The organism is Roseateles sp. P5_E8, assembly GCF_054177665.1.
The window spans coordinates 112,184-165,211 of sequence record NZ_JBGCUM010000008.1; the positions used below are offsets into that span (position 1 = coordinate 112,184).

Consider the following 53,028-nt stretch of genomic DNA (forward strand, 5'->3'; position numbering starts at 1 on the left):
GGCGTCCAAGCGCTGTGCGACGCGGACGTTGGCGGCGCTCAGCCGCAGGAACAGGTCCGCCAGGTCGACGTACACGTCGGCGAACTGCTCGGGGTCGGTCTTCAAGCCCAGCTCGGCAGCGCGCTGGCGGGGGAGCAGCTGCTCCGCCAACCGCTTGTGCAGCGTCAGCGAGGCGGCGGCTTCCAGCGGATCAATGTCGGCTGGAGGGTTCAGGATCTTCTGCACCCGGGCGGCCGACCACAGGGCCCGCGCCGGGGCCTGCAGCAGCGCTGCGGTATCAGTGTCCGTCGCCGGCCCCAGCGCCTTGAGCTCGCGTTCGAAGACGAGCACCGCCCCGAGGTACTGCAGCGAGGGCGCGACTATGGCCGGTGCGGAGGCCGGCGGTGCCACGCCCGCCAGGGCGGGAGCGGGGAGGAGCGTGTTGCGCACCGAGTTGTACGAGACAGCGGCCTGGAACTCCTCGCTGGGCGTGTTGCCGGCCGGCGCCTGCGTGCGGCGCAGGATGCCGGTGAGCCGCAGGTCGTCCTCCGTCACGCGCAGCGTGCTGAAGGCGTTGTCGCTCCACTGGATGTGCAGCACACCCGGCGCTTGCACCTGCCAGGTACCGCTGCGCGGGCGCGTGGCGGTGAGCGTGACGCGGCCATCGCCTTCCAGCCGCAGCCGTGCGTCGTCCGAGTTCCAGTCCGTGCCGGCCAGCCGCGCGGTCGTCGTCTGCGCCGTGCCGGGCAGGACGGCCCACCGATCCTCCACCGGCCAGAACGTGGCGCGGGGCGGCACGACCGAATGCCAGGGTGCGCTGCCGAGCTGCGTCGAGCGGATGCTTTTCAGGCCGTCACCACGCAGCACGATTAGATATGCCGCTTCGTCAAAGCTGCCGGCCTTCATGAAGCGACTGCTCCACTTGGCTGTCAGCGTGCGGTCGGGCTGCAGTTCGACTTCGACCTCGTGCCCGTTGCCGCCCGGCCATCGGATGAGGCCCCGTGCGCGACCGGTCTCGCGCAGCTGCTCCAGCAGCGCCAACCGCCAGACGCGCTGGTTGTCGGCGTCCACACCCTCGATGGTCGCGATGTTGTCCATTGCTTCCAGCGGCCACACCGGCCGACCGGCCGCCGTGCGCGGCACACAGGCCCAGCGGCCAGCCTGGCTGACGATGAAGGCCGTGGCGTCTGTGAAGCGCGTTTCCGAGCTGCCGCGGAAGCTGAGCGCCGAGTCGCGCGTGCTTTTGACGTCCGCTTTCGGCAGCGCGAGGCAGTCGCGCATGCGCGCTTCCGTGTCCGGCAGGCTGGCGTCGCGGAACTCAAACGTGTCGGCCGGCGTCTGCGCCAGCGCGCCCGCCGCCAGGGACAGCCCGGCGACGAAGCCCGCCAGCCGTTGCAGCGTAGAGCGGATCACTTCTCGACGAAGGCCCGCTCGATGACGTAGTCGCCCGGCGTCGTCGTGCTGCCTTCCTTGAAGCCGCGCACTTCCAGCATGGCCTGCATGTCCTTCAGCAGCTCGGGGCTGCCGCACAGCATGATGCGGTCGGTCTCGGGGTCCAACGGCGGCAGGCCCAGGTCGGCCTGCAGCTTGCCGGTCTGGATCAGGTCGGTGATGCGGCCGGTGTTCTTGAACGGCTCGCGCGTGACGGTCGGGTAGTACAGCAGTTGCTCGCTGGCGAACTCGCCGAGGAACTCGTGCTGGTGCAGGTCGACCGAGAGATGGTCGTGATAGGCCAGCTCGTTCACATGGCGCACGCCGTGCACGATGACGACCTTCTCGAAGCGCTCATACGTTGCCGGGTCGCGCACCACGCTGATGAAGGGCGCCAGGCCCGTGCCGCTGCCCAGCAGGTAGAGGTTCTTGCCCGGCAGCAGGTAGTCGATCAGCAGCGTGCCCGTGGGCTTGCGGCCGACGACGATCTTGTCGCCCGGCTTGATGTGCTGCAGCTTGGAGGTCAGCGGGCCGTCCGGCACCTTGATGCTCAGGAACTCGAGGTTCTCCTCGTAGTTGGCGCTGACGATGCTGTAGGCACGCAGCAGCGGTTTCCCGTTCTCGCCCTTCAGGCCGATCATCGTGAAGTGGCCATTGGAAAAACGCAGGGCCTGGTCGCGCGTCGTCGTGAAGCTGAACAGGCGGTCGGTCCAGTGGTGGACGGTCAGGACGGTCTCTTCGTGGAAGGCACTCATGGGCGTTGATCTGGACGGGGTTAACCCCGGGATTTTCGCCCGGAAGTGATATGCGTGCGTCGCATAAGGCTCAAGCAGTTGCGTTGGCGACCTTCGCGCCACTTCCAGCCCTGCTCATGCCCGGCCCCGCGAGGGGGCCAGGCATGGGGTCAGCGCACGATCAGGAAGTACTGCACGCCGCTGGCCTGGATCTCGTTGCTGCCCGTCTGCACTACCGTCACCCGCTTGTCGTCGCTGGCGTGGAAGACGGCCAGGCCATACGACTGGGCGCCGTTGATCAGCGGCAGTCGGACGTCGCCGGCAGGGAACAGCAGCGAGCCGGTGAACCGCTTGAGCACTTCGGCGTACTGCGACGTGTTGGAGCCGTTGGTGGTCACTGCGATGGCCTCTGCGGCGGTGGCGCTGTGGCTGACCGACAGGGCGGCCGTGCCCAGGGTGCCCAGGTACTGCAGGTCCGAAGTCCTGAAGTAGCTGCCGCCGCTGGTGAACAGTAACGACTCGTCACCCGACAGCCACATGGGATTGGACGCCGAGTAGTTCGACGTTGCTTGGCCGTTCGAACCTGTGAAGCTACCGGTGCTGACGTTGACGCCTGTCCAGGTCAGCGACGAGTAGTCGCCGATCAGCAGGCGGCCCAGTGACTCCGACATCACGCCCCGCGGGCTGCTGGAGGTGTTGTAGAGGCTGCTCGTACCGAGCGTGACGCCCGTGCGCCCGTTGATGGCGACGACGTTGGTGTAGGGCCACGAGTTCGACGAGCCCACCACGAACACGATGCCCGAGTTGGCCGTGAACACCTCAGCCTGCGAACCTGCCGTGCCCGTCGTGGCCAGCAGCGAACCGGAGGCGACGTCCACCAGGCTGACGCTGCCCTCATGCAGCAGGCCCGCCAGCCGGCCGTCGGCCGACAGCGACAAGGCTTTCACTGTCGTGGGCAGCGCGATGGCGACATCGGTGCCTGCCGACGGGTCGACCAGATGCAACTGGTTCGGGTTGGTGGAAACGACCACCAGCTTGTTCTGCGACTTGCTGAAGCGCATCAGGAGAGGCTTGTAGGCCAGCGGCACGGTGCCCGCGGTGGCGCTCAGCACGGTGATGCTGACGCCCGACACGGCGCTGACCTGGCCGTCCGTCACGGTGACCGATGCGTAGTAGCTGCCGGGAACGTCCGGCGTGAAGCTCAGCGCGGGGCCGTTCGGCGCGGCGATGCTGGCGTTGGAGCCCGTCGGGCGGGTGTCCAGCGCCCAGCGGTAGGTCAGCGTGCCGGCGTTGTTCTTGCTATAGCTGCTGGCTGCCGACGCCATGATGCTGCCGCCCTGCAGCACCATCGCCTGGCTGCGGTCGAGCACCACCACCGGCGCATAGTTGCCGACGTCGACGGTGACGGATTGAACCGCACGCAGGCCTGCCGGGTTGGTGACGGTCAGCGTGGCCGCGTAGCGGCCGTCCTTGTCCGGTGTGAAGCTGGGCGTGGCGGTGGCGGCGTCGCTGAGGCTGGCCGAGCTGCCGACCGGCAGCGTGTCCAGCACCCAGCTGTAGGTCAGGGCGCCGCCCGCGGGGTCCTGGCTGCCCGTGCCGCGTAGCGTGATCGCGCTGCCGGTGGCACCGACGTAGCTGGGGCCGCCGGCCTGGGCCACAGGTGCTGCGCTCGCGGACACGATGGCAGTGGGGCCCCAGTCGGCCTTGACGGCGACCCGGTGGATGGCCGACACGCCGCTGGTGCGGTCCACGGCCGTGTACTGCAGCGTGTAGGTGCCGGGCACGTCGGGGACGAAGCTCACGGCCCACGCGGACGTGCTGGTCAGCTGCGCCAGCGCACTGTTGGCGGGCTTGCCCGCGACCAGCCAGGTGCCATCGCTGTTGGAAAACCAGTAGCCGCCGCCGTCGAGCGACACGATGTTGCCCACCGCGGCGTCGAGGCTGCTGTTGGCGACGACCGTCGACACGCTGGTCGACACGGCGAGCGCCGGCGCGAGCTTGGCGGCATCGAAGGTGTGCACCGCGTCCGCATAAAGGCCGGAGGACGAGGTCGCCCTCACGCGCACCTGGTACGCGCCGACGGCGTCGGGCGTCAGTCGAGCCGTCGTGCCCGTGGTGGTCAGCGTCGCGGTGTTGCCAGCGGGGGTAGACAGCAGCGAGAACGCTAACGTCACCGGGCCGCCGTTGGCATCGGTGCTGCCCGCGCCGTCCAGCGCGATGACGGAGCCGACCGACACGGATTGGGTGGGCCGGGTGTTCGTGGGGCCGGCGAAGCTCACCGACGCATCGACGTTGACGACCGGCACTGCGGCGGTGACGGTCACCGGCAGCATCGTGCTGGCCGTCGTGCCGTTGGCCCCGACCTGCAGCGTGAATTGGTAGGCGCCCGCCACGTCCGGCGCGAAGGTGGCCGTCGCGGTCGTGGCGTTCTGCAGTGTGGCGGTGCTGCCGGCGGGTTTGGTGGTCACCGTCCACAGATAGCTGGTGATGCCGCCCGACACGGACGTGCTGCCCGCGCCGTCGAGCGTGAGTGTGCTGCCCACCGGCGCCAGCACCGTGGCATTGCCCGTGGTGGTGGCCGCCAGGGCCGTCGCGCGGATGACGGCCGTGGGTGGGTCAACGGCTACGGGTGTCGTGGTTGGCGCGCTGCCACTACCGCCACCGCCACCACAGGCACTCAAAGCCAGCAAAGCAGCAGCCGCGCACGCAGCCACGGCCGCGTGCCGAATCGTCTTGATCATGATCACTCCCTGAACGCCGCGCCTTGGACTGGCCGGTCGGGGGCGGATCTTAGTGAGGGTTTGATGTCACTTTTACCGGGAGCGCCCGCGTTTGGGGGGGCGCTTCGACAGCCGCGTCCAGCAGGCGTGCGCCTGGCCCCTCATTGCTTTTGACGTCCAGCGGGTTGTAGAGCGCGCAGGCCTTCAGCGACAGGCAGCCGCAGCCGATGCAGCCCGTCAGCCGCTGGCGCAGCTGCTGCAGGGCCGCGATGCGTGCGTCCAGCAGCGGCGCCCAGCTGGCGGAAAGCCGCGCCCAGTCGGCCTTGGTGGGTGTGCGGCCATCGGGCAGCGTGGCCAGTGCGGCCTTGATCTGCGGCAGCGTCAGTCCCACCGTCTGCGCGGCGCGGATGAAGGCGACGCGGCGCAGCGCATGGCGCGGGTACTGGCGGTGGCCGCCGGAACTGCGGCTGCCGGTGAGCAGTCCCTCGGCTTCGTAAAAGCGCAAGGCACTCGTCGCGACGCCCGCGCGCTGGGCCAACTGGCCAATCGTCAGCAGGGTTGCCGATGAGGCGCTTGACTTCAAGTTCACTTCAACTTTCAGCATGGCGGCCATGTTCCCACGGACGAGGTTCCCATGCTGATGAAAACCATTGCCCCCGCCAGCATCGCCCAGCTGCACCACCTGCTCGACGCCGGCCAGGCGCTGTCCGCCACCTACCGCGGCCAGATGAGCAACCACCTGCCGATGGCGCAGCAGGCGCTGCTGGAGCTGGGCGCGTCGGCCGCGCGGCTGCAGGCCTTCACGGAGGCCGGCGAAGCCCTGCTGGAGCCGCGCATCGCCGCGCGGCCGGCGCGCATCGTCCTGGAGCGTGACCTGGGCCGGTCGAACAGCGACGCCGCCTGGCGCGCCCACTTCGCGGCGCGCATCGCCGAGCTGGGTTCGGGTGGTGCGCTGCGCGAGGCCCTGGCCCTGCTTCTGCCCGGCGCGGGCGCCATCGCCTACCACGGCCTGATCCGCACGGGCCACGCCGTGCTGGCCGGCCATGAGGGCGAACTGGCTGCCGGCCTGGCGCATTGGGCATCGCATTGCATGCCGCTGGCGACGACCGATGACGGCCCGCCGCTGGACCTGGTTGATTGGCTGCAAGCGCTGATGAAGCTACCGCGCCCGGCTTATCCGCCCGGCAGCCTCATCACCGGCCGCATGCAGGCCTGGGGCGACTCACCCGACTTCGCCGCCATCGCCGGTCGTCTGCACCACGGCCCCGACACGCTGCGCGACCTCGCGCTGCTGGCCGCTAGCACCTACGCCGCCACCGGCAACTTCACCGTGCTGCACCTGCTGACGGCCAGCCACGCGATGAGCGTGCTGCAGCCCTGGTGGCCCGCGCCTGAACTCCCGCGCGGCTTCAGCGTTGCCGCCGCAGCCGGCCTGCTCGCCAGCGGCGCGGCACCGGCCCTGACGTTGGACCGCCCGCCCAGCCGCCCCTGGCCGGCGCTGATCTCCGCCGCCTGCGCCCAGGACGACGCCCACGTCATCAAGCTCACCCACGCCGCCTGGCGCCTGGGCCGGCGCTGGCCCGACCCCGCCTGGCGCCGCGCCGTCGAACGCGCGATTCCATTTTGATGGAATACATATTCCATTAAACTGGAATGCATGACCAAGGACAACATCACCGAACTCATAGGCCGGCGCCTGCGCGAGCTGCGCGCGGCAGCCGACCTGTCGCTGGACGCGCTGGCGCACAAGAGCGGCGTCAGCCGTTCCAACATCTCGTTGATCGAGCGCGGCCAGAGCAGCCCCACGGCCGTCGTGCTGGACAAGCTCGCATCGGCGCTCGGCGTCAGCGTCGCGTCAATGTTCGAGGTCGGCCCCGCGCCAGCAGCCCCGTCACCGCTTGCCCGCGTGGCCGACCAGCCGGTGTGGAGCGACCCCGCCTCTGGCTATGTCCGCCGCAACGTGTCGCCGCCGGGCGTATCGCCGCTGCAACTGGTGGATGTCGTCTTCCCCGCCGGCCAGCGCGTCGCCTTCGAAACGTCGGAGCGCGACACCGACATCCACCAGCTCGTCTGGATGATCGACGGCGTCATGGAGATCGCCCACGGCGCCGACCAGTGGCAGCTCAACCCCGGCGACTGCCTGGCCGTGCGCCTGGATGCGCCCATCCGCTTCCACAACCCGGGCGCCAAGCCGGCCCGCTACCTCGTCGCCCTCACCGGAGCCCGGCCATGAACGTTGTTGTCATCCGCGAACTCGACGGCGCCGAGGCGCTGGCCCGCGTGGCCGAACTGGCCGAGGTGCTGCGCGACTGCGTGGAAGGCGGCGCGTCGGTAGGCTTCATGCTGCCGCTGACTGAAGGCCGGCCTGAAGCCTTCTGGCGCAAGGTGGCTGCGAGTGTGGCGGCGGGCGAGCGCCACCTTTTCGTCGCCGAGGACGAGGCCGGCCGCATCTGCGGCACGCTGGCCCTCGTCATCGACATGCCTGACAACCAGCCACATCGAGCGGACGTCAGCAAGATGCTCGTTCACCGCCGCATGCGCCGCCAGGGCGTGGCCGAGCGGTTGCTGAAGGCGCTGGAGGTGAGGGCGCGTGAGTTGGGCAAGACGACGCTGGTGCTGGACACCGTCACCGGCAGCGACGCGTCGCGGGTCTACGAGCGGACGGGATGGCAGAAGGCGGGGGATATGCCGAACTACGCATTGATGCCGGACGGAGCACCTTGTTCGACGACGTACTACTTCAAGCCGATCTGAAGCCGATGCCGCGCCGCTCGCGGACTTCCGGCTTCGCCCGATGCTCCGCTTCCAGCTGAGCCAGGAACTCATCCGGCGTGAACGCCTCGCCGAGGATCTCGACCTGCTGCCTCACGGCCGCGAAGTCGCCATGCGTCAGGCAGTCCATAGCCACCAGCCTTGAGCGCTGCTCGTCAGTCGGCACTTCGCCCGCTTCACGCTCGAACATCGCCACCCGCTGCTCAGGCTTCAAGGCCTTGAAGCGGATCTTGAACGCGAAGCGCCGCAGCGCCGCCTCGTCGAGATCGTCGAAGAGATTGGTCGTGCAGATGAACAGGCCGCTGAAGCGCTCCATGCCGGCCAGCATCTCGTTGACCTCTGACACCTCGTAGTTGCGCTCCGCACGCTTGCGGCTGCGCAGGAAGCTGTCGGCCTCGTCCAGAAGCAGCACTGCTCCTTCGCTCTGTGCCAGCTCGAACATGCGCGCCATGTTCTGCTCGGTCTCGCCGACGAACTTGCTCGAGATGTCGCTGGCGCGCTTGACCATCAGCGGCCGGCCCAGTGCCTGGGCGATGTGTTCGGCCAGGGCCGTCTTGCCGCTGCCGGGCGGGCCGTAGAAGCACAGCTGGCCCCGCCCCTTGCGTTGCAGCGCCTCGACGATGCGTGGGATCTCGAAGCGGCTTTCGCAGTTCAGCAGGTCCAGCGCGTAGCTGGTGACGCAGGGGCGGGCGACGCTGCCACCGTCGTCGCGGCCCAGGGCCTTGTCGGCGTTGAGCAGCTGGCGCTCGATGAGCTTCTCGGCGTCGTCCACCGAACCGGCCAACTGAGCGAAGCGCACGGCGGTGCGGATCTGCGCCGGCGTCAGCCCCGGGCGCTCGGCCAGCTTGGCGACAAAGGCCTCGCTGACGACGACCTCGCCCAGCGACTTCGCCACCAGGCCACGGCGCGCGCCGGGCGGCGGCGACTTCAGTTCGAGGTGGTACTGGAAGCGGCGCCGGAAGGCCGGGTCGATCTGCTCGATGCGGTTGGTGACCCAGATGACCGGTACCGGGTTGGTTTCCAGGATCTGGTTGACCCAGGCCTTGCCGCTGACCGAGTTGCCCACGCCGCCTTCGGCGCTGGCGTCCAGCCGGCTCAGCAGCGAGGCCGTGTCGCTGGACAGCGGCGGGAACACATCCTCCACCTCGTCGAACAGCAGGGCCACGTTGGCGCTGGCCTTGAGGAAGACCTGGCTGATCTGCAGCGAGCGGTAGCGGTCGCGGCCCGACAGCGAGTTGCCGTCGCGGTCGGCGTATTCGACCTCGTAAAGGTCCAGCCCCGCGGCGGCGGCGGCCACCTTGGCCAGCTCGGTCTTGCCCGTGCCCGGCGGGCCGTAGAGCAGCACGTTGACGCCGCTCGCGTGCGTTGCCACGGCCTGGCGCAGCAGGCCTTGCAGCAGGCCGAGGTCTTCGGCGACGAACTGGAAATCGCTGCTTGCCAGCGAGCTCAACGTGGCCGGCCGCGTGAACACGGCCATCAGGTCGTGCGGGCCCTGGTACTCGCGCATCAGCACCGGTGGCAGCTGGTCGCTGACCTTCATCAGGTCGGCCAGGTCGGTGATGTTGTGCTCGGAGATCAGGTTCTCGACCATGCCGATGCGTTCCAGCCGCGAGCCGGCACGCAGCGCCTCGGCGACTTCGCGCTCGTCCACACCGGCCACGGCGGCGATGGCCGCGAAAGCCTCCTGCGCCGTGTTGACCTTGAACTCCACCAGCGCGCCGCGCAGCTCGCGCTGGTAGCGGGCCAGCGTGCCGTACAGCAGGATGGCGCGCTCGGCCGGGTTGAGTTGCAGCAGCGTGCCTAAAGCCGCGATGTTCTTCTCGACCAGCGTGGACTCGCGCTTGAGCTGTCGCTCCAGGTGCTCGCAGGTCGTGGCCAGCAAGGCCATCATGTCCTTGGGCGCGTCCTTGACGTATTCGTCGAGGTAGAAGAACAGCGTGCCTTCGGAGAAGGGGCCGCTCCACTGGCCGAAGCGGTCCAGGAAGGCCTCGTCGCTCAAGGTGTCATGCCCGCGCCACAGTTCGTTGCCGGCGCAGCGCTGGGCCAGGTAGCCGCGCAGCCTTTGCAGCACGCGCGTGGGCCAGACGAGGTGGCGGCCGGTGAAGGACAGCAGGCCGTTGAAGTCGCGCCGCAGGTTGAAGCGGCCGGCGTGCCGCACGGTCAGCGTCAGCACGAACTGCGAGCACATCCGGTCCAGCACGGGGGCGCTGTCCAGGCCGGGCGAGGGCAGCACGCGGGCGGCGGCCCGGGAGGCTGTCTCAGCGGCGACTCGCTTCACCATCGAATGGGCTCCTTGCGCGGCCTGCAGCGGCCGGCGTTGACCCATCTTGTATCAGGGTTGGCGGCAGATCAACGTCAAATCCGCCCCCTAAACGTTCAGTGCATCACGACCGGTTGCTGGCCCATGACGGCATAGCGCTCGATGAAGGTGTCGAGTTCGTCCTCGGAAGGCTCGCCGCCGTCGATGAGGGCCTGCACGCCTTGCTGGAAGGATTCCGCCAGCGCGCCCTCGATGAAAATTTCCTTGCGGGCGAACTTGTCGACGATCTCGAAACCACCGCGATTCAGCTGCGGGCCCGCAGGCACCTGCTGGGGCTCGACGGTCGGCACGTCGAACTGGACGACGATGAAGCTGTCGGAGTTGTAGAGCATGTGCATGGCGTTCTCCCTGGTGCTTCAACTGCGGGTGTGGCCAGGGGTTTCAAGCCCTGGTTGGTACAGATACTGGCAGAACCGGGTTCAGATCGGGTCATCCCGTACGCCTACATGATGTAGGAAGCGTCAGGAGTTCACGTCGATCAAACGGATTTCGTACCCCCTCGTCTCGGGGTCGCCCTGGCGCAGCCGCGCCGGCCAATAGCCGCGCGCCGGGTCCAGCCACAGGTCCACGCCCGGGTCGTGGGGCCCCAGTGGCTGGCGGCGCAGGTGCAGGGTACCGGCGTCATCCGGTTCGGCGGCCACGGCCTCGAAGGTCCATTCGCGAAGTTCTCCACGCAGGCCGGCCACCCAGACGCGCCAGCGGCCGCCCGGTGCCGGTGCGGCCTGCACCAGCGCGGCCAGCTGAAGCCACCAGGACAGTCGGTCCTGCGCGCCATCGGGCAATTCAAGCTGGGCCGGGCTGGCCGAAAAGCTGATGCGTCGGCCGGCGTCGTCGAAATTGACGGCCTGGCGGTCCTGGCCGCCGCGCTGCAGTGCAAAGCGCTGCGGTGCCAGGCCCGCGCTGCCGGTGCGGCCCAGGCTTTCCAGCGCGGGCAGGGCGCGCTCACCGATGCGGCGCGTCAGGCGCAGGCTGTAGCGGCCATCGGCCTGGGGTTGCCAGTCCAACAGGGCTTCGCCGTCCTGGCCGCCCTGGCGCAGGCGGAATCGCCAGGCAGCGGGGCCGGCCAGGCGCAGCAGTGGCGAGTCGGGCGCGGCGCTGGGGGCGTCCACGGCAGGCGTGGGTGGTCGTTCAGTGGGCCGCGTCGAGCGCACGGCTGCTTGGGGTAGCGCGGCCGGCGCCGGTTCGGGCAGGGCCACGGGGGCCATGGATGGTTGCAGCAGCGCCACATTCACCGCCTTCGCGGGCTTGGCCGCGTCCTCGCGCGCCCGCTCACCACCCAGCAGCGCTGCGTGCGCGAGCAGGCTGGCCGCCAGCGCGAGCAGGGCGGCGCGGGGAGCGATGGGAAAGGCGCGCATCGCACAATGCTGCCATCACCCCGAACAAGTCCACATGAAACTCGCCAGCTATGCCGACGGCTCGCGCGACGGCCACCTCGTCGTGGTGTCGCGCGACCTGACCCAGGCGCACTACGCAACCGGCATAGCCACCCGCCTGCAACAGGTGCTCGACGACTGGGGCTTCATCGCGCCCCAGCTCGAAGACCTCGCCGTGCAGCTCAACCACGGCAAGCTACGCCACGCCTTCAATTTCGAGCCCGACAAGTGTCTGGCGCCGCTGCCGCGCGCCTATGGCTGGGCGGTCGTTGATGCCGACGGCGGCGTGCGTCGCGAGGCGGGCAGCTTCTCGTCGCCGCACCAGCCGCTGCGGGCCGTGGCGCGCGGGGAGGTGGCGTTGGCCGCCATCGCCGGCGACCTGGCTGCCGCCAGCGACGCCTCAGCGGCACTGGACGCGCTGCGTCTGCTGAGCTTCGCGGTGGACTGGCGCATCGATGGCGAACTGATCGCCACGCAAGCCGCGCCGGTAGTCGTCACGCCCGAGGAACTGGGCGACGCCTGGGCCGCCGGCCGGGTGCAGGCGCGGCTCCACGCGCTGCACAACGGCGCCAAGCAGGCGCCGCTCGACGTGGCAGCCGCACCGGGCGAGGCGCTGGCCCGTCTGGCCCGGCTGCGTGCGCTGCGCGCCGGCCAGGTCGCTGGCGTGGCACTGGGCGCCCTGGACTTGCCCCTCGCCCCCGGCGACAGCCTGCACCTGGACCTCAAGACCGCCGCAGGGGCCAGCCTGTTCGGCGCCATCGACCTTGACCTGGCCCCGCCGCCCTCCGCATGACCCAAGCCATCATCATCGACACGGATCCCGGTCAGGACGACGCCATCGCCCTGCTGCTGGCAGCGGCTTCGCCCGAACTGGAACTGCTCGGCGTGACCACCGTCGCCGGCAATGTGCCGCTGGCGCTGACGACGCTGAACGCCCGCAAGGTGCTGGAGCTGGCCGGCCGCACCGACGTGCCCCTGTGCGCAGGCGCCGACCGGCCGCTGGATGTGCCGCTGGTCACCGCCGAGCACGTGCATGGCGACACCGGCCTGAACGGCGTCCAGCTGCCCGAGCCCACGCTGGCGCTGGACTCGCGCCACGCAGTCGACTTCATCATCCAGACGCTGCGCGAACGCGAGGCCGGCACGGTGACGCTGTGCCCTCTCGGCCCGCTGACCAACATCGCGCTGGCGCTGCGCCAGGCGCCCGACATCGCGCCACGCATCCGCCGCATCGTGCTGATGGGCGGCGGCTTCTTCGAGGGCGGCAACGTGACGCCCGCTGCCGAGTTCAACATCTATGTGGACCCGCAGGCGGCGCACGAGGTCTTCACCAGCGGCGTGCCCATCACGATGGCGCCGCTTGACGTCACGCACGAGGCGCTGACGACAGCGAAACGCATCGAAGCCATCCGTGCGCTGGGCAACCGGGCCGGCACGGTGGTCGCTGCCTGGATGGAGTTCTTCGAGCGCTTCGACGAAGAGAAATACGGCCAGGACGGCGGCCCGCTGCACGACCCCTGCGTCATCGCCTGGCTGCTGCGCCCGGAGCTGTTCACCGGCCGCGACTGCAATGTGCGCATCGAGACGCACAGCGAGCTGACGCGCGGCATGACCGTCATCGACTGGTGGGGCGTCACCGGCCTGCCCGCCAACGCCCAGGTGCTGCGCCACGTCGATTCGGACGGCTTTTTCGCGCTGTTGACCGAACGTTTGGCGCGCCTGGGCTGAGCGCTTCAGTGGCGGCGGCGGCTGCCGGTGGTCATTGCCAAGGCGCCGAGGGTCAGCGCCAGGCTGGCGGGCTCGGGCAGGCGGTTGGTCGGTGGGGTGATGCCGACCAGCGGGTCTGCCGTGATGTCCCTGCCTACGGTCGGTGGAGATTGCTTTTCTTGCGCGTCATTCCTGGCCGGAAAACCCCTGTCGACATCATTTCTGGCAAATGTAAAAATTCACAACTACAGGGATTGACCCGTGCGGAGCGTGGTGCTCAGCGGGCGTAGGCGTCCAAGGCGGATGCGGGGCGGGAGAGACGGGTGCCAAGCCGAGAAAAACTGCTGGAGTTGATCGCCATTCAGACCGAGGTGGCCCGGCTGGGCCTGGACCTGGGCGGGGTCATGAGCCTGGTCGTGCAGCGCACGCTGAACCTGGTCGGGGCCGATGGCGGCGTCGTCGAGCTGGCGGAGGGCGATGACATGGTCTACCGCGCTGCCGCCGGCATGGCCGGCGGCAGCCTGGGCCTGCGGCTCAAGCGCGGCGCCAGCCTGTCGGGCCAGTGTGTTCGCGAGGGTCAAACCCAGCGCTGCGACGATGCGCTGACCGACCACCGCACCGACCGCGCCGCCTGCGCAAGGCTGGGCCTGCGCTCCATGGTCGTCGTGCCGCTGCGCCACGACGGCGAGACGGTGGGCGTGCTCAAGGCCATGTCGCGCCAGGTGGCTCATTTCGACGAGCGCCATGTCGCGCTGCTGGAACTGCTGTCCGACCTGGTCGGCGCGACCATGTATTTCGCCACCCGTTATGCGCCCGGCGAGCTTTTCCACAAGGCCACGCACGACGGCCTGACGGACCTGCCCAACCGCTCGCTGTTCCTGGATCGGCTGCGTTCGTCGCTGGCCCAGGCGGTGCGCGACGGTCAGCCGCTGGCCGTCCTCGTGCTGGACATCAATGGCCTCAAGCCCATCAACGACTGCCACGGCCACCGCGCCGGCGACGCGGCGCTGCAGGAGTTCTCGCGCCGCCTGACGGCCGGCGTGCGCCAGTCCGACACCGCTGCCCGGCTGGGTGGCGACGAGTTCGGCGTGCTGCTGCGGCCGTTGGCGCTGGAGGGCGGCCTGGCGGCGACGACGACCCGACTGGCCGGGCAGCTCAACGGCGCCTTCGAGTTCGAGGGCCGCCTGCTGTCGGTGGGCGCGAGCATGGGCGCGGCTTGCTTCCCCGAAGACGGCGCCGACGTGGCCCAGCTCGTGGAACTGGCCGACCAGCGCATGTACCGGCACAAACGCGCCCTTCAACACGCGGCAGCTTGACGCTGCGCGGTGGCAAGATCGCCTCCGTTCGACCGGAGTCCGCCATGCAACGCCGCCACGTCCTTGTCTGCACCCCCGCCTTGCTGTTGCTGCACCCGGCCTGGGCGCTCAACCTCAGCGAGGGTGACGCCAATGCCGGCATCCGCACGGCGCTGGAGCGCGGCGCCAACACGGCCGTGGCGCTGCTGGGCCGGCCCGACGGCTTCCTGGGCAACCCGCTTGTCAAGATCGAGCTGCCGGGCTACCTGAAGGATGCGGCCAAGCTGCTGAAGGCCACCGGCCAGGGCGCCAGGCTGGACGAACTCGTCACCGCCATGAACCGCGCCGCCGAGGCTGCGGTGCCGGCGGCCAAGCCGCTGCTCGTCAAGGCCGTGAAGGACATGAGCGTGGAGGACGGGCTGAAGATCCTCAAGGGCGGCGACGACTCGGTGACGCAGTTCTTTGCCGGCAAGACCCGTGAACCGCTGGGCCAGCAGTTCCTGCCCATCGTCACCAAGGCCACGGAGCGGGTGTCGCTGGCCGACAAGTACAACGCCGTCGCCAAGAAGGCCTCGGGCTTCGGCCTGCTGCGCGGCGACGACGCCAACATCCAGCAATACGTGACCGCGCGGGCGCTGGACGGGCTCTACCGCATGATTGGCGAAGAGGAAAAGAAGATCCGCCGTGACCCGGTCGGCACCGGCAGCGCCATCCTCAAGAAGGTCTTCAGCGGACTATGACGTCGGCTTGAAACCGTGCGCCTCGTGCCACTCGGCCAGCGACGTGTCGGGGTAGCCGCTGAAGCGCGGGTCCTTCGTCTTGCCTTCAACCATGACCCACGGCGCCTTCGAGTCGAGCAGGCCGTGCACGTTTTGCGGCGGTGTCGGCAGCGGCGTGTCGATGGCGCCGGCGTGCGGATGCACCAGTTCGGGCCAGGTCGGGTCCCACAGCCACAGCGCGCTGCCGCACTTCCCGCAGAAGTAGCGCCTGGCGCTGCTCTTGTGCCGGCCCTTGCCCGTTTTGTTCGGCAGCTTGGCGCGGTAGATGCGCAGGTGTCGCTTGCCCTTGACCTTCATCGTGCGTGTGACGGCGCCGAGGTTGATCGCGTAGCCGCCCGTGCCGGCGGTCTTGCGGCAGATGGAGCAATAGCAGCGCATGAAGGGCACCGGCGAGTCCGCCTCGACCGAAAACCGGATGCTGCCGCAGTGGCAGGAACCTTCGAGATGCATGGGTGGCGCTCCGCAGGATGTAGGCCCGCCGATGGTGGTCACGGCGATGCCCGGCTGACCATCCCACAGGGCGACTGGGCCGGCGCGCGCACCTGAACGACAATCCCGGCCCTTGCCCGTGTTGTGGGCTGCTGTGCGCGCTTGCCGCTTTGCGATGAATTCCGATCTTCCCGATCCCGTCACCCCGTCCGAAGAACCGGCAGCTGCTGCGCCTGCGCCCGTCGCTGTGCCCGAGGCCACGCCCGAAGTCGAGAGCCCTTCCGAGAGTCTTTCCGAGGCCCCGTCCGAGGCTGCGCCTGAAGCCCCGACGCCCGCCGCCGCCGCACCGTCCGCTCCCGCTGGGGACGCCACCGCCGAGCTCAAGGCCCTGTTCCCCGCCCTCTTCACCGGCAAACCCAAGCCCGTCAAGCTGCGCGTGCAGGCCGACATCCAGGAGCGCGCGCCAGGCAAGTTCAGCAAGGCCCAGCTCAGCGCCTTCCTGCGCCGCCACACCGGCAGCACCAGCTACCTGATCGCGCTGACCCAGGCCAAGACCCGCTTCGACCTCGACGGCAACCCGGCCGGCGAGATCAGCGAGGAGCACCTCACCGTCGCGAAGGAAGAGCTGACCCGCCGCAAGGGCTTGCAGCAAGACCGCCAGCAGGCCGAGCAGGAGCAGCACCAGCTGGAGGCGCAGCAGCGCCGCAACCGCGGCCAACTGCTGTGGGACTTCGAGCGCACGACGCTGACCGAGGCCAACTTCTGCGTGCTCAAGGGCGTGAAGCCCGAGGAGCTGCCGGGCCTGCTGGAGATCGCCCGCAAGGAGCGCACCGAGGCGCCGCCCGAACCGCCGCGCGAGGCGCGTCGTGATGACCGTCGCCCCAGTGGAGGTGGCGGCGGTGGTGGCGGCCGTCCCGATGGCCGTGGCGAGCGTCGCCCCGACCAGCGTTCGGATGGCCGGCGTGACCAGCAGCCGCGCGGTGATCGCCCTGCACGTGAAGGTGGACGCCCGCCCCAGCCGGGCCGCAGGCCCGATCAGGCGCGTCGCGACCCGGGCGTCAAACGGCAGGCGCCCCAGGGCACCAAGGTGGAGCCAGCGGCCGCAGAGCTGCCGCCGGCAACCAAGGATCAGGCGCCCGAGTAACGGTGTTCCAGGTAGGCGAGCAAGGTGCGGATGGTCTGCGCCTCGCCGCCCACCGGCCGCCCCGGGCGGGGTGCATCGTTCCAGGCGAACAGGTCGATGTGCAGCCAGTCCTGCTGGGCGGGCAGGAAATCTTCCAGGAACAGCGCCGCATTGATGGCGCCGGCCAACGGGCTCTTGCCCGTGTTGACGAGGTCGCCGATGGTGCTCTCGATACCGGCGTGATACGGCGCCCACAGCGGCATGTGCCACAGCGGATCGTCCAGCTTCAGGCCCAGGTCGACCAGGTCTCGCGCCGTGTCCATGTGCTTGGCGAACAGCGCGGGCAGCTGCGCGCCCAGGGCCACGCGCGCCGCGCCGGTCAGCGTCGCCAGGTCGATGACGAGGTCGGGCTTGCCCTCGGCCGCGTAGGCCAGCGCGTCGCTCAACACCACGCGACCTTCGGCGTCGGTGTTGCCGATCTCGATGTGCAGGCCCTTGCGCGTCTTGATGACGTCGCCCGGCCGGTAGGCATTGCCCGCGATCGAGTTCTCCACCGCCGGGATCAGCAGTTGCAACTGCACCGGCAGCTTCAGCGCCATGATCAGCGTGGCCAGGCCCAGCGCGTTGGCCGCGCCGCCCATGTCCTTCTTCATCTGGCGCATGCCCTCGCCGGGCTTGATGTTCAGCCCGCCGGTATCAAAGCAGACCCCCTTGCCGACCAGCGCCAGCCTCGGGTGTTTGGGGTTGCCCCAGTTCAGCTCGATCAACCGAGGTGAGCGCGTGCTCGCGCGGCCGACCGCATGGATGCTGGGGAAGTTCTTCTTCAGCAGCGCGTCGCCGACGGTCTCGCTGTACTTGGCGCCGTACTGCTCGGCCAGCACCTTGGCGGCGGCGGCCAGCTCGGCCGGGCCCATGTGCTCGGCCGGCGTGTTGACGAGGTCGCGCGTGGCCGCGGTCGCGGCGGCCACGGCCAGGCCGCGTTCGGCGTCGGCGCCGGGCTTGAGCCACAGCGTCGCCGGCTCGCGTTTGACCGGCTTGTAGAGGTCGAAGCGGTAGCCGCCCAGCTCCCAGGACATGGCCGCGCTTTCCGGCAGCAACGCCAGGCCGACGTCGTCCAGGCGGTATTCGCCGGCCGGCAGGGCCAGCGGCAGGGCGCTGAGCGCAAACGGGTGGGCGGCGTGGGCCACACCGGCGAAGACCTGCGCCAGGCGGCCATCGGCGCCGGCCAGCAGCGCGTGGCTGTCGGCCGCGCCGACGAAGCCGACGGTGGCCAGCCAGGCGCGCGTCGCCTCGGGCAGGCTGGGCGCCAGGGCCTGGAAGGCGGCGCGGTCGACGACGGTGATGGGCGTGGCCTTGGCCGGGGGGGATTTCTTCAGCTTGACGGTCATCGGTCAGCTCCGGGGGTTTGAAGCGGGCATTGTGCAAAGAAGTGTGAGCGCCCTGTCAACCGCGCCTCAGGAGCTGGCGTTGTGCCTCCCAATCGCGCAGCTTCCACCGCGAGATGGCCCGGCAACAGGCCAGACAGCCCACATGAAGATCCAGACCCAACAACATTCGCAACGCCGCCTCCCCGTCCCCGAGATGGGACCGGCATGGAGCACCGAGGAGTCTGTCGAGAAGGGGCGCAAGCACGAGCCCTTCGACACCGGCTTCTACAGCGGCGAGCGCCGCGGCCTGAACCGCGCGCTGCGCCTCGACCGCAAGCGCTGAACCGCGAAGGCGCAGCCGGCAACAAGCCGGTTGACCTGAATCGCCACAACCCGCCCTCCGGCCGACGGACGGCGGGTTTTGTTTTGTAGTGCCGCTTTCGCAAGAAATCCCGGCCCGACCGCCGCGCCGGCTGCACCGAGAATGTGCCCTCATGAAAGCTCAACGTCGTTCCATCGCCTTTTTCTCGGGCATCCTGCTGTACTGCTGCGGCGCTGGGGTGGCGATGAAATACGCGACCACCGGCCTGCCACGCCAGGTCTACACCCAGCTCGGCGGGCGCAACAGCCTGCCGGTCATGCTGGGTGAAGCGGTGGCCATCGCTGCGCTGCTCTTCCTCATCGCGGTGATCTGGGGCTACCTGACGCTGCGCCCGGCGCGGCGCCGGCACCGGCCCTATGTCGCCTGGATCATGTCCGGCGTGGGCGTGGCCTGGGCGGGCTGGCTGATCTTCGGGGCCTTCAGCTTCGCACTGCAGCCGCGCTCCTACTCGGCGCCGCTGCAGACCATGCTGCTGTCGTCCAGCGCGGCACCGCTGTTCGGCGCCTTGAACATCTTTGGCGTCATCGGTGGCGTCTGGGCGGCCGGCGCCCTGGCCACGCGCAAGCAGCTCAGCCTGCCCAGCACGCGCTCGCGCCGCCGCCCCAAGGAAGACGCTCCGGCGGCCGACGGTGGCCCGGACAGCACGGTCTCGACCATCGGGCCGCACACCGTCTCCCCGCCACATTGAGTCGCCCGCGCTGCGAGCGCTGCGAACGCCCGCTCGCCACCTGCCTGTGTGCGACGCTACCGGCGCCGCCGCTGGCCCACCGTACCGAGCTGCTGATCCTGCAGCACCCGGCCGAAGCCGGCCATGCCAAGAACACCGCCGCCCTGCTGACGCTGGGCCTGCAGCGGGCGCGGCTGCTACGCGGCGAGCTGTTTGACGCCAGCCTGGCCGGCCCCGGCACGGCGCTGCTCTACCCCGGTGAAGGCGCCGCAGCCGCGCCGGCAGATGTCGACCGCCTCATCCTGCTCGACGGCAACTGGCGCCAGAGCCGCCGCCTGCTGGCCGCCAACCCCTGGCTGGCCGCGCTGCCGCGCTTGAGCCTGCCCGAGCAGCCCGGCCGCTACGCCATCCGCCGCGCCCACCGCCCCGGCCAGCTGTCGACGCTGGAGGCCGGCCTGCATGCGCTGGCGTTGCTGGAGGGCGCGCCGGAGCGCTTTGCGCCGCTGTGGGGGGCGTTCGAAACCTTCGTCGAGGCCGGCCTTTACAGAAGGGCAATGCGTTTGACCTAGCATTTCGGGATGCCCTCGTTCCTGCGTCCCGTCCTGCTGGCCTTTCTGGCCGCCCCCCTGCTCGCCCTGGCGGCGCCCCCCGAGGCGGCCACCGAGCATGTGCAGGCCCGCTTGGTTTCCAGCCACGCCACGGTCGCGCCGGGCCAGCGCTTCACGGTTGCGCTGGAGCAGAACATCAAGGCGCACTGGCACACCTACTGGCTCAACCCGGGCGACTCCGGCCAGGCGACCACCATCACCTGGACCGGCGTCGAGGCCGGTCCCATTCAGTGGCCCACGCCGTCGGTGCAGGCCATCGGTCCCATCGTCAACTACGGCTACGAAGGCCGCCCGGCGCTGCTCGTCGAGCTGACCGTGCCGGCCGACGCCAAGCCGGGCGGCCGTTTCCAGCCGCAGGCCGAGGTGAAGTGGCTGGTCTGCAAGGACGTGTGCATCCCGGAGCAGGTGAGCCTGGGCCTGGATCTGCCGGTGGCGGCGGATGCCAAGGCCAGCGCCGACACCGCCCAGATCAATGAATGGCGCGGCGCCATCCCGAAGCCGGCGCCGTTTGCCGTGCAGCTCAAGGCGGCGCCGCAGGGCGTCACGTTGAGCGGGCCGACCCCTGGCGTCAGCAAGGCCTATTTCTTCGCCGACACCTGGGGCGCCGTGGCGCACAGCGCACCGCAGGCGCTGAAGGCCGAGAGCGGTGGCTGGGCGCTGGACCTCCCCGCCAGCGATGAGCCCGTGGCTGCGGGCAAGCCGCTGTCTGGCGTCATCGTGCTGACGACATCTGCCGGCCCCCAGGCCTGGACGGTCTCCTTGCCCATGCCCCAGGGCGCCGGCAAGGGCCCGGCGCCGGCCGACCTCGCCGCGCCCGCACCCACCGCAGCGACGCCCGCGCCGGAGAGCGACCTCGGGCTGCTGCCCGCGCTCGCCCTGGCGCTGGTGGGCGGCCTCATCCTCAACCTGATGCCCTGCGTCTTCCCGGTGCTGTCCATCAAGGCGCTGGCCCTGGTGCGCGAGGGCAACAACCACAAGGCCGAGGGCCTGGCCTACACGGCCGGCGTGCTGGCCAGCTTTGTGCTGCTGGCGGCCGTGCTGATCGCGCTGCGTACCGGTGGCCAGCAGGTGGGCTGGGGCTTTCAGTTCCATTCGCCGGTGTTCGTGCTGGTGGTGGCCTATCTGCTCTTCCTGGTGGGCTTGAGCCTGTCGGGCCTGTTCGAGATCGGTGGCGGCTTCACCGGCGTGGGCTCCGGCCTGGCGGCGCGCCAGGGGCTGGCGGGCAGCTTCTTCACCGGCGTGCTGGCGGCCGTTGTCGCCACGCCCTGCACGGCGCCCTTCATGGGCGCGGCGCTGGCGTTCGCGCTGAGCCAGCCGGCGGCGGTGCTGCTGGCCGTCTTCCTGGCGCTGGGCCTGGGCCTGGCGCTGCCCTTCCTGATCCTCGCCTTCTGGCCGGCCGCCCAGCGCTGGCTGCCCAGGCCGGGCGTGTGGATGGACAAGTTCAAGCAGTTCCTCGCCTTCCCGATGTACGCGGCGGTCGTCTGGCTGCTGTGGGTGCTGGCCCAACAGACCGGGCCGGACGGCGTGGCCCTGGCGCTGATCGGCCTGGTGCTGATCGCCTTTGGCCTGTGGTGGCGGCACAGCAGCGGCGCCAGCCTCGTCGGCACCGGTGCGGCGGTCGTCAGCCTCGTGCTGGCGCTGGGCGTGTCGGTGTGGATCAAGCCTATTGCAGCCGACGTGCGCGCGGAGTCGTCGATGGAGGCCTACAGCGCCGAGCGCGTCGCCGAGCTGCGTGCGCAGAACAAGCCGGTGTTCGTCAACCTGACGGCCGCCTGGTGCATCTCCTGCCTCGTCAACGAGCGCGTGGCCTTGTCGCGCCCCGAGGTGAAGGACGCCTTTGCCAAGGCCGGCGTCGTCTACCTGAAGGGCGACTGGACGCGCGAGGACCCGCGCATCACCGCCGTGCTCAAGGCCCATGGCCGCTCCGGCGTGCCGCTCTATCTCTACTACGCACCCGGCGCCGCCGAGGCCCAGGTGCTGCCGCAGATCCTCACCCCCGGTCTCGTCGTCGAGGCTGTTTCCGCCCCCGCAACCCCCCGGAGTTCGACATGATGAATTTGCTTCGCCGCTCCCTGATCGCCGCTGCCATCGCGGCTCCCGTGCTGGCGCTGGCCGCCGCCAACGTGGACGCGCCGGCCCCTGGCTTCACGGCCACCACCGCCGACGGCAAGGCCGTCTCGCTGGCCGACTACAAGGGCAAGACCGTCGTGCTGGAGTGGACCAACCACGACTGCCCCTATGTGAAGAAGCACTACGGCAGCGGCAACATCCCGACCCAGCAGAAGGCCGCTGCCGCACAGGGCGTGGTCTGGCTGCAGGTCATCTCCTCCGCCCCCGGCCAGCAAGGCTTCGTCGACGGCGCCACGGCGCAGAAGCTCAACGCCGACCGCGGCGCCGCACCCACCGCGACGCTGCTCGACCCCAAGGGCGAGCTCGGCAAGCTGTATGGCGCGCAGACCACGCCCCACCTCTACGTCATCACGGGCGACGGCACGCTGGCCTACAAGGGCGGCATCGACAGCCTGGCCACGGCGGACAAGGCCGACATCGCCAAGGCCGAGCCCTATGTGACCGAGGCGCTGGCCGCCGTGGCTGCAGGCCGCAAGGTGGAGAAGGCGTCGACGCGGCCTTATGGCTGCTCGGTCAAGTACGCCTCTTAAAACACGGAAAGGCCCGTCTTCGCCACGAACAGCTCCAGCGCCCGCCGCCCCAGCAGCGAGTTGCCGGTGGCGTCCAGCGCGGGCGACCAGACGCATAGCGTGAGGCGGTCCGGCACCACGGCGACGATGCCGCCGCCCACGCCGCTCTTGCAGGGCAGGCCGATGCGGAACGCGAACTCGCCGGCCGCGTCGTAGGTGCCGCAGGTCAGCATCAGCGCGTTCACGCGCCGCGTCTGTGCGGTGCTGAGCACGGGCGTGCCGGCCAGCGGGTGGCGGCCGTCGCGGCACAGGTAGCCGGCGGCGCAGGCCACCTGCTCGCAGCTCATGGCAATGGCGCACTGGTTGAAGTAGACGTCCAGCACCGTGGCCACGTCGTTGTCCAGCGTGCCGAAGGCCTTCATGAAGTTGGCCAGCGCGTTGTTGCGAAACCCCGTGTCGGCTTCGGAGTTGGCGACCTCGGCATCAATGGCGATGGGCTCGCCGCACAGCCGGCCCAGCAGCGCCAGCAACTCGGCCTGGGCGTCGCCCAGCGACACCAGCCGGTCCGCTATCGCAATGGCGCCGGCATTGATGAAGGGGTTGCGCGGGATGCCCCGCTCCGTCTCCAGCTGCACCAGCGAGTTGAACGGGCTGCCCGAGGGCTCGCGGCCGATGCGGTCCCACAGCGCCTCGTCCAGCGAGCGTATGGCCAGCGTCAGCGAGAACATCTTGGACATGCTCTGGATGGAGAAGGGCACGGCGCTGTCCCCGGCCGCCGCCGTCACGCCCGAGCAGGTGCGCAACGCGATGCCGAACTGCGCCGGCGACACGCGGGCCAGCGCCGGGATGTAGCTGGCGACCTTGCCGCCCGCGCTTCCCAGCAGCGGGCGCAGCTCGGCGTTGATGTCGTCGAGGATGAGCTGGAAGTTCATGGACGGGATCCTAGACGCCGGGACAATCGCGCCGATGCAAGCCCTGCTCGACGCCATCGCCACGCTGGCCTTTCCCGCCGACGCCCAACGCCTCTTCCACGGCCGCGGCGGCCTGTTCCCCGGCTGCGAACACCTGGCGCTGGACGCCTACCCGCCCGTGCTGCTGCTGACCAGCTTCGAGCCGCTGGAGGGCGAGGCGCTCGCCGCCATCGGCGCGGCCCTCGCGGCGCGCTGGCCCGAGGCGCCCTGGGTCTACCAGTGGCGCCAGGAGGGTGGCCGCGTCGAGACCCGACCGATGGCCGGCACCGTGCCCGAGGCCCACGTCGTCAGCGAGGCGGGTGCGCACTACGGCGTGCACCTGTTGCGTGGCCAGAACCACGGCCTCTTCCTCGACATGGCCGAAGGCCGGCGCTGGGTGCGTGACCACGTCGAGCCGGGTGCCAAGGTGCTCAACCTCTTTGCCTACACCTGCGCCTTCTCGGTCGTCGCGCTGCAGGCCGGCGCGGCCGAGGTCGTCAACGTGGACATGAGCGACGGCGCGCTCGCCATTGGCCGTCGCAACCATGCGCTCAACGACGTGACGACCGGCGCCAGGTTCCTGGCCCACGACATCTTCAACTCCTGGGGCAAGCTGACGCGCGGCGGACCGTATGACCTCGTCATCTGCGACCCGCCGAGCTTCCAGAAGGGCAGCTTCGTCGCCACCAAGGACTATGCGCGGCTGGCGCGGCGGCTGGCGGATTTGCTGGTGCCGGGTGGGCAGGCGCTGCTGTGCCTGAACACGCCGAAGCTGGGGTTGGAGTTCCTGCGCGGTGTGATGGCGGAGAACGCGCCGGAGCTGGAGTTCGTGGAGCGGGTGGCCAACCCGGCGGCATTTGCGGACGTGTCGGAGGACAAGGGACTGAAGGTGCTGGTCTATCGCCAACACTGAGGGGCGGCGGAGCCTAAGAGCCCGTGAATGCCAAGGGCGCCGAGGGCGCAGCCAGTGGCCGGAGGCTCTTCTGCCACCAGCCCACGTCGTGCCAGGCCCCGTGCTTGAACCCGACGTTGCGATACACACCCAGCGCCTCGAAGCCCACGGCCTCGTGCAGTCCGACGCTGCCGGCATTCGGCAGCGCGATGCCGGCAAAGGCGTGGAAGTAGCCCAGCGCCGCCAACAGCGGCAGCAGCCGCTCGTACAGCGCCCGGCCGACTCCCTGGCCGCGCATGTCCTCCCGCACATAGACAGTCGTGTCGACCGACCACTGGTAGGCGGTGCGCTCGCGGTGCTTGCTCGCGTAGGCGTAGCCGCAGACACCACCGGCCGCATCCTCGCCCACCAGCCACGGCAGGCTCGCCAGCGTCTTCTCGATACGGGCGCGCATCTCGGCAGTGTCTGGCGGCTCGGTCTCGAACGAAATCGTCGTGTGCCGCACGACGGGGTCGTAAATGGCGGCAACGGCTACGGCGTCGGCCAGCGTTGCGGTGCGGATGTTCATGCGATGTCCTTCAAGGGTGACGATGCCGGGTCGACCTGCCCGCGCGCCGGCACGGGGATGAACAGAAGTGCCGCGAGCGCGCTCAGCGCGAGGCCGGCCGACACCCACAGCACCTGGGCGCCGAGCGCGGCCAGCAGCAAGCCAAACAACCATGGCGCCAGCGCCTGCGCCAGCCGCGCCGGCAGCATCAGCAGCCCCTGGCGATGTCCGTAGCCCGAGGGGCCGAACAGGGCCAGCGGCAGCGTGCCCTTGGCGATGGTCAAGATGCCATTGCCCGCGCCGTGCAGCAGCGCAAAGGCCGCCGCCAACGGCGCCCCGAACACGACGAGCAGCGTGGCGCCCAGCGGGTGCATCAGCGCGGCGACGCGCGCCGAATGCAGCGGATGCAGCCGCCGCAGGAAACCGAACTCCAGCAGCCGCCCGGCCACCTGCGCGGGGCCGACCAGCACGCCGATGGCGACGACAAGGCCTGGCGCCGTCCCCATCGCGGCGAGCAGGCCGGGCAGATGGGCCGCCATGGCCGTGCTGATGAACCAGGTCACGGCGAACACCCAGGCCAGCATGACCGCCGTCCGAAGAGGTGGCTCGGTTGACGGTTCGCCAGGGGCGGCCGGTGCGCCGCTCGCGGTGGCCAGCGGCATCGAAGCCGCCTTGGGCAGCCAGGCATTGAGCGGCAGTCCGATCAGCAGGTGCAGGGCCGCCCAGGTCCAGCACGCGCCGCGCCAACCCACGGCGTGCTCCAGCGCCGCGCTAAGTGGCCAGCCCACCGTGCTGGCGAAGCCGGCGATCAGCGTGATGCCGGTGATGGCGCTACGCGCCTCGTGCCCGTACAGCCGCACCAGCGACGCAAACGCCGCTTCATACAGGCCGCTGCCCATCGCCAGGCCCATGACCACCCAGGCCGCGAACAGGCCGAGCGGCCCGGTCGCCATGGCCATCAACGCCAGGCCCAGCGCGAAGATCACGCTGGTGGTCATGAGCACCGGCCGGCCGCCCCATCGGTCGATGCGCCGGCCGCTGTGCGGACCGATGAGCGCCGAAACCACCAGCGCCACGGAGAACGCTGCGAACACCGTGGGTGCCGACACTCCCAGGTCGCCCGCCATGGGCCGCGCCAGCATCGCCGGCAGGTAGTAGGACGAGGCCCAGGCCAGCGTCTGGGCCGTGCCCAGCGTGGCGACGACGCGGGTGCGGCTGGCCGGCATCGTCAGCCGCAGCAGCGCGAGGGCTTGGCAGCGGCTTCAGGCGCCGGCCTGGGCGCGCAACTGCTGGGTTCGCAGCCGCGTTTAGTCGCTGCTACGGCAACGGCTGCGGCCTCCGGGGCCGGCCCGCAGCAAGCCGTGGAAGCGCCGTCGACGGTCGGGTTCACCGAGCAGACGCCCGTCTCCGGCAGTTCCAGCTCCACGCGGTCCGCTGCCGCCAGGTCGCCAGCGATGGCCGCCACGACGGAGCGCGCCTGCTCGAAGCCCGTGGCCATCAGGAAGGTGGGCGCACGGCCGTAGCTCTTCACGCCCAGCGTGTAGAAGCCCGGCTCCGGGTGCGCCAGCTCACGGTGGCCATGCGGGCGCACCGTGCCACAGCTGTGCAGGTTGGGGTCGATCAGCGGGCCCAGCGCCTCGGTGGACTCCAGCCAGGGGTCCAGCTTCAGGCGCAGCTCGCTGGTGAGGGCGAGGTCGGGGCGCTGGCCGGTGGCGCAGATGATTTCGTCGATGCTCTCGACCACGACGGGGTGCTGCCTGGCGTCCAGCCCGATGAGGCGCAGCTGGCCGCCGACGCGTTCGATGCGCGTGACCCGCAGGCCGCTGAAGAACTCCAGCGCGCCACCATCGCGCAGCCGGCGCAGCGACGCGCCCAGCGCCCCGCGAGCCGGCAGCGCATCCGCGTCGCCGCCGCCGAACACCCGTTGCAAGGCCGGTGAGCGCACGGCCCAGGCCAGCTGTGTGCCCGGCGACTGCCTGGCCAGCTCGGCCAGCGCCAGCAGCGCGTTGGCGGCGGAGTGGCCAGCGCCCACGACCAGCGTGCGCCGGCCTTCGTAACGGCTGCGCAGCGCACCGGCCACGTCCGGGATGCCGTAGAAGATGCGGTCCTGCGCCTCGGCCTCACCGATGGCCTGCAGGCCGTTGGCGCCAACCGGGTTGGGCTGGTTCCAGGTGCCCGTGGCGTCGATGACGGCGCGGGCGCGCAGCTCGTGCATCTGGCCGTCCTGCTCATAGCGCACGAGGAAGGCGGCTTGCTCGCGGCCGGCGCTCTTCACCTTGTCGAAGCCTTCGCGTGTGACGGCCAGCACGCGGGCGCCGAGCTTGAGGGACGGCGCCACTTGAGCCAGCGCCGCGAACGGCTGCAGCACGCGCTTGACGATCTCGCCGGCGCGGGGCGGCTCGGCGGCCGGAGGTGCCGTCCAGCCGGTGGGCGCAAGCAGCCTTGCCATCGCATGGTCGACGTTGAACTGCCAGGGCGAGAACAGCTGGACGTGCCCGTAGTCGAGCAGGTTGGCGCCAACGCTGGCGCCGGCCTCTAGCGCGACGAAGGGCAGCCGGCGTTCGACGAGTTGTGCCACCGCTGCCAGACCCACAGGGCCGGTGCCCAGGACCGCGACGGGCAACGCAGCATCCGCCACCGGCGCCTCGCGCAGCGTCAGCGTCATCAGTGCGGCGCAGGCCGGGCAGGCGCCCTGGAACTCGGCCGAGGCCTTCAGCGCCTGGGGCGCGCCGTCGATCTGCATGCGCTTGAAGCCGTACTGCGCGAAATACTCCGGCGCCGTCACGGTGAGCAGGTACAGCGCCGCGATGTCGCGCGACCGCGCCTCCTGCAACAGCCGCTCGACGAGCAGCCGGCCTATGCCGTGCTTCTGAAGGCCCGGCGCGACGGCCACCGAGCGCAGCAGGGCCACGCTGCCGTAGATCTCGGCGCCAGCGCAGCCAACGACCTCGCCGTTGCTCGTGGCGAGCAGATAGGTGGCCAGGTGGCTTTGCGCGCCTTCGGTGGGCAGCTTGTTGGCCTGCAGCAGGGCTGCGACGGCGGGCCAGTCGGACGCGCCGGCCTGGCGCAGGGAAATGGCGGTAGCGGTGGTGTTCAGCAACATGGTTTGGAATCCCGAGGGGGCTCCCTCAAGGCCTGGGCTGGGGGTGGCAGGCAGCACATGGCGGCCGGGTCTTCGCGCAGGGCCTTCAGGAGCGTCAGCAAGGAGTTCTCGACGGCATCGCGTTCGCGGGCGCTCAGCGAGGCGAGCAGCGCGGCGGCGTGGTCATCGAGCGTCTGGTTCAGCTCAAGCACGGTGCGTTCGCCTTCGGCGGTGAGCGTGACGAGCCAGCTCCTTGCGTCTAGCGGGTTCGGCTCCTTGGTCACCAAGCCACGGGCTGCCATGGCCTCCACGGCACGCGACACCCAGCTCTTCTCCAGGCTGACCCGCGTGCCCAGCTCGGACAGCGGCAGCGGCCCGGAGCGGCCCAGCTCGGTCAGCAGGTGGCACTGCGTGCTGGTGGTGCGGCAGCAGTCGGCCACGACGCGCTGGGCACGGGTGTACATGCGGGCGACTTCGCGCAGCAGGCTGCCGGCCGTGGCTGCCGTGTCTGACTCGGGCATTTGGATGTGTGTAGCAACTATGTGGGTGCATGGTGGCGTTCACTGTCTTGGTTGTCAATAGCAACTACCTGAGCCAAAGAAACGGGGCCTGAGCCCCGCCCTGGCGCTGCTGTCTCAGATGGCGCGCTGGTTCACGCGTCGGGACAGCTCATCGGCGCTTTCCTTGCGCTCGCTGTAGCGGTCCACCAGGTAGGGCCCGCGGTCGCGGGTCAGCAGCGTGAACTTGAAGAGTTCTTCCATCACGTCCACCAGGCGGTCGTAGAAGGCCGAGGGCTTCATGCGGCCGTCGTCCGTGAACTCGGCAAAGGCCTTGGCCACGGAGGACTGGTTGGGGATGGTGAGCATGCGCATCCAGCGGCCCAGCACGCGCATCTGGTTGACGGCGTTGAAGGACTGCGAGCCTCCCGACACCTGCATGACGGCCAGCGTCTTGCCCTGCGTGGGCCGCACCGCGCCGGAGGACAGCGGAATCCAGTCGATCTGCGCCTTCATGATGCCGGTCATGGCGCCGTGCCGCTCCGGCGAGCACCAGACCATGCCTTCGGACCAGGCGGCCAGCTCGCGCAGCGCCTGCACCTTGGGGTGGCTGTCCGGCGCGTCGTCGGGCAGGGGCAGGCCGCTCGGGTTGAAGACGCGCACCTCCGCGCCCATGGCCTCCAGCAGGCGTGCCGCTTCAAACGTCATCAGCCGGCTGTAGGAGCGCTCGCGCAGCGAGCCGTACAGCAGCAGGAAGCGCGGCCGGTGCTGCGACGGCGCCGGTGCGGTCAGGCGTTCATGGGTCGGCACATCGAACAGGTCGGCTCGCAGCGCCGGAAACGTCGCATCGGGGAACAGCGGTTCAGACATGACGGGCTTCCCTTGCCGGCGTGCTCAGCAGCCGATGAACGCCGACGGCCAGCGCGGCGCCAGCCAGCTCGGCAAGCACGAAGCCTGGCGCGCTTGCCGGGGCGATGCCGGCGAAGCTGTCGCTGAACATGCGGCCGAACACGGCGGCCGGGTTGGCGAAGGAGGTGGACGCCGTGAACCAGTAGGCCGCGCCGATGTAGGCCGCCACCATGGCCGCCACGCGCGAGGGCGGTGCGCGCAGGATGACCAGCAGCAGCCCGAAGGTTGCCACGGCTTCCGCTATCCATTGGCCGGTGCCGCTGCGCAGCTTGGTCGAGAACTGCAGGATGCTCATGTCGAACATCGCATGCGCCAGCCAGGCGCCGAGCATGGCGCCGATGAGTTGCACGGCGACGTAGGGCAGCAACGCCGTCACCGGCAGCTCGCCCCGCCAGGCCATGACGGCGCTGACGGCGGGGTTGAAGTGGGCGCCGCTGACCGGGCCGAACACCTCGATCAGCACATAGAGGCCGCCGACCGTGGCCAGCGTGTTGGCCAGCAGCGCGATGGCGATATTGCCACCGGCCAGCCGCTCGGCCATGACGCCCGAGCCGATGACGACCGCCAGCAGCAGCGCGGTGCCCAGGCCTTCGGCGAGGAGCTTGCGGTGCAGGCTCATGCTCAGCTCTTCTGAATCTCGGCCAGCGCCTGCTGCAGCTCGGCCTTGCTCATGGTGGCAAGCGGCAGTTGCAGCAGCTGGAGCATGCGGTAGCCGATGGCCTGGCGGGTCAGCTCGAAGGCGCGGCGCTTGCCCTCGTCACCGCCTTCTGCATTCGACGGGTCCGGGTAGCCCCAGTGAACCTTGACCGGCTGGCCGCCATCGCCATTCGCGCCGAAGAAGACCGGGCATTGCTCGGCCGCCGCGCTGTCGCAGACCGTGATGACGATGGACAGCGGCGGTGCGCCGTCCTGGCTGAACCGGTCCCAGCTCTTGCTGAAGTAGCTGCTGGTGTCCACGCCGGCGTTGTTCAGCGCTTCAACGGCGAAGGGGTTGATGCGCCCGCTGGGTGCGCTGCCGGCGCTGTGCGCCTGCACGTCGCGGCCGAGCTTCTTCGCCCAGTGGTTGAGCATGCCCTCGCTGAGGACGCTGCGGGCGGAGTTGTGGGTGCAGAGGATGAGGACGTGGGTGGTCATGGCGGGGGTCAGCAGGCGCAGGAAGCCGGGCTGCTCGCCACGGCGCACGCAGCGCCCTGGCAGCAGTTCTGGGTGAGGTAGGCGAGCAGCGCGTTCATGTGCTCGTAGTGGGCGCGGTAGATGAGGTTGCGGCTGGCGCGCTCCTGGGTCACCAGGCCGGCGTTGACGAGTTCCTTCAGGTGAAAGGACAGCGTGGCCGGCGGCACGCCCAGGGCTTCCTGGATGGCGCCGGGTGTCAGGCCGGCCTCGCCCACTACCACGAGGGCGCGGAACACCTGCAGGCGCAGCGGCTGGGCCAGCGCGGCGAGGCCTTTGATGACGTCAGGTTCTTCCATAATTCGAGTTTGATGGAATCATTAAATAAATGCAAGCCCAGCGGAGGCGCCGTCAGCGCAGATTTTCGCAACCCTAACCTTGGCGAAAGACTGGCAACGAGCGGTCCGCCTAGCATCGCCCCCTTTCCCGCTCCCCGCCAAGCGCATGACATCGCTCTTCGGTCCGCAACGAGTGATGGCGCCGGCTCCCAGGCGGCGCGTGGTCGCGGCGTCGGCCGTCTGCTTGGGGCATGTGTTGCTGCTGCTGGCGGTCTGGCAGTCCAGGCAGGCCGCGACCGGTGAAGTCGAGGCGCTTCGATCGGTGCTGATCCTGCTGCCTGCGGAGCGCCGTGACCGCGCCGCCAGCAAGGCGGCCCCGCAGCTGCCCGCTCGCAGGCCCGTCGATGTCCCCAGCCTGCGCAGCGAACCGGCGCCGCCGGCCGAAACGATCCCCGGGGTGGCGGTGGCGGCCGTGCCGGGCGATGCGGCCGAGCCAGGGCAGGGCGCCACCGGCATCGCCATGCCCGGCCTCGCCGCTTCGGGGCCGTCCGCGCTGATGCTGAAGCCGCAGCGCGACGTGATGCTCGGCGCGCTGTCCAACCCCGCCGTCACCGACCCGCGCAGCAACTCGCCCAAGCCCACCTTTGAGGAGCGCTTCGCCATGGGCCTGGACCCCGAGCTGTGCGTCAAGCTGGAGCGCCTGCCCGACGGCAGCATCCGTCGCTCGATGGGGCGGATGGTCAGGGCCCAGTCGGCGATCCAGAACAGCCACGGCGCGGGGCCCCATGGGATCAAGGTCTGCAGCTAGGGACCCGACAGGCTCCCAGGCCAGCAGGAGCGGCCAGACTCGGGCATATTGCGGCCTCATGACTGACACCGCCCTTCCTACCCCCGCTCCCGCTGACGACCTGCCCGCCGTCGTCGAGGCCCTGCGCGGCGCGCGCAGGCGCTGGCGCGACGCGCACCGGCGCGGTGGCGACGGGCGCGAGCTGCCCTCGCGTGAGCTGCTGGCCGGGATGGTGCAGTGCCTGTCGGGCGCGCTCTTCCCCATGCGCCTGGGGCCGCCCACGCTGCGCCCGGAGAACGAGGATTTCTACGTCGGCCACACCCTCGGCGCGGCCATGGTGACGCTACGCCAGCAGGCCGCACTGGAGCTGCGCCATGACGCGCGCCAGCGCGGCGATGCCACACCGGCGGCGGATGCAGCCGAGCTGGCGGGGCGCTTCCTGCGCGCGCTGCCGGCCGTGCGCGAGCTGCTGGACAGCGACGTGCTCGCCGCCTACCAGGGCGACCCCGCCGCGCGCAGCGTTGACGAAGTGCTGCTGTGCTACCCCGGCGTGCGCGCCCTCATCAGCCACCGCCTGGCCCACCAGCTCTATGGCCTGGGGCTGCCGCTGATCGCGCGTGTCGTCGCCGAGCTGGCGCATGCCGAGACCGGCATCGACATCCACCCCGGCGCGACCATTGGCGCGGGCTGTTTCATCGACCATGGCACTGGCGTCGTCATCGGCGAGACGGCCGTGCTGGGCGAGCGCGTGCGCATCTACCAGAACGTGACGCTAGGCGCCAAGAGCTTTCCCACCGATGGCGACGGCAACGTGCTCAAGGGCCAGCCGCGCCACCCCATCGTCGAGGACGAGGCCGTCATCTACGCCGGCGCCACGGTGCTGGGCCGCATCACCATCGGCCGCGGCGCCGTCATCGGCGGCAATGTATGGCTCACGCGCAGCGTCGCGCCCGGCAGTGTCATCACGCAAGCCGACATGCAATCCCACGCTGGAGCACCCCAACCCGAATAAGCATCTGCGCAAAGCAGAGTTCACGGCGAGGCCCGCTCTGCCTAGAGTGGCAGGCAAATGACCCGCCTGCTCACCTTCCCCGACTCTCAGCATCAGGTCCTGTCCATCCGGGCCAAGGCGCTGGTGTTCGACGACCCCGCCTCGCGCGCGCTGCTGGCCCAGGCCGAGCGTGTCGCGGCCAGTGACGCAACCGTCCTCATCGTTGGCGAGACCGGCACCGGCAAGGAGCTGATCGCCCGCCACATCCACCATTGCAGCGGCCGGCGCGGCCCCTTCCTGGCCGTCAACTGCGGCGCCTTCACCGAGCAGCTCGTCGAGGCTGAACTCTTCGGCCACGAGGCCGGCGCGTACACCGGCGCCACCAGCGCCCGCGCCGGCTGGTTCGAGGCCGCGGCCGACGGCACGCTCTTCCTCGACGAAGTGGGCGACCTCCCGCCCGCCGTGCAGGTCAAGCTGTTGCGCGTGCTGCAGGAGCGCCAGGTGGTGCGCATTGGCTCGCGCAAGGCCATCGACGTGCGCGTGCGCCTGGTCGCCGCCACCAACGTGCGGCTGGAGCAGGCCGTCGCCGCCGGCCACTTCCGCGCCGACCTCTACTACCGCCTCAGCGTTGCCACGCTGCAGCTCGCGCCGCTGGCGCAGCGGCCGGGCGACATCCTGGCGCTGGCCGAGCACTTCATCGGCGTCTACAGCAAGCGCCTGGGCCTGAACGACGTGCACCTGGCGCCTGACGCCCGTGATGCGCTGCTGGGCTATGCCTGGCCCGGCAATATCCGCGAGCTGGAAAACGTCATCCACTACGCCCTCATCATCTGCCGCGACGAGCGAATCGTGCGCGAAGACCTGCAGCTGCACGCCGTCGCGCGGCCGCATCAAACGCCGGCCGCGGCGCCTGCGGTGGTGGATGAGGAGGAAGTGCTGGAGCGCGTCTTCGAGCGCCTCTTCGACGAGGCGCCGCAGGCCCTGCATGCGCGCGTCGAAACCGCGCTCATTCGCGCCGCCTACCGCCACTGCCACCACAACCAGGTGCACACCGCAGCACTCTTGGGCATCACCCGCAATGTGCTGCGCACCCACTTGAAGCGGCTGGACATGCTGCCGCCGGCGCGCCTGGGCGGCGTGCAGCAGCTGGTGCACGAGCCTAACCACCAGGGCGAGCGCATCCACGCTGCAGCCTGAGCGCTCGCTGGCGGACTGTTCCTCTGCGGACAGTGCCCTAAATAAGTAAACGCGAAAAGCTTAGTTCTTGCGCCGGCAGGGGCTGCGCACACTGACCCGGTTCCTCAGATTTCCTTCACCACACCGATGAACTCCACCACCTTTGCCCGCCGCGCCGCTGCGTCGCTCGCCCTGACCTTCATCGCCACTGCCGCGCAGGCCCAAGGCGGCGGAGACAACCCCTACGGCCTCGCCTCCGTCTGGACGAACAGCGACGCCGTCACCAAGGCCGTGCTCTTCACCCTCATCGCCATGAGCGCGGGCAGCTGGTACGTCATCATCACCAAGCTGCTGCAGCAGGCCCGCCTCGGCGCCCAGTCGCGCGCCGCGCAGAAGGATTTCTGGAATGCCGGTACCGTCAAGGCGGGCGCCGAGAAGCTGTCGCCCAAGAGCCCCTACCGCTACATCGCCGAGGCCAGCCTGGAGGCCACGCAGCGCCACCACGGCCTGCGCGCCAAGGTCGACTTTGCCGACTGGGTGGACCTCTCCCTGCACCGCGCCACCGAGCGCGTGCAGCGCCAGCTCTCCACCGGCCTGAGCCTGCTGGCCACGGTCGGCTCCACCTCGCCCTTCGTCGGCCTGCTGGGCACGGTCTGGGGCATCTATCACGCGCTGACGGCCATCGGCGTGGCCGGCCAGGCCTCCATCGACAAGGTCGCCGGCCCGGTGGGTGAGGCGCTGATCATGACGGCCATCGGCCTGTTCGTCGCCGTGCCCGCCGTGCTGGGCTACAACGCGCTGCTGCGCCGCAACGCCCTGGTGCTGGACGACGTGCGCGACTTCTCCGGCGAGCTGCACTCCGTCCTGCTGGGCTCGGGCTCGGGCCATGAAGAGCACGCCGCCGAGCAGCCGCAGCATGCTGCCGGCTTGACGCCTGCCCTCGCCTGAACGCGCCATGGCCATCCAGATCGCTCAGGGAGCCGACGAGGCGGTCTCCTCCATCAACACGACGCCGCTCGTCGACGTCATGCTGGTGTTGCTCATCATCTTCCTCATCACCATCCCGGTCGTGAACTTCTCGGTGCCGGTGGAGCTGCCGCACCAGCGCAACGAAGTGCGCGAGAGCCAGCCCAAGGACATCGTCATCACGGTGTCCCGCGAGGGCAAGCTCTACTGGTTCGACGCGCCCGTGGCCAACAAGGACGCCCTCTTCGAGCGGCTCAAAGGCATCGCCCAGCAGCAGCCCCAGCCCGAGGTTCACATCCGCGGTGACGCCGGCAGTGACTACGCCCCCATCGGCCGTGTGCTGCTGGCCGCCCAGCGCGCCGGCATCGCCAAGGTCGGCTTCATCACCGAACCGCCGGCCCGTTCGCTATGAGCGCCGGCCCCCTGCGCAAGGCGGCCCGCGCGCGCCGCCAGATCACGTCGGCCCTGCCCGTGCCCGACATCAACACCACGCCGCTGATCGACGTGATGCTGGTGYTGCTGGTGATGCTCATCATCACCATCCCGGTGCAGCTGCACAGCGTCAACCTCAACCTGCCCATCGCGCCGCCCAGCGCGCCGCCGCCGACCCCACCGGAGGTTGTGCGCCTGGACATCGCGCCCGGCGACATCGTGCTGTGGAACGGCGAGGCCGTGGCCGATGAAGCCACGCTGCGCCAGCGCCTGACGGCGGCCGGCAAGCAGGAGACACAGCCCGAGGTGCATGTGCGCCCGCAGCCCGGCGCCAAGTACGACCGCTTCGCCCTCGTCATGACGGCCGTTCATCAGGCCGGGCTGAGCAAGCTCGGCGTGACCGGCAGCGAGCAGTTTCTCGACGATCAGTAGGAGAGATCCATGAGTGCAGTTCTCTTGCCCGGCGGTTTGACGCTGGACGACTCCCGCCCCGCGCCGCGCCGCCTGGTGACGCCGCCGGCCCCGCTGGCCCTGTCCACCGCCGCGCCGCTGCGCTCGCAGCTCAAGCCACCTGCCAGCGCCAACCGCGGCACCGGCATCGCCGTCGTCGTCGGCCTGCACCTGGTGCTGGGCTATGCACTGACCACGGGCCTCGCGTCCAAGGCCGTCGAGGCCATCAAGAAGCCCATCGAGATGGCGCTGCTGCCCGAGGTGCTGCCGCCTCCGCCACCCCCGCCGCCGCCGCCCAAGGTCGTCAAGATCGAGCCGGTGCAGAAGGTGGTGCCGCCGCCTTCCTATGTGCCGCCGCCGGAGATCGTGCCCATCGTCGCGCCGCCGCCGCCCATCCAGGTCGTGCAGGCCACGGTGCCGAAGGAGCCGGTCGTCGTGGCCGCCGCGCCTGCACCGGTGCCCGTGCCGGCGCCGCCTGCCGCACCGCCCGTCATCAAGCGCGAGATCAGCCTCGCCTGCCCCGGCTACGAGGCTGTGCTGGCCACCGCGCTGGAAGAGGCCATCGACCGCGTGGGCCTCAAGGGCACCGTGCAGACGCTGATCAAGATCCGCGGCAACCAGGTCATCGACGTCGCAACGCTGACCGGCCCCAAGGAGTACCACAAGTACGTGCAGGCAGCGGTCAAGCGCATGCGCTGCACGGCGGGTGGCGCCGATGAAGTGCAGGTCTCTCTGCCGGTGATCTTCTCGTGACGCCATCGGCCACGGCAGCCATTGGCCTACGCATCGCCTTCATGCTTGTGAGCGATTGAGAGGCCGCCTTGCGCGTCTGGAAGCCATGCCGCGCCCTCCTCGCCGCTGGCATCCAAGAAGCCAACGCCGTGCTTCGCCGCCAGTCGGAAGCAAGTTTCATATGCGGGTTCAGCTATTGACCACCTGAAGGCCACATAGATGAGGTGCCGATCGACGCTGTAGTCTGACGTGTTGCACGATTCGTCGTGCGGATTCAACGGTTTGGCGTATGGGCCATTCATCGCGGGGAAGGCGTCAATCATTTCCAAAAACCAGGCACGCAACGCTGGTGTCGTAATTTCGGGATTGTTGTACTCATGAGCTTCGTCCCACTCGGTAATCGCGTCGTACCACTCGTCAAACTCGGCGCGTGTGCGAGGAGCTGCTTCAGGATCAAAGACGGCGAGGTCGTAGCTCAAGGATTCCTCCGCGGATGAAGCGGTCTGTCGTGTAGTGGGTGAATTACTAGCAATTTCCGATCATCATTTGAGCATGTGGCCGTGTCACTCTGTCACCGCAATCAGGCGTGTTTCCCGCCGATCGCCGTCGACTTGACCTGCCGGAACTCGACCACGGCGTCGTCCAGATCCCAGCGCTCCACCACGCCGCTCCCCGCCGGGCCAGTTCGGATCACATTGACCGAGTTGCTGATGCCGCCGCGCACGCGATTGCTCAGCGCGGTGCCGGCCTGCACGGCGCACACCGGGCGCGGCAGGCCTGGCAGCGGCAGCACATAGGGCAGGTGGATGTGGCCGCCCAGCACCGCGTCGGCGCCCGCCTCGGCCCAGCGGTGCACGGCGCGCTCGTGGCCGCGCAGCAGGTTCTTGACGTCGATCTCCTTCGTCACGCCCACCGGCTGATGGACGGCGACGAGGCGCAGCTGCTGCGGCCCGGCGCGGGCCAGGCGTTCGGCAACGCGGTCGATCTGCGCGTCGGACACCTCGCCGTTTTTGTGCCGCCAGCGTCGTGTCGTGTTGATCGCGACCACCAGCAGGTCGTCGCGTTCGAACTCGCCTTCCAGTGCCGGGCCGAACGCGCGGGCGTAGCGGCCGTAGGGCTTGAATGCGCGGGCGAAGAGGTCGAGCAGCGGGATGTCGTGGTTGCCCGGAATAGTCAGCTGCACCGGCACACCGAGCGTGTCGAAGAAGGCCTTGGCGCGCGCGAACTCGGCGGGGCGGGCGCGCTGTGTGATGTCGCCGGTGACGAGCAGCAGGTCGGGGCGCAATTCGTGGCAGAAGCGCTCCAGCGCCGCCACGGCAACCGGCCGCTCGGTGCCGAAGTGAGGGTCGGAGACCTGCAGGACGACCGTCATGCGCCTGCGCCCTGGGCTGCACCCTGGGCCTCCCGCCGCTCCCGCGCCAGCCCGCGCGGGCGGATCAGCATCAGCGGTTGCGGCGCCACCTCGAAGCGCAGCGGCAGCGGCAGCCACAGCACCTCGCCGTCGGTGGCGACCTTGATGCGCTTCGCGCCCAGGGCGCGGGCGTTCACGGTCAGGCGGCGGAAGGCGAAGTTCTGCACCTCGCTGGCCTCGCCGAGGTGGCCGAAGGCGCCGCGCGCCAGCAGCGCCAGCAAGGCCAGGCGCCCGACGGGCTTGAGCGTGATGCCGGCCAGGCAGCCTGCGTCGATGGCGCGCGCCTCGGGCAGGCCGACCTGCTCCATCTGCAGCGCGTTGTTGCCGACAAAGAGCGTCGGCGTGCGGACCTGGCGCGACTGGCCGCCATATTCGACGGTCAGCCGCAGGCTGCGGTGGCCGCGCAGCAGCGTGGCGATGCCCGCGCCGAACGCGACCAGCCGGTTGCGCCCGAACTGCTGCTTCCAGGCCTCGCGGTCCTCCAGTATTTGCGGGTAGAGACCCAGGCTGGCGTTGACGAGGAAGACGCGCCCATTGAGCAGGCCGACCTGCACGGGCACGGCGGTTTCGGTCAGCAGCGCGCGCAGCGCGGCATCCAGCTCGGTCGGAATGCCGTGGGTGCGGGCAAAGTAGTTGAAGGTGCCGCGCGGCAGCACGCCGAAGCTGCAGCCGCTGCCGAGCACGGCCTGGGCGACGCCATTGATGGTGCCGTCGCCGCCGGCGGCCACGACGATGCCATCGGCCTCGCGGGCGCGACGGACCGCCTGGCCGGCGATCTCTGCCAGGCGCCCGGGTTGCTCGACGGGAAAGAGCTCGCAGCGGCGGCCCGCTGCGGCGCAGGCCGCCTCGACAGCCGGCCCGACCTCGTCGCGGTCGCCGTGCCCCGAGGCGCGGTTGAACACGACGAACAGGGGCTGAGCGTGGGCGCGTGCGGGCATGGCGCAACCATAGCCGCCCGGCCCGCCCGCCCCGTCATGCCGCCGCACAACGCGCGCTTGTCTGACAGGCGCGGTGATGATGGCCGCCCCGGAGGGCGGCCCTGCGCTCACATCTTGTAGGTCAGCCCCACATTGAAGCGGCGGCCGAACTGGAAGTTCGTCTGGCGCAGCGGGGTCAGCGGCTCGGTGTAGGTGACGCGCTGGTTGGTCGCGTTCTCGATACCCAGGCGGACCTGCAGCTGCGGCGTGACCTGCTGCGACACGTTGGCCGACACCCAGGTCTCGGCGCCGTTGAACTGGAAGGCCGTGGAGTCCCAGGTCGGCGCGCGGTTGTAGGCCGAGTGGTGGTTGGCCGCCAGGCGGGCTTCGAAGCCGTCGCGGGAGTACCAGAGCGTGAAGCCGCTGTTGTTCTTCATCAGGCCGTTGGTGGCGATGGGTGTGAAGCTGGCACCGCTGCGATCGCCGTTCTCCTTGATGTTGCTGTCGGTGTAGGTGTAGTTGGCCATCACGCCCAGGCTGTTGAACGGCGCGGGCAGGGCGGTCAAGGCCTGCTGGTAGACCAGCTCGATGCCCTTCACGTTGCCGCCGTCACGGTTGACTTGGGATGTGTAGAAGGCCGGCTTGCCCTCGAAGGTGCCCGCCACCGAGGCGATGCCGATGTAGTCGCTGATCTTCTTGTAGAACAGGCCCACGGAGATCAGGCTGTCCTTGTCGAAGAAGCGCTGGAAGGTCAGGTCGACCTGGCTGGCCATCATGGGCTTGAGCTGCGGGTTGCCGCCCGAGACGATCGTCGGGTTGACGTTGTTCGGATCGGTGGTGACCGTGTGCGCGGCGTTCATCACGTCCAGCGGCGCGCGGGCCATGGCGCGCGAGATGCCGAAGCGCAGCTGGTTCACGTCGTCCTGGTCGAGGTTGAGGATGAGGTTGAGGCTGGGCAGGAAGCGCGTGTAGCTGGTGCCGCTGGAGATGCCCGTGGGCGCGCCGCCGTTGCGCTGCTCCATGCCGTAGCCGGTCTGGCTGGTGTGCACCGCGCGCAGGCCCACGTTGCCGCGATAGCTCAGGTTGCCGAAGGCGCTGCCGTTGAGGTCGGCCTGCACATAAGCAGCCGCGCTGTCCTCGGCCGCGCGCCAGTTGTTCTGCACCAGGTTGGCGGTGGTCGGGCTGCGGCCGGCGTCGCTGAGGGCGGCGGCGCCGAAGTACTTCGTGACGGCGTCGTCGAAGCTGCTGTTGAACTCGATGAAGTCAGGCCGGCCGTCGACCTTCACGCGCTGGAAGGCGGTGGTCGGGATGGTGGCGGCGGCGGCGTAGTTCCACGAGACCTGGGAGTAGGACTTCTCGCGCTGCGTGGCGCGCACGCCGAACTTGAGCTTGTTGACGTCGCCCCACTTCACGGCGCGGCTGGCGGTGAGCTGCTGCGAGTCCAGCGAGTCGTCGAGCTTGCCGGTGTAGGTCGGGCCCCACTGCTCGAACACATTGGTCGAGAAGGCGGCTGGGTTACCGGTATCGGCGCTGAAGCCGTAGGTCATCCAGCCGTCGCGCGGGAAGCTCCAGGTCACCGAGCCGGGCTGCAGCATGCTCATCTGCACGGCCGACCAGGCGGTGTCGCGCTTGGCGCTGGATTGGGCGATGTCGGCTTCGAGCGTCCAGTCGTCGAGCTTGAACTTGCCGTTCAGGCCCGCCGCGAAGTTGCTCATGTTCTGCTTCCAGCGCGCGTTCAGGTTGTCCATGTTGACGCCGGACACCGTCGCACCCGTCACGTAGCCGCTGTCGGTCGTGACCTTGCTGTAGGCGCCGCTCTGCCAGCCGTCCCAGTTGCCGAGGTTGCCCTGCACATGCACCAGCGTGGGTTCGTAGATGTTGGAGCGCGCGGAGTAGATGTCGGCGGTGAAGGACGTGTCCTTGTTGGGCCGGAACTCGATCTTGCCCAGCACGCTGCCGCGCTTGTTGGTGCCCTTCTTGACGCCGTTCTGGAAGCCCCAGGGCGTCTTGTCGATCTTGCCGTCACCGGTCACGTCGCGGGAATGGGTGTCGTCGTTGAAGCCCCAGTGGTCGACGCGGTCTTCCAGCGAGGGCTGGTTGTAGTAGCTGAAGGCCAGGGCCACGCCCAGCGTGCGGTTGCCGAACTGGTCAACGTAGATGCCGCCCAGGCGCGGCGCGACCTTCTTGGCGCCTTCGATCTTGCTGCCGAGCTGGTAGTACAGCGCGTCGGCCTTCAGCGACAGCGTGCGCTCGCGCCAGGCCAGCGGCGACACGGTCTGCAGGTCGATGCTGGTGGCGATGCCGCCTTCGACGATCTCGGCGGACTGGGTCTTGTAGACCGTGGCGCCCGACACCGACTCGGACGGGAACATCTCGAAGCGCACCGCGCGGTCGGGTTCAGATGACGCGAACTCGCGGCCGTTCAGCGTGGCGCCGACGAAGCGCGGGCCCAGGCCACGGGCGACGATCTGGCTGGCGTTGCCGCGGTCGCTGCCGGCGGACAGGCCGGGCAGGCGGGCCAGCGACTCGGCGATGGTCGTGTCGGGCAGCTTGCCGATGTCTTCGGACGCGATGACCTCGACCATGCTGTTGGACGCCTCCTTGGTGTCCAGCGCCTTGCGCACCGAGGCGCGGATGCCGCTGATGACGACGGTGTCCAGCTTGTTGGCATCGCTGTCATTCGGCGCGGTCTGGGCGGACGCGGGCAACAGCACCAGGGCCTGGATCAGCAGGCATAGGCGGGTCGGGGTGAAGGGGTTCTTGCGCATGGGTGTCTCCGGGATTTGCTTATAGAAACGGCCCTTTCCCAGGGCCGCTCCGGCCATGGTACGAACCGGTTACATGCGTCAGATATGGCTTTTTTGCGTGCTGGTATGTCGATTTCTGAAGCCGTGGCGTGCGCGCCGCACCGCGGGAAATCACTCGTATTTGCCGGATGAGGCCTCCGCTGACACCGCCGGCCGCCGCCCGGCCATAAGGTGGGCAAGCCTTGAAAGGATGCCCGATGGACACCACCACCCACCACGATTTGCCCGACCTCTTTGCGCAGCTCGGCCTGCCGAATTCGACGGACGACATCCAGGTTTTCGTGCTCGAGAACCGGCCGCTGCCGCAGACGCTCAACCTGTCCGAGGCGCCCTGCTGGAACGCCAGCCAGGTGGCCTTCATCCGCGAGCAATGGCACCAGGACGACGGCGACTGGGTCGGCGTCATCGACCAATTGAACGCGCTGTTGCGCGAGCACCCGGCCACGGACGAACTGGCCAAGGCCTACGGCGCCGGTGCGGCGCCCGCCGTGACCACGCCGAGTGCCAGCCTGCGGCTGTGAAGCAGCCCTCCTGGGCGGCTTTGCTGGGCCGCAATGCCCAGTTGCTGCAGCGCGCCGCCCAGCCGCTGCGCGACCGCCGCAAGCCGCCGGCCGGCGCGGGCAGCTGGCTGATGGGCTCGGTGCTGACCGAGTCAGGCCCGCGCCGCTACTGGCTGTACCGCCCCGAGGGTGTGCGCTTCGCTGAAAAGCTGCCGCTGATGGTGATGCTGCATGGCTGCCACCAGGACCCGAAGAGCTTTGCCGAGAGCACGCGCATGAACGCGGTCGCGGCGCGCGAGCGCTTCCTCGTGCTCTACCCCGAGCAGCCGCGCCTGGCCAACGCGCAGGGCTGCTGGAACTGGTTCGACACGCAGTCCGGCCGCGCCTTCAGCGAAGCGGCCTGGATCATGCGGGCCGTGGACCAGGTCTGCGTGCTCTACGCGGCCGACCGCGAGCGCATTGCTGTGGCGGGCCTGTCGGCCGGGGCCAGCATGGCGGCGCTGCTGGCCACGCGCTACCCGCAGCGCTTCAAGGCCCTGGCCATGCATTCCGGCGTGCCGCCCGGCACGGCGCATTCAACGGTCTCGGCGGTTGGGGCGATGCAGGGCCGTCGTGCGCCCCACGCCGTGGCCGAGCCTGCCGAAGCCTGGCCGCCGTTGATGGTGATTCATGGCGAGGACGACAGCGTCGTGTCGGCCCGCAATGCCGATGCGGCGGCGCAGATGTGGTCGCAGGCAGCCGGTGCCCGCGAGGGCGCGCCACTGGCGCAGCAGCGCGGCAAGCGCTACCCGATGACGGTGACCCACTTCAAGCGCTCGCGAGAGCTGGTCGCCACGCTGGTGCAGGTGGGCCGCCTGGGCCACGCCTGGAGCGGCGGCGCAGCGCGCCAGCGCTTCAGCGATGCCAATGGGCCGGACGCCTCGCGCATGGTGTGGCGCTTTGTAGAGAAGCAATTCGGTTGAGAGCCGACGCGAAATCGCGGCAGCACGTGAGGGCGTCGGGGCGTTCGTTGCCGGCTTGCGCCAGGAGGCGCCATTGGCAATGAGCAGCTTCGGCGACATCGAGGCAAGAGCACGGCGTGTCAACGTCGCATTGATCAGCTCGGTGATGGCACGCTTGAAGCTAGCATGCAGTTCGGCAACCGTATCGATGCCGGTCAGGACCGTTGAGGTTTCGGTGCCTCGGTGGAACATGAAAATCCCCCGCATACCAAGCGGGTTGAGGTGCGGGTTTTGCGATGCTCTGTCGTCGAGGCCGTGCGATAACCAAGGAAATATCTATGAATATCCATCTCGGCCTTACCCCGATCATCTCCCTGCTCGCAGGCATCCTGATTCTCGTGGTTCCCAAGTTGCTCAACTACATCGTCGCCATCTACCTGATCGCGATCGGGTTGATCGGCTTAGTGGGCGCCGGTCAGATGCGCCTGGGTTAGGCGGGGCTCATTGCCAATTTCGCGGATCGGCCAGAAGAAGCCGGTAGCCAAAGTCTGCTTTCGGGTAGGCTAAATCCCATGAGAACCATTGCCTTTGCTGCGCTGGCGTCGTTGTTGGTGTTCGCCTGTGCAATCGCAGCTGGCTATCTATGGTGGGCACAGCCCACCGTTTCAATCGAGAGGCAAGGCGTGCGCTCCGTTGTGGTTCACACGGAGCTGCTCGGAGACTATCCGTCTAACGTTGGGTCGATTCAGATCAAAGAGGCAGCGTCGGAAAAGACGGTTTGGAGCGCATTGCCGGAGGGCGAGATGGTGCAGATCCATTCCTTTGTGCTCAGAGCCGGAACCAACGATTGGAGACCAAGCGTGTTTTGGGGGCGCTTTCGCCCGGCGAGTACCGGCGAAGCTGCGACGTTCAGTTTGGACTCCGGTGTGAGGTACATCGTTCGCGTGTGCGCGCCCACGGTCTTCCCGCTATGCCGGTCGGAAACCTTTGTCTTCGACGAATAGCCTAGGTGGCGGGAGCGCGGAGGGCGGTCCCCAGCGGTTCCTTGCGACGTTCGGCCGCCCGTCTACCTCCTCCCGCAAGCTGCTGGTTAGAGCCGCGCGCTCAACGGCAGCTTTCCGGCGGTCACATCACCAGGACCGACTTCCGTTTTGGGTCGGGAACGGCCTGCCAGGTGGTTGGTCGAGCTGGCCGGATCAGCTGCTCGGCTGTCGCTGCCCGCTGCCCGCACAGCGTGTGCGGCAAGCCAGGGTGAGTTCTATTTCACTGCATTGATCTGCTGGATCAGCGAGCGGTGGCTCGGCAGGTCCACCAACGCGCGATCCGCAAAGCGCTGGATCTTGGCGAACAGCTTGTCGGCCTCGGCCACCTGGGTGAAGTCCTCGCGGCCCGCGCTCAGGTCGGTGCAGAAGCCCATGCCGTACAGGATGTACTGGTAGTTGAAGAAGGCGAAGGTCTCCGTGTCCAGCACGAAGTCGAAGCGTCCGGGCGGGCGCAGCTGCCATTGCTCCAGCAACTCGGCCAGGCGCTCGGGGATGGTGGCCGGGTTGGCGTTGTCGCGCCAGAACGGTTCCTCGCGCTTGCTCAGGCAGTAGTGCAGCTTCAGGAAGGCGACGATGTTGTCGAAGCGCGCCACCATCAGCTCATTGAAGCGCCGCGCCGGCGCCTCCATCGAGCCGCTGTGCGGCAGCATCTCGGCAATCATGCCCACGGCCGCCTCGATGAGCACCAGGCCGGTCGATTCCAGCGGCTCCAGGAAGCCGGCGGACAGGCCCACGGCGACGCAGTTCTTCACCCACTGCTGCTCGCGGTAGCCGGGCGCGAAGGGGATGCTGCGCATGGCAACGTCGTCGGTGCCGCAGTAGGCGCGCAGCACCTCGGCGGCGCGCTCGTCGCTCATGTGGCTGCTGGAGTAGACGCAGCCAATGCCGCGCGAGCCGTTCAGGCCGATCTCCCACAGCCAGCCGGCTTCGTGCGCGGTGGCGATGGTGCAGCTCTCCATCGGCGTGTCGGGCGCGTCGAACGGCAGCTTGCAGGCCAGCGCCCGGTCGGCAAAGAGCTGGTCGCGGCAGGACTTGAACGGGCTGCCCAGCGCCTTGCCGATCAGCTCGGCGCGGAAGCCGGTGCAGTCGATGTAGAGGTCCGCTTCGAAGCGACCTTGCGGCGTGTTCAGGTGGGCAATGGCGCCGCGCGCATCCAGCGCCACATCGGTCACCGTGCCCTGCACATGCTTCACGCCCAGCTCGCGGGCGCGGTCGGCCAGCAGTTTGGCCAGCTTGATGGCGTCGAAGTGGTAGGCGTAGTTCAGCGGCGCTGCGTAGGGCGCCTCGCCCACCCGCTTGGGTGCGCGCAGGCCCTCGGCCACCTTGTATTGCAGCGTCATCGCCTGCGCGAAGGGCGCGCGCCTGGCCTCGTCCTGCAGCAGCCAGTAGGGCACGAGGTTGATGCCCTCGGCGTAGAACGGCGCCTCGAAGGGATGGAAGAACTGCTGGTGCTGGCCGGCTGGACCGCCTGTAGGCGTCTGCGCCCAGTCGACGAAGCGGATGCCCTGCTTCATCGTCGCCGAGGTCTCGCGGATGAAGTGCGCCTCGTCGATGCCCAGGAACTGCAGCGTGCTGCGGATGGTGGGGAAGGTGCCCTCGCCCACGCCCACGCTGCTGATGTCGGGCGACTCCAGCAAGGTCACTTCCAGGTGGCTGCGCTCGCCCAGGCGCAGGGCCTTGGCCAGGTAGGCGGCCGTCAGCCAGCCTGCGGTGCCGCCGCCGACGATGAGGATGCGTCGCTTGTTCATGCTCTTACGTACAGGTTCTTGAGCCACTGGTGGCCGGTCTGGGTGCCGTGGGCCCAGTCCTCGTCCTCGTCGGTGGGCTGGGCAATGTAGCCCGAGGGGTTGAGCAGCTTCACGCGGCCGGCGCGGAAGGCCGACACGCGGTGGGTTACGAAGGTCAGGCCATGTTCCAGCGCCGTGGCGGCGAGCAGGCCGTCGCGCGTGTTGGCATAGGGCAGCTGGGCGCGGCGGCGCACCACGGCCGCGTCCACCGCCAGCACGCGGCCCTCGAAGGCCGGCGTGACGCGCTCGTCTATCCACTCCCGCACCACCAGCCCCGCCGCGCGGTCCTTGCGGCCGAGGCGGGCGGCGGCGTTCTCGATCTCCAGCAGGTTGAGCGCCGAGATGAAGAGCTTCTGCCGCGGGATGCCGGCGGCCCAGGCCATCAGCCCGGCATCGGCCTGGCCGGCCTTGGCCTTGCGGAGTTCGAGAACGATGCCGGTGTCGAGGAGGAACATCGCGTTCAGCCCAGCGATTCGCGGTGATCCCAGGCGCCGTCGGGCGCCGCATCGGCGGCCTCGATGGCGACGGTCTCGGGCATGGCCAGCAGCTCCAGGATGCTGTCGCCCTCGCCAGTGAGGCGGCGGTACTCGCCGATGCTCATCAGCACATGGGTGGGCTGGCCGCGGTCGGTGATCAGCACCGGCTCCGCCTGCGCGGCGCGCTTGGCAAGGCTGACATCGCGGTTGAACTCGCGGCTGGAGAGGAGCTTCATGGAGATCGAAATGTACCTACGTACCTGCTGTTGTGTAAACGTCGGGTAGGTACGTAGGTACACATCTGTTCGACCCAATGGACATGGGAAAGCCCGCTGGCACAGTGCGATCCAGCTTATCGCCTTGCTGCGGTTTAGCCGGAGACAACGTTGTCGCAACGTCAGGCCCGTCGGCCGGCATTTGCGGAAACCACTAAAAATCCAAAAAGGTAGCCAAATGGATTTCGACCTTATTGCCATCCTGGGCGACGTGTTCGCCAAGCATGGCCCCGCCGCTGCCGCGGTTGCCAAGACCTACTCGCCGGGCGACTTCAGCATCCACTTCTTCCTGCAGCTCGGCCTCATCATGCTGGCCTGCCGCGTCGTCGGCTGGGCCGGCCGCAAGTTCCTGGGCCAGCCCCAGGTCGTGGGCGAAATGATCGCCGGCGTCATCCTTGGCCCGTCGCTGCTGGGGCTGTACTTCCCCGAGATCCAGGCCGCCATCTTCCCCAAGGAGATGCGCAGCGTGCTCTACACCGGCGCCCAGCTCGGCGTGGGTCTGTACATGTTCCTGGTCGGCACGACGCTGCGCCTGGACCACTTCGCCACCAAGGCCAAGAGCGCCATCGGTGTGTCGATCTCGGGCATCGCGGCGCCGTTCGTCATCGCCTTCCTGATCACGCCGCTGCTGCTGACCGTGCCGGGCTTGTTTGCCGAGGGCATCTCGACGACCAACGCGACGCTCTTCATGGGTGCCTGCATCGCGCTGACGGCCTTCCCCATGCTGGCCCGCATCATCAACGAGCAGGGCCTGGCCCACACGTCGCTGGGCACGCTGGCACTCACGGCCGGCGCCTTTGACGACGCCGTGTCCTGGTGCGTGCTGGCCCTGGTGCTGGCGGCCTTCGGCGCCGGCCCCGGCGTGGCCGTGCTGGCCATCGGCGGCGGCGTGCTCTGGGCGGCGGGCGTCATGCTGTTCGGCCGCAAGCTCCTGGCGCCGCTGGGTCGCATGGTTGAGCGTGACGGCCACATGAGCCACACGGTGTTGGGCATCACGCTGATCTGTTTCTGCGTGTCTGCCTTCGTCATGGACGCCGTCGGCATCCACGCCATCTTCGGCGGCTTCATCATCGGCGCCGTCATGCCGCGCGGCCTGTTTGCCGCGGAGCTGAAGAAGAAGGTCGAGCCGCTCACCGTGATCCTGCTGCTGCCGATGTTCTTCACCTATTCGGGCCTGAACACGCGCCTGGACATGATCAATTCAGTCGACCTTTTCTTGATCGCCCTGGGCGTGCTGGTCGCCTCGGTGCTGGCCAAGTTCGGCGCCTGCTATGTGGCGGCCCGCCTGGCGGGTGAAGACAACCGCACGGCCCTGGGCATCGGCGCGCTGATGAACTCCCGCGGCCTGATGGAACTCATCATCATCAACATCGGCCTGCAGAAGGGCATCATCGGCCCGGCGCTGTTCTCGATGCTGGTGCTGATGGCGGTGGTGACCACCATGATGGCCACGCCGCTGTTCGAGCTGTTCTATGGCCGCAAGGCGCGGGCATCGGGCGAGCTGGAAGCCGTGCCCGGCAGCGCGGCCGCCGGGGCCCCGGCCTGAAACTTGCGAAGCTGAATCAGTCTCTTTGCGCCGCCGTCCGGGGTGTTCGGCGGCCTTCCGGGGGTAAGCCAAGATGGCTCACCCCTCTTTTCGTTTCGGGCCGCCGAGGGCATCCATGAACGACACCGCGCAGGGCATCGCCCGGTCATCCCAGCCGCCAGCGCAGGAGCTGACGCCTCACTGGCATGAACTGCAGGCCGAAGCGGCCAGGGCCACCCGCCGCGAGGGGCCGCCGCGCTTCACGCTGCAGCGCGGCGCCATTGCCTGCGCGGGCGTCTTCCTCGTCATTGGCGTGCTGGCCTTCAGCTCCTTCAACCTCGGCGTGTTGCTGGCGCTGGGCTCGTTCGGCTCCAGCGCGGTGATGGTGTTCACCTTCCCCGAGATCCATTTCTCCCAACCGCGCAGCGTCGTCGGGGGGCATTTCATCTGCACGGCCGTGGGCCTGGCGGCGCTGGCGCTGTTCGGCCCGGCCTGGTGGGCGCTCGCCCTGGCCGCCGGGGTGTCCTGTGCGCTGATGATGATGACGCGCTGCATGCATCCACCGGCCGGCTCTAACCCCGTCATCGTCTTCCTGGTCACGCCCAAGCTCAGCTTCTTGTTCTTCCCGACGCTGTTCGGGGCGCTGGGGATGGTGGCCGTGGCGGTGCTGTATCACCGGGCCTGCCGGCGGGTGTACCCGGTGTATTGGTATTAGGGCCCGGTGAGGGCCTCGTCATTCGACTACCGCAGGCTCGTTCTCTGTGTGCCGGTCAGGCTCCGTGGTGCGGAGGATTTCGTTCAGAACGGACGTGGCGTAAGTCCCGGCGGGCAAAGAGAACGTGAGCACCAATTGATCGGCTTGCGGCCATTCCCATGACAGGTCCGCCGGGCTCGCCACCAGGGCGCGGCGCTCCTGATCCAGACCGGCGTGTTCCATGCCGTCGCACAAGACGGCGTGACGTTCAGCCACGCCGTTTTCCAGCGCCTGCGCTTGATCGGTGGTGCTCACGCGGCCCCGTCCCCAGAGCGGCCCGGTGGGCTGGCCCGCCTCGTTCATCACGTCACCGGGCAAGGTCTTGCCCCAGAGGCCCTGCTGAATTCGCAGCGCCAGCACTTCATTGAAGACGAAGGAGCGCACTGCCGACAGGTAGATGCCCTTCTTCTTCGGGTTGCGCACGCGGATTTCGCGCGCCAGCATCGCGCGGCCCTGCTCGACGTTGCCGCCCTCAAAGCCGAAACGCTGAGCGCCGAAGTAGTTGGGCACGCCCTGTAACGCCACGGCCTTGAGATTGGCCTCAATGGCCTTCATGGCATCAGGGTCGCCGGTCACGTCACGCAGCGCGATGCGGAATCGGTTGCCCTGCAGATCCCCGGGGCGCAGCTTTTTCACGTGGCGGCTCTGGCTCAGCACCTTGAACTCCGGGTGCTGAAGCAGGGTCAGGTCGGGTGTCTCGCCGTTTTTGCCGTTTGGCAGATAAATGCTGAACCACTGACGGGTGATGGCGTGGCGGTCTTTGAGGCCGGCATAGCCCACGTCCCTTTCCTCCACGCTCGCGGCCTCGGCCAGTTGCTGGGCGACGAAGGCGGTGTTGGCACCGTTCTTTTCAATCTCCAGCCAGATGTGTTCGCCCGCACCGGAGGGCAGCTGCAGCGGCAGTTCGGTCACGCTGAAATCCTCGTTGAGGAATTTCAGCGTGGCGCTGGCGCCGCTGGCCGGATAAGCGTTGGGCCACTGTGGCAAGGTCGTGTATTGAGCGTCGGTCATGAGCAGTCTGACGGTGTCAGCTGTAGATAGGGACAGGCTGCCTGGCCGACCGGGGGCAGTCCAGCCAGCGATTCTCTCCCTGCCCACATGCCTTGAAGGGCGTCAACTGATGCGACCTCAATGGGAACCGTTGCACGCCACGGCAGGCGGCGTCCGGGCGGCGACGTCAACTTGCGGACCCGGCCAGGAGCGAAAGCGCGTCGGCTCCTGGCCTTTGGTGAAATCTTCAAGCTGCATCACGTTGCCCGTTCAGTGGCCTGGTTCCGAGCGTAGCGACGGTGACGACTCTGTTCCCGGTGTTCAAAAGATCTCGATCACGGTTGCAGCCGGGGCAAGGCCTTCGCTGACGGCGCGCAGCGTGGCGCGACCGGGGCTGCCGGTGGATTGCAGGATCACCTGTGCATGGCCGTTGAACACGCTGCGTTGCCACGACCCGGTGGACGTGGTGGTGCGCAGCGTGACCCAGCGCCGCCCGCCCTGCGCGTCGTCGAACAGCTTGCGCGTGCCACCGGCCGGCGTGGCGAAGGCGAGGGTCAGCGTGTTGACGTCGCTCAACTGAGCAGGGTCGAGGTCGATCACGCTCATGCCGTCCTCGCGGCGCGGTGTCTGGGCCTTGCCGTTCAAATAGACCTGCTGGCCCGGCGCGATGTCGCTCACGAACAGCGCCGCGCGCCCCGCTGCCGCAGCCGGGCGGGCAAAGCTGGCGTGCACGACGTTCCATGCGCTGTCGGCCGGCTGCTTCTCGGGCGGCAGCCAGGCGAACGGGTCGCGCCCCTTGTCGGCGTCGGCACCGGCCAGTAATGCCGCCGCGTCATCCTGCCGTGCCACGCCCTGCAGGCGCCAGCGGTCGAGCGTCGCGTAGCGGTGGAACTCGGCCGGCTTGTCGGCYTCGTGCGAGCCYGGGTCGCCGTTGCCCATGCCGATCAGSCGCRSCGGSCCGGAGACCTCGAAGCTGATGCGCTGGCTGGCAGTSGGCACGGCGCGGCCTTCGCGGTCGACCACGCTGACCCTGACCACCGCCACATCGTCGCCATCGGCGCGGATGCGCGCACGGTCCGCCGTCAGCCGCACGGCGCTGCCGTTGCCCGTGGTGGCCACGGTCTCGGTCACGACCAGCTTGCCGCCCTGGTAGCCGCGCGCCACCAGGCTGCCCGGCGCATAGGGCACGCTCCATTGCAGATGGGCGTAGCGCGCCAGCGACTTGCGGCCCAGCGAACTGCCGTTCAGCAGCAGCTCCACCTCATCGGTGTTGGCGTAGACGCGCACGTCGATGGGCTGGCCTTCACGGCCGGGCCAGTTCCAGTGCGGCAATACATGCACCATGGGCTCGGCGGTCCAGGCGGCCTTGAGGTACTGGCCGCTGTCCTTCAGCAGGCCGGTCGTGTCCATCATGCCGAACTGCGAGGAGATGGCGGGCCAGCCGAAGGGCGTGGTCTCACCGCGGTAGTCGAAGCCGGTCCAGAAGAACGCGCCGGCCAGGAAGGGGCGCTCGGCGTTGTAGCGCCAGGCCTCTTCGATGGACGCGGTCGAGTCGCCGCCGGAGCGCTTGTCGTAGGCGGCGATCTGCACGCGCGCCGGGTCGTCGGCGTAGATGCCGCGCGTGGCGTAGGTCAGGCCTTCCTCGGTGACGACGGATGCGCGCTCGGGAAAGCGTTTGTGCATCGCATCGATGTTGTGCTGGGCCTTGTAGTTGAAGCCCAGCACTTCCGAGCCGACTGCGGTGCCTTCCGAACCACCGGAACCGGAGGCTGCAAGGGTGCCCGGACGCGTCGGGTCCATGCGCCTGACTATTGCCTGCATCTCATGCGCCAAAAGCGTGCCGACGGCGCTGTTCTCGATGGCCCACTCCTCGTTGCCCACCGACCACAGGATGATGGACGGGTGGTTGCGGTCGCGCCGCACCATGCGCTCCATCTCGTCGCGGATCTGCGGCGCGGTGCCCATCATGCGGTGCTCGTCGATGACGAGGATGCCGAGGCGGTCGCAGGCGTCCAGCAGCTCGGGCGTGGCCGGGTGGTGGGCCGAGCGGATCGCGTTCACGCCCATGCCCTTGAGCATCTTCAGCCGCGCCTCGTGCATGGCGTCGGGCAGGGCGATGCCAACGCCGGCGTGGTCCTGGTGGTTGTTGGTGCCGTGCAGCTTGACGTGGCGGCCGTTGAGGAAGAAGCCCTCGTTGGCGTCGAAGCGGATGGTGCGGATGCCGAAGGGCGTGTCGTAGCTGTCGACCACGCGTCCGCCGCTCTTCACGTGGGTCGTCAGCGTGTAGCGCTGCGGCGTTTCCAGCGACCACAGCTGCGGCGCCGTCACGCGCAGCGTCGCGGCCACGTCTGTGCTGGCGTCCACGCCCACGCGCCTTGCCGGCACGCTGGCGCGCGCGACGACGCGGCCGGCGGGGTCGCGCAGCTCGTGTTCCAGCGTGAAGGACTCGACGGCCTTGCCGTCGTTGCGCACGGTCGTGTCGACGGCCACATCGGCGACGTTGCCCTTGACGGCCGTGCGCACGAACGTCCCCCAGTGGCCCACGCGCAGCGGCTCGGTCTGCGTCAGCCAGACGTGGCGGTAGATGCCGGCGCCTTCGTACCACCAGCCTTCCTGCGTGGTGGCGTCCACCCGAACGGCAACGACATTGCGGCCGCCGTAGTTCAGGTAGTTGCTGATGTCGACGCGAAAGCTCGAGTAACCACTGGCCTCGTGATGCAGGTAGTGGCCATTGACCCAGACCACGCTGTTGCGGAAGACACCGTCGAACTCCAGCGCGATGCGCTTGCCCTGGGCAGACGCCGGAATGCTGAGTTCGCGCCGGTACCAGCCGACGCTGTTCTCGGGGAAGCTCCGGCCGATGGCCTTGGAGCCATGCAGCGAACTGCCACGTTCGGAAAACGGCAGCTCCACCGCCCAATCGTGTGGCAGGTCCAGGCGGCGCCAACTGCGGTCGTCGAAGTCGGCCCTCGCAGGGCCGTCGCCAAAGCCGGCCTTGGCGAAGAAGAAGGCGTCCGTGCCATGGTTGAAGTCCTGCGCCGGGTCATGCGCATGGCCCAGCGCAAAACGCCAGCCGTCATCGACGCGGGTGCGCTGGCGCGCGCCATCGGCGGCAGTGGCGCTGCCGACGGCAAGGGCCAGTGCGAGGGCCCAGAAGACCCAGAAGAAGGGGCGAAGTTGTCTCATCTTGATGTTTGACGTTGGGATCATGGTTTGCTCGGATTCGCTTCGGCTGCCTGTCGCGGCCAATGCAGCAGGGCGGCGTTGCGGGCATAGCCGACCACTTTGGTGACGCGTGCCATGGAGGTCGGGCTGATGTTGCCGTTGGCGTCGGCGTACTGGTTCCAGCTGGCGGGAATGCGCACGGTCTTGAAGCAGGCCGCCTTCACCGTGTTGAGCAGTTGCTGGTTGATCAGGG

56 protein-coding genes (2 of these 56 only partly in view) are annotated in these 53,028 nt (G+C 69.1%); 27 read left to right on the forward strand and 29 right to left on the reverse strand.

The features are described from left to right. The 4 genes from ACXRVZ_RS06990 to soxR all read right to left on the reverse strand — a co-directional run. A protein-coding gene (locus ACXRVZ_RS06990) for a hypothetical protein (protein WP_457420384.1) crosses the window boundary here: on the reverse strand, nucleotides 1-1,392 show its 5' portion. 210 nt of this gene lie to the left of the window's left edge; the window shows 1,392 of its 1,602 coding nt (coding positions 1-1,392); the start codon lies at nucleotides 1,390-1,392; its stop codon lies beyond the left edge, outside the window. After that, complete coding sequence (locus ACXRVZ_RS06995; protein WP_457420386.1) at nucleotides 1,389-2,165, reverse strand: ferredoxin--NADP reductase; 777 nt, start codon at nucleotides 2,163-2,165, stop codon at nucleotides 1,389-1,391. The genes ACXRVZ_RS06990 and ACXRVZ_RS06995 overlap by 4 nt, the downstream gene beginning before the upstream one ends. Before the next feature lie 149 nt (nucleotides 2,166-2,314). Beyond that, entirely contained in the window at nucleotides 2,315-4,885 is a 2,571-nt protein-coding gene (locus ACXRVZ_RS07000; protein ID WP_458232274.1) for a PKD domain-containing protein, read from the reverse strand. 49 nt (nucleotides 4,886-4,934) lie between these two features. Further along, entirely contained in the window at nucleotides 4,935-5,468 is a 534-nt protein-coding gene (soxR, locus tag ACXRVZ_RS07005; protein WP_457420390.1) for a redox-sensitive transcriptional activator SoxR, read from the reverse strand. 30 nt (nucleotides 5,469-5,498) lie between these two features. On the opposite strand from soxR, the gene ACXRVZ_RS07010 reads away from it, so the two are divergent. Genes ACXRVZ_RS07010 through ACXRVZ_RS07020 form a run of 3 tightly spaced genes read left to right on the forward strand, consistent with a single transcriptional unit; the run spans nucleotide 5,499 to nucleotide 7,618 of the window. Beyond that, the gene (locus ACXRVZ_RS07010; protein WP_457420392.1) at nucleotides 5,499-6,491 is read left to right on the forward strand and encodes a questin oxidase family protein; all 993 of its coding nucleotides are present in this window, start codon (nucleotides 5,499-5,501) and stop codon (nucleotides 6,489-6,491) included. A gap of 30 nt (nucleotides 6,492-6,521) precedes the next feature. Next, nucleotides 6,522-7,097 carry a helix-turn-helix domain-containing protein gene (locus ACXRVZ_RS07015; protein ID WP_457420394.1) on the forward strand — a complete coding sequence of 192 codons (576 nt, stop codon included), beginning with the start codon at nucleotides 6,522-6,524 and terminating at the stop codon, nucleotides 7,095-7,097. Beyond that, nucleotides 7,094-7,618: an N-acetyltransferase family protein gene (locus ACXRVZ_RS07020; protein ID WP_457420396.1), complete on the forward strand. Its 525-nt coding sequence runs from the start codon at nucleotides 7,094-7,096 to the stop codon at nucleotides 7,616-7,618. Before ACXRVZ_RS07015 ends, ACXRVZ_RS07020 begins: the two co-directional genes overlap by 4 nt. Here ACXRVZ_RS07020 and ACXRVZ_RS07025 read toward each other — a convergent pair. The 3 genes from ACXRVZ_RS07025 to ACXRVZ_RS07035 all read right to left on the reverse strand — a co-directional run bounded on the left by ACXRVZ_RS07025 (nucleotide 7,605) and on the right by ACXRVZ_RS07035 (nucleotide 11,311). Further along, nucleotides 7,605-9,917: an ATP-binding protein gene (locus tag ACXRVZ_RS07025; RefSeq protein ID WP_457420398.1), complete on the reverse strand. Its 2,313-nt coding sequence runs from the start codon at nucleotides 9,915-9,917 to the stop codon at nucleotides 7,605-7,607. The genes ACXRVZ_RS07020 and ACXRVZ_RS07025 overlap by 14 nt on opposite strands. Before the next feature lie 95 nt (nucleotides 9,918-10,012). Then, a complete protein-coding gene (locus ACXRVZ_RS07030; protein ID WP_457420400.1) occupies nucleotides 10,013-10,294 on the reverse strand; it encodes a BTH_I0359 family protein in 282 nt (93 codons plus the stop codon). 123 nt (nucleotides 10,295-10,417) lie between these two features. Beyond that, entirely contained in the window at nucleotides 10,418-11,311 is an 894-nt protein-coding gene (locus tag ACXRVZ_RS07035; protein ID WP_457420402.1) for a hypothetical protein, read from the reverse strand. A gap of 34 nt (nucleotides 11,312-11,345) precedes the next feature. Here ACXRVZ_RS07035 and ACXRVZ_RS07040 point away from each other — a divergent pair, with 34 nt between their 5' ends. Further along, entirely contained in the window at nucleotides 11,346-12,122 is a 777-nt protein-coding gene (locus tag ACXRVZ_RS07040) for a fumarylacetoacetate hydrolase family protein (protein ID WP_457420404.1), read from the forward strand. Beyond that, nucleotides 12,119-13,057, forward strand: a complete 939-nt coding sequence (locus ACXRVZ_RS07045) for a nucleoside hydrolase (protein ID WP_457420406.1) — start codon at nucleotides 12,119-12,121, stop codon at nucleotides 13,055-13,057. Before ACXRVZ_RS07040 ends, ACXRVZ_RS07045 begins: the two co-directional genes overlap by 4 nt. 5 nt (nucleotides 13,058-13,062) lie before the next feature. Here the strand turns inward: ACXRVZ_RS07045 and ACXRVZ_RS07050 are convergent, their stop codons facing one another. Next, the gene (locus ACXRVZ_RS07050; RefSeq protein WP_457420506.1) at nucleotides 13,063-13,275 is read right to left on the reverse strand and encodes a PEP-CTERM sorting domain-containing protein; all 213 of its coding nucleotides are present in this window, start codon (nucleotides 13,273-13,275) and stop codon (nucleotides 13,063-13,065) included. 84 nt (nucleotides 13,276-13,359) lie between these two features. Between ACXRVZ_RS07050 and ACXRVZ_RS07055 the strand changes: the two genes are divergently transcribed. Next, entirely contained in the window at nucleotides 13,360-14,352 is a 993-nt protein-coding gene (locus tag ACXRVZ_RS07055; protein WP_457420408.1) for a diguanylate cyclase domain-containing protein, read from the forward strand. A 44-nt stretch (nucleotides 14,353-14,396) separates the two neighbouring features. Continuing rightward, nucleotides 14,397-15,071 carry a DUF4197 domain-containing protein gene (locus ACXRVZ_RS07060; RefSeq protein ID WP_457420410.1) on the forward strand — a complete coding sequence of 225 codons (675 nt, stop codon included), beginning with the start codon at nucleotides 14,397-14,399 and terminating at the stop codon, nucleotides 15,069-15,071. Here the strand turns inward: ACXRVZ_RS07060 and ACXRVZ_RS07065 are convergent. Then, nucleotides 15,066-15,560, reverse strand: a complete 495-nt coding sequence (locus ACXRVZ_RS07065) for a GFA family protein (RefSeq protein ID WP_457420412.1) — start codon at nucleotides 15,558-15,560, stop codon at nucleotides 15,066-15,068. The two genes, ACXRVZ_RS07060 and ACXRVZ_RS07065, sit on opposite strands and share 6 nt — an antisense overlap. A gap of 154 nt (nucleotides 15,561-15,714) precedes the next feature. Between ACXRVZ_RS07065 and ACXRVZ_RS07070 the strand changes: the two genes are divergently transcribed. Continuing rightward, nucleotides 15,715-16,683, forward strand: coding sequence for a ProQ/FINO family protein (locus ACXRVZ_RS07070; protein ID WP_457420414.1), 969 nt, complete (start codon nucleotides 15,715-15,717; stop codon nucleotides 16,681-16,683). Here ACXRVZ_RS07070 and ACXRVZ_RS07075 read toward each other — a convergent pair. Next, nucleotides 16,668-18,050: a leucyl aminopeptidase family protein gene (locus tag ACXRVZ_RS07075; protein WP_457420416.1), complete on the reverse strand. Its 1,383-nt coding sequence runs from the start codon at nucleotides 18,048-18,050 to the stop codon at nucleotides 16,668-16,670. The two genes, ACXRVZ_RS07070 and ACXRVZ_RS07075, sit on opposite strands and share 16 nt — an antisense overlap. Nucleotides 18,051-18,192: 142 nt before the next feature. On the opposite strand from ACXRVZ_RS07075, the gene ACXRVZ_RS07080 reads away from it, so the two are divergent. From ACXRVZ_RS07080 to ACXRVZ_RS07100, 5 genes are all read left to right on the forward strand, one after another. Continuing rightward, nucleotides 18,193-18,372: a hypothetical protein gene (locus ACXRVZ_RS07080; RefSeq protein ID WP_457420418.1), complete on the forward strand. Its 180-nt coding sequence runs from the start codon at nucleotides 18,193-18,195 to the stop codon at nucleotides 18,370-18,372. A 151-nt stretch (nucleotides 18,373-18,523) separates the two neighbouring features. Further along, nucleotides 18,524-19,099, forward strand: a complete 576-nt coding sequence (locus tag ACXRVZ_RS07085; protein ID WP_457420420.1) for a hypothetical protein — start codon at nucleotides 18,524-18,526, stop codon at nucleotides 19,097-19,099. After that, nucleotides 19,096-19,647, forward strand: a complete 552-nt coding sequence (locus tag ACXRVZ_RS07090) for a tRNA-uridine aminocarboxypropyltransferase (protein WP_457420422.1) — start codon at nucleotides 19,096-19,098, stop codon at nucleotides 19,645-19,647. Before ACXRVZ_RS07085 ends, ACXRVZ_RS07090 begins: the two co-directional genes overlap by 4 nt. A 9-nt stretch (nucleotides 19,648-19,656) precedes the next feature. Beyond that, nucleotides 19,657-21,738 (forward strand): protein-disulfide reductase DsbD family protein, encoded by a 2,082-nt coding sequence (locus ACXRVZ_RS07095; protein WP_457420424.1) that lies wholly within the window; start codon nucleotides 19,657-19,659, stop codon nucleotides 21,736-21,738. Further along, on the forward strand, nucleotides 21,735-22,346 hold the full coding sequence (locus tag ACXRVZ_RS07100; protein WP_457420426.1) for a redoxin domain-containing protein: 612 nt from the start codon (nucleotides 21,735-21,737) through the stop codon (nucleotides 22,344-22,346). The genes ACXRVZ_RS07095 and ACXRVZ_RS07100 overlap by 4 nt, the downstream gene beginning before the upstream one ends. On the opposite strand, the gene ACXRVZ_RS07105 is transcribed toward ACXRVZ_RS07100, so the two are convergent. Continuing rightward, on the reverse strand, nucleotides 22,343-23,257 hold the full coding sequence (locus ACXRVZ_RS07105) for a glutaminase (protein WP_457420428.1): 915 nt from the start codon (nucleotides 23,255-23,257) through the stop codon (nucleotides 22,343-22,345). The genes ACXRVZ_RS07100 and ACXRVZ_RS07105 overlap by 4 nt on opposite strands. A gap of 34 nt (nucleotides 23,258-23,291) precedes the next feature. Between ACXRVZ_RS07105 and ACXRVZ_RS07110 the strand changes: the two genes are divergently transcribed. Further along, entirely contained in the window at nucleotides 23,292-24,188 is an 897-nt protein-coding gene (locus ACXRVZ_RS07110; RefSeq protein ID WP_457420429.1) for a class I SAM-dependent methyltransferase, read from the forward strand. Nucleotides 24,189-24,201: 13 nt separating this feature from the next. Here ACXRVZ_RS07110 and ACXRVZ_RS07115 read toward each other — a convergent pair whose 3' ends face one another. From ACXRVZ_RS07115 to ACXRVZ_RS07150, 8 genes are all read right to left on the reverse strand, one after another. Then, nucleotides 24,202-24,735 carry an arsinothricin resistance N-acetyltransferase ArsN1 family B gene (locus ACXRVZ_RS07115; RefSeq protein ID WP_457420431.1) on the reverse strand — a complete coding sequence of 178 codons (534 nt, stop codon included), beginning with the start codon at nucleotides 24,733-24,735 and terminating at the stop codon, nucleotides 24,202-24,204. Continuing rightward, nucleotides 24,732-25,940 (reverse strand): MFS transporter, encoded by a 1,209-nt coding sequence (locus ACXRVZ_RS07120; RefSeq protein ID WP_458232275.1) that lies wholly within the window; start codon nucleotides 25,938-25,940, stop codon nucleotides 24,732-24,734. Before ACXRVZ_RS07120 ends, ACXRVZ_RS07115 begins: the two co-directional genes overlap by 4 nt. A 2-nt stretch (nucleotides 25,941-25,942) precedes the next feature. After that, nucleotides 25,943-27,817 (reverse strand): arsenic resistance N-acetyltransferase ArsN2, encoded by a 1,875-nt coding sequence (gene arsN2 / locus ACXRVZ_RS07125; protein ID WP_457420435.1) that lies wholly within the window; start codon nucleotides 27,815-27,817, stop codon nucleotides 25,943-25,945. Next, nucleotides 27,808-28,317 carry a MarR family winged helix-turn-helix transcriptional regulator gene (locus ACXRVZ_RS07130; RefSeq protein ID WP_457420437.1) on the reverse strand — a complete coding sequence of 170 codons (510 nt, stop codon included), beginning with the start codon at nucleotides 28,315-28,317 and terminating at the stop codon, nucleotides 27,808-27,810. Before ACXRVZ_RS07130 ends, arsN2 begins: the two co-directional genes overlap by 10 nt. Before the next feature lie 114 nt (nucleotides 28,318-28,431). Then, nucleotides 28,432-29,163, reverse strand: a complete 732-nt coding sequence (gene arsH / locus ACXRVZ_RS07135; RefSeq protein WP_457420439.1) for an arsenical resistance protein ArsH — start codon at nucleotides 29,161-29,163, stop codon at nucleotides 28,432-28,434. Further along, the gene (locus tag ACXRVZ_RS07140) at nucleotides 29,156-29,821 is read right to left on the reverse strand and encodes an aquaporin (RefSeq protein ID WP_457420441.1); all 666 of its coding nucleotides are present in this window, start codon (nucleotides 29,819-29,821) and stop codon (nucleotides 29,156-29,158) included. The genes arsH and ACXRVZ_RS07140 overlap by 8 nt, the downstream gene beginning before the upstream one ends. 2 nt (nucleotides 29,822-29,823) lie before the next feature. After that, the gene (locus tag ACXRVZ_RS07145; RefSeq protein WP_457420443.1) at nucleotides 29,824-30,336 is read right to left on the reverse strand and encodes an arsenate reductase ArsC; all 513 of its coding nucleotides are present in this window, start codon (nucleotides 30,334-30,336) and stop codon (nucleotides 29,824-29,826) included. Between the two features lie 8 nt (nucleotides 30,337-30,344). Continuing rightward, on the reverse strand, nucleotides 30,345-30,671 hold the full coding sequence (locus ACXRVZ_RS07150) for an ArsR/SmtB family transcription factor (protein WP_457420445.1): 327 nt from the start codon (nucleotides 30,669-30,671) through the stop codon (nucleotides 30,345-30,347). A gap of 145 nt (nucleotides 30,672-30,816) precedes the next feature. On the opposite strand from ACXRVZ_RS07150, the gene ACXRVZ_RS07155 reads away from it, so the two are divergent. The 7 genes from ACXRVZ_RS07155 to ACXRVZ_RS07185 all read left to right on the forward strand — a co-directional run bounded on the left by ACXRVZ_RS07155 (nucleotide 30,817) and on the right by ACXRVZ_RS07185 (nucleotide 36,205). Next, a complete protein-coding gene (locus ACXRVZ_RS07155; protein ID WP_457420447.1) occupies nucleotides 30,817-31,458 on the forward strand; it encodes a hypothetical protein in 642 nt (213 codons plus the stop codon). Nucleotides 31,459-31,516: 58 nt separating this feature from the next. Then, a complete protein-coding gene (gene epsC / locus ACXRVZ_RS07160) occupies nucleotides 31,517-32,449 on the forward strand; it encodes a serine O-acetyltransferase EpsC (RefSeq protein ID WP_457420449.1) in 933 nt (310 codons plus the stop codon). A 57-nt stretch (nucleotides 32,450-32,506) separates the two neighbouring features. Further along, on the forward strand, nucleotides 32,507-33,625 hold the full coding sequence (locus tag ACXRVZ_RS07165; protein WP_457420451.1) for a sigma-54 interaction domain-containing protein: 1,119 nt from the start codon (nucleotides 32,507-32,509) through the stop codon (nucleotides 33,623-33,625). Between the two features lie 126 nt (nucleotides 33,626-33,751). Beyond that, nucleotides 33,752-34,552, forward strand: a complete 801-nt coding sequence (locus ACXRVZ_RS07170; RefSeq protein ID WP_457420453.1) for a MotA/TolQ/ExbB proton channel family protein — start codon at nucleotides 33,752-33,754, stop codon at nucleotides 34,550-34,552. A 7-nt stretch (nucleotides 34,553-34,559) separates the two neighbouring features. Then, nucleotides 34,560-34,982: an ExbD/TolR family protein gene (locus tag ACXRVZ_RS07175; RefSeq protein ID WP_457420455.1), complete on the forward strand. Its 423-nt coding sequence runs from the start codon at nucleotides 34,560-34,562 to the stop codon at nucleotides 34,980-34,982. Beyond that, entirely contained in the window at nucleotides 34,979-35,434 is a 456-nt protein-coding gene (locus tag ACXRVZ_RS07180) for an ExbD/TolR family protein (RefSeq protein WP_457420457.1), read from the forward strand. Before ACXRVZ_RS07175 ends, ACXRVZ_RS07180 begins: the two co-directional genes overlap by 4 nt. A gap of 9 nt (nucleotides 35,435-35,443) precedes the next feature. Next, nucleotides 35,444-36,205, forward strand: coding sequence for a hypothetical protein (locus tag ACXRVZ_RS07185; protein ID WP_457420459.1), 762 nt, complete (start codon nucleotides 35,444-35,446; stop codon nucleotides 36,203-36,205). A 26-nt stretch (nucleotides 36,206-36,231) separates the two neighbouring features. Here the strand turns inward: ACXRVZ_RS07185 and ACXRVZ_RS07190 are convergent, their stop codons facing one another. The 4 genes from ACXRVZ_RS07190 to ACXRVZ_RS07205 form a co-directional block, all read right to left on the reverse strand. Continuing rightward, entirely contained in the window at nucleotides 36,232-36,663 is a 432-nt protein-coding gene (locus ACXRVZ_RS07190) for a hypothetical protein (RefSeq protein ID WP_457420461.1), read from the reverse strand. Between the two features lie 101 nt (nucleotides 36,664-36,764). After that, nucleotides 36,765-37,556 (reverse strand): metallophosphoesterase family protein, encoded by a 792-nt coding sequence (locus ACXRVZ_RS07195; protein WP_457420463.1) that lies wholly within the window; start codon nucleotides 37,554-37,556, stop codon nucleotides 36,765-36,767. Continuing rightward, nucleotides 37,553-38,533 (reverse strand): diacylglycerol/lipid kinase family protein, encoded by a 981-nt coding sequence (locus ACXRVZ_RS07200; protein WP_457420465.1) that lies wholly within the window; start codon nucleotides 38,531-38,533, stop codon nucleotides 37,553-37,555. The genes ACXRVZ_RS07195 and ACXRVZ_RS07200 overlap by 4 nt, the downstream gene beginning before the upstream one ends. A 107-nt stretch (nucleotides 38,534-38,640) precedes the next feature. After that, a complete protein-coding gene (locus ACXRVZ_RS07205) occupies nucleotides 38,641-41,280 on the reverse strand; it encodes a TonB-dependent receptor (protein WP_457420467.1) in 2,640 nt (879 codons plus the stop codon). Nucleotides 41,281-41,516: 236 nt separating this feature from the next. On the opposite strand from ACXRVZ_RS07205, the gene ACXRVZ_RS07210 reads away from it, so the two are divergent. The 4 genes from ACXRVZ_RS07210 to ACXRVZ_RS07225 all read left to right on the forward strand — a co-directional run bounded on the left by ACXRVZ_RS07210 (nucleotide 41,517) and on the right by ACXRVZ_RS07225 (nucleotide 43,764). After that, complete coding sequence (locus tag ACXRVZ_RS07210; RefSeq protein ID WP_457420469.1) at nucleotides 41,517-41,840, forward strand: DUF2789 family protein; 324 nt, start codon at nucleotides 41,517-41,519, stop codon at nucleotides 41,838-41,840. After that, nucleotides 41,837-42,781 (forward strand): extracellular catalytic domain type 1 short-chain-length polyhydroxyalkanoate depolymerase, encoded by a 945-nt coding sequence (locus ACXRVZ_RS07215; RefSeq protein ID WP_457420471.1) that lies wholly within the window; start codon nucleotides 41,837-41,839, stop codon nucleotides 42,779-42,781. Before ACXRVZ_RS07210 ends, ACXRVZ_RS07215 begins: the two co-directional genes overlap by 4 nt. Nucleotides 42,782-43,098: 317 nt before the next feature. Continuing rightward, nucleotides 43,099-43,254, forward strand: a complete 156-nt coding sequence (locus tag ACXRVZ_RS07220; protein ID WP_457420473.1) for a DUF3096 domain-containing protein — start codon at nucleotides 43,099-43,101, stop codon at nucleotides 43,252-43,254. Between the two features lie 78 nt (nucleotides 43,255-43,332). After that, nucleotides 43,333-43,764 carry a hypothetical protein gene (locus tag ACXRVZ_RS07225; protein WP_458232276.1) on the forward strand — a complete coding sequence of 144 codons (432 nt, stop codon included), beginning with the start codon at nucleotides 43,333-43,335 and terminating at the stop codon, nucleotides 43,762-43,764. Between the two features lie 254 nt (nucleotides 43,765-44,018). On the opposite strand, the gene ACXRVZ_RS07230 is transcribed toward ACXRVZ_RS07225, so the two are convergent. From ACXRVZ_RS07230 to ACXRVZ_RS07240, 3 genes are read right to left on the reverse strand one after another with little or no spacing between them, the layout of a single operon-like run. Continuing rightward, entirely contained in the window at nucleotides 44,019-45,551 is a 1,533-nt protein-coding gene (locus ACXRVZ_RS07230) for a tryptophan halogenase family protein (protein WP_457420477.1), read from the reverse strand. Then, nucleotides 45,548-46,045, reverse strand: coding sequence for a PIN domain-containing protein (locus ACXRVZ_RS07235; protein WP_457420480.1), 498 nt, complete (start codon nucleotides 46,043-46,045; stop codon nucleotides 45,548-45,550). Before ACXRVZ_RS07235 ends, ACXRVZ_RS07230 begins: the two co-directional genes overlap by 4 nt. Nucleotides 46,046-46,050: 5 nt before the next feature. Continuing rightward, nucleotides 46,051-46,302: a type II toxin-antitoxin system Phd/YefM family antitoxin gene (locus tag ACXRVZ_RS07240; RefSeq protein ID WP_457420482.1), complete on the reverse strand. Its 252-nt coding sequence runs from the start codon at nucleotides 46,300-46,302 to the stop codon at nucleotides 46,051-46,053. A gap of 217 nt (nucleotides 46,303-46,519) precedes the next feature. Between ACXRVZ_RS07240 and ACXRVZ_RS07245 the strand changes: the two genes are divergently transcribed. Together ACXRVZ_RS07245 and ACXRVZ_RS07250 are read left to right on the forward strand one after the other, a co-directional pair. Further along, a complete protein-coding gene (locus ACXRVZ_RS07245; RefSeq protein WP_457420484.1) occupies nucleotides 46,520-47,887 on the forward strand; it encodes a cation:proton antiporter in 1,368 nt (455 codons plus the stop codon). Between the two features lie 115 nt (nucleotides 47,888-48,002). Next, nucleotides 48,003-48,581, forward strand: a complete 579-nt coding sequence (locus tag ACXRVZ_RS07250) for an HPP family protein (RefSeq protein ID WP_457420486.1) — start codon at nucleotides 48,003-48,005, stop codon at nucleotides 48,579-48,581. Nucleotides 48,582-48,599: 18 nt separating this feature from the next. Here the strand turns inward: ACXRVZ_RS07250 and truD are convergent, their stop codons facing one another. The 3 genes from truD to ACXRVZ_RS07265 all read right to left on the reverse strand — a co-directional run. Next, complete coding sequence (truD, locus tag ACXRVZ_RS07255; RefSeq protein ID WP_457420488.1) at nucleotides 48,600-49,631, reverse strand: tRNA pseudouridine(13) synthase TruD; 1,032 nt, start codon at nucleotides 49,629-49,631, stop codon at nucleotides 48,600-48,602. Nucleotides 49,632-49,931: 300 nt separating this feature from the next. Then, nucleotides 49,932-52,796 carry a beta-galactosidase GalA gene (gene galA / locus ACXRVZ_RS07260; protein ID WP_458232277.1) on the reverse strand — a complete coding sequence of 955 codons (2,865 nt, stop codon included), beginning with the start codon at nucleotides 52,794-52,796 and terminating at the stop codon, nucleotides 49,932-49,934. A gap of 20 nt (nucleotides 52,797-52,816) precedes the next feature. Then, nucleotides 52,817-53,028 carry the 3' portion of a cellulase family glycosylhydrolase gene (locus ACXRVZ_RS07265; RefSeq protein WP_457420492.1) on the reverse strand. 103 nt of this gene lie beyond the right edge of the window, so only the last 212 of its 315 coding nucleotides appear in the window; the start codon falls outside the window, past its right edge — the gene reads right to left on this strand; its stop codon occupies nucleotides 52,817-52,819.

Excerpts from the sequence above, each read along its gene's own strand:
- ACXRVZ_RS07095 (WP_457420424.1), top strand. The coding sequence starts at position 19,657 with ATGCCCTCGTTCCTGCGTCCCGTCCTGCTGGCCTTTCTGGCCGCCCCC.
- ACXRVZ_RS07240 (WP_457420482.1), bottom strand. The coding sequence starts at position 46,302 with ATGAAGCTCCTCTCCAGCCGCGAGTTCAACCGCGATGTCAGCCTTGCC.
- ACXRVZ_RS07065 (WP_457420412.1), bottom strand. The coding sequence starts at position 15,560 with ATGCATCTCGAAGGTTCCTGCCACTGCGGCAGCATCCGGTTTTCGGTC.
- ACXRVZ_RS07000 (WP_458232274.1), bottom strand. The coding sequence starts at position 4,885 with ATGATCAAGACGATTCGGCACGCGGCCGTGGCTGCGTGCGCGGCTGCT.
- ACXRVZ_RS07110 (WP_457420429.1), top strand. The coding sequence starts at position 23,292 with ATGCAAGCCCTGCTCGACGCCATCGCCACGCTGGCCTTTCCCGCCGAC.
- ACXRVZ_RS07225 (WP_458232276.1), top strand. The coding sequence starts at position 43,333 with ATGAGAACCATTGCCTTTGCTGCGCTGGCGTCGTTGTTGGTGTTCGCC.
- ACXRVZ_RS07115 (WP_457420431.1), bottom strand. The coding sequence starts at position 24,735 with ATGAACATCCGCACCGCAACGCTGGCCGACGCCGTAGCCGTTGCCGCC.
- ACXRVZ_RS07030 (WP_457420400.1), bottom strand. The coding sequence starts at position 10,294 with ATGCACATGCTCTACAACTCCGACAGCTTCATCGTCGTCCAGTTCGAC.
- ACXRVZ_RS07220 (WP_457420473.1), top strand. The coding sequence starts at position 43,099 with ATGAATATCCATCTCGGCCTTACCCCGATCATCTCCCTGCTCGCAGGC.
- ACXRVZ_RS07170 (WP_457420453.1), top strand. The coding sequence starts at position 33,752 with ATGAACTCCACCACCTTTGCCCGCCGCGCCGCTGCGTCGCTCGCCCTG.
- ACXRVZ_RS07185 (WP_457420459.1), top strand. The coding sequence starts at position 35,444 with ATGAGTGCAGTTCTCTTGCCCGGCGGTTTGACGCTGGACGACTCCCGC.
- ACXRVZ_RS07200 (WP_457420465.1), bottom strand. The coding sequence starts at position 38,533 with ATGCCCGCACGCGCCCACGCTCAGCCCCTGTTCGTCGTGTTCAACCGC.
- ACXRVZ_RS07230 (WP_457420477.1), bottom strand. The coding sequence starts at position 45,551 with ATGAACAAGCGACGCATCCTCATCGTCGGCGGCGGCACCGCAGGCTGG.
- ACXRVZ_RS07060 (WP_457420410.1), top strand. The coding sequence starts at position 14,397 with ATGCAACGCCGCCACGTCCTTGTCTGCACCCCCGCCTTGCTGTTGCTG.
- ACXRVZ_RS07210 (WP_457420469.1), top strand. The coding sequence starts at position 41,517 with ATGGACACCACCACCCACCACGATTTGCCCGACCTCTTTGCGCAGCTC.
- soxR (WP_457420390.1), bottom strand. The coding sequence starts at position 5,468 with ATGCTGAAAGTTGAAGTGAACTTGAAGTCAAGCGCCTCATCGGCAACC.
- ACXRVZ_RS07010 (WP_457420392.1), top strand. The coding sequence starts at position 5,499 with ATGCTGATGAAAACCATTGCCCCCGCCAGCATCGCCCAGCTGCACCAC.
- ACXRVZ_RS06995 (WP_457420386.1), bottom strand. The coding sequence starts at position 2,165 with ATGAGTGCCTTCCACGAAGAGACCGTCCTGACCGTCCACCACTGGACC.
- ACXRVZ_RS07020 (WP_457420396.1), top strand. The coding sequence starts at position 7,094 with ATGAACGTTGTTGTCATCCGCGAACTCGACGGCGCCGAGGCGCTGGCC.
- ACXRVZ_RS07025 (WP_457420398.1), bottom strand. The coding sequence starts at position 9,917 with ATGGTGAAGCGAGTCGCCGCTGAGACAGCCTCCCGGGCCGCCGCCCGC.
- ACXRVZ_RS07175 (WP_457420455.1), top strand. The coding sequence starts at position 34,560 with ATGGCCATCCAGATCGCTCAGGGAGCCGACGAGGCGGTCTCCTCCATC.
- ACXRVZ_RS07100 (WP_457420426.1), top strand. The coding sequence starts at position 21,735 with ATGATGAATTTGCTTCGCCGCTCCCTGATCGCCGCTGCCATCGCGGCT.
- ACXRVZ_RS07080 (WP_457420418.1), top strand. The coding sequence starts at position 18,193 with ATGAAGATCCAGACCCAACAACATTCGCAACGCCGCCTCCCCGTCCCC.
- ACXRVZ_RS07040 (WP_457420404.1), top strand. The coding sequence starts at position 11,346 with ATGAAACTCGCCAGCTATGCCGACGGCTCGCGCGACGGCCACCTCGTC.
- arsN2 (WP_457420435.1), bottom strand. The coding sequence starts at position 27,817 with ATGTTGCTGAACACCACCGCTACCGCCATTTCCCTGCGCCAGGCCGGC.
- ACXRVZ_RS07245 (WP_457420484.1), top strand. The coding sequence starts at position 46,520 with ATGGATTTCGACCTTATTGCCATCCTGGGCGACGTGTTCGCCAAGCAT.
- ACXRVZ_RS07120 (WP_458232275.1), bottom strand. The coding sequence starts at position 25,940 with ATGCCGGCCAGCCGCACCCGCGTCGTCGCCACGCTGGGCACGGCCCAG.
- ACXRVZ_RS07105 (WP_457420428.1), bottom strand. The coding sequence starts at position 23,257 with ATGAACTTCCAGCTCATCCTCGACGACATCAACGCCGAGCTGCGCCCG.
- ACXRVZ_RS07150 (WP_457420445.1), bottom strand. The coding sequence starts at position 30,671 with ATGGAAGAACCTGACGTCATCAAAGGCCTCGCCGCGCTGGCCCAGCCG.
- ACXRVZ_RS07250 (WP_457420486.1), top strand. The coding sequence starts at position 48,003 with ATGAACGACACCGCGCAGGGCATCGCCCGGTCATCCCAGCCGCCAGCG.
- ACXRVZ_RS07155 (WP_457420447.1), top strand. The coding sequence starts at position 30,817 with ATGACATCGCTCTTCGGTCCGCAACGAGTGATGGCGCCGGCTCCCAGG.
- truD (WP_457420488.1), bottom strand. The coding sequence starts at position 49,631 with ATGACCGACGCTCAATACACGACCTTGCCACAGTGGCCCAACGCTTAT.
- ACXRVZ_RS07205 (WP_457420467.1), bottom strand. The coding sequence starts at position 41,280 with ATGCGCAAGAACCCCTTCACCCCGACCCGCCTATGCCTGCTGATCCAG.
- ACXRVZ_RS07145 (WP_457420443.1), bottom strand. The coding sequence starts at position 30,336 with ATGACCACCCACGTCCTCATCCTCTGCACCCACAACTCCGCCCGCAGC.
- arsH (WP_457420439.1), bottom strand. The coding sequence starts at position 29,163 with ATGTCTGAACCGCTGTTCCCCGATGCGACGTTTCCGGCGCTGCGAGCC.
- ACXRVZ_RS07045 (WP_457420406.1), top strand. The coding sequence starts at position 12,119 with ATGACCCAAGCCATCATCATCGACACGGATCCCGGTCAGGACGACGCC.
- ACXRVZ_RS07165 (WP_457420451.1), top strand. The coding sequence starts at position 32,507 with ATGACCCGCCTGCTCACCTTCCCCGACTCTCAGCATCAGGTCCTGTCC.
- ACXRVZ_RS07195 (WP_457420463.1), bottom strand. The coding sequence starts at position 37,556 with ATGACGGTCGTCCTGCAGGTCTCCGACCCTCACTTCGGCACCGAGCGG.
- ACXRVZ_RS07015 (WP_457420394.1), top strand. The coding sequence starts at position 6,522 with ATGACCAAGGACAACATCACCGAACTCATAGGCCGGCGCCTGCGCGAG.
- ACXRVZ_RS07075 (WP_457420416.1), bottom strand. The coding sequence starts at position 18,050 with ATGACCGTCAAGCTGAAGAAATCCCCCCCGGCCAAGGCCACGCCCATC.
- ACXRVZ_RS07070 (WP_457420414.1), top strand. The coding sequence starts at position 15,715 with ATGAATTCCGATCTTCCCGATCCCGTCACCCCGTCCGAAGAACCGGCA.
- ACXRVZ_RS07035 (WP_457420402.1), bottom strand. The coding sequence starts at position 11,311 with ATGCGCGCCTTTCCCATCGCTCCCCGCGCCGCCCTGCTCGCGCTGGCG.
- ACXRVZ_RS07130 (WP_457420437.1), bottom strand. The coding sequence starts at position 28,317 with ATGCCCGAGTCAGACACGGCAGCCACGGCCGGCAGCCTGCTGCGCGAA.
- ACXRVZ_RS07085 (WP_457420420.1), top strand. The coding sequence starts at position 18,524 with ATGAAAGCTCAACGTCGTTCCATCGCCTTTTTCTCGGGCATCCTGCTG.
- ACXRVZ_RS07140 (WP_457420441.1), bottom strand. The coding sequence starts at position 29,821 with ATGAGCCTGCACCGCAAGCTCCTCGCCGAAGGCCTGGGCACCGCGCTG.
- ACXRVZ_RS07235 (WP_457420480.1), bottom strand. The coding sequence starts at position 46,045 with ATGTTCCTCCTCGACACCGGCATCGTTCTCGAACTCCGCAAGGCCAAG.
- epsC (WP_457420449.1), top strand. The coding sequence starts at position 31,517 with ATGACTGACACCGCCCTTCCTACCCCCGCTCCCGCTGACGACCTGCCC.